This is a genomic window from Streptomyces macrosporus (assembly GCF_039533145.1).
Taxonomy (GTDB): Bacteria; Actinomycetota; Actinomycetes; order Streptomycetales; family Streptomycetaceae; genus Streptomyces; species Streptomyces macrosporus.
Window position 1 is genome coordinate 60,787 of sequence record NZ_BAAASZ010000006.1, and the last position, 52,423, is coordinate 113,209.

The 52,423-nt window shown below is 73.4% G+C and carries 50 protein-coding genes and 1 riboswitch (1 of these 51 cut by a window edge); of the genes, 28 read left to right on the top strand and 22 right to left on the bottom strand.

Features of this window, described 5'->3' with window-relative positions; translation table 11 throughout:
• Positions 1–794, top strand: partial view of a DNA repair helicase XPB gene (locus ABD335_RS03200; protein ID WP_344320488.1) — the 3' end only. It extends 856 nt beyond the left edge of the window; 794 of the gene's 1,650 nt are visible here — the last part of the coding sequence; its start codon lies off the left edge, out of view; it ends in the stop codon at positions 792–794.
• Between the two features lie 150 nt (positions 795–944).
• Here the strand turns inward: ABD335_RS03200 and ABD335_RS03205 are convergent, their stop codons facing one another.
• Positions 945–2,201: a glycosyltransferase 87 family protein gene (locus ABD335_RS03205; protein WP_425583532.1), complete on the bottom strand. Its 1,257-nt coding sequence runs from the start codon at positions 2,199–2,201 to the stop codon at positions 945–947.
• Between the two features lie 71 nt (positions 2,202–2,272).
• Positions 2,273–2,659 (bottom strand): hypothetical protein, encoded by a 387-nt coding sequence (locus ABD335_RS03210; protein WP_344320718.1) that lies wholly within the window; start codon positions 2,657–2,659, stop codon positions 2,273–2,275.
• 390 nt (positions 2,660–3,049) lie between these two features.
• On the opposite strand from ABD335_RS03210, the gene ABD335_RS03215 reads away from it, so the two are divergent.
• The 5 genes from ABD335_RS03215 (at position 3,050) to ABD335_RS03235 (ending at position 9,395) form a co-directional block, all read left to right on the top strand.
• A complete protein-coding gene (locus tag ABD335_RS03215) occupies positions 3,050–5,158 on the top strand; it encodes a HelD family protein (protein ID WP_425583533.1) in 2,109 nt (702 codons plus the stop codon).
• Positions 5,159–5,258: 100 nt separating this feature from the next.
• On the top strand, positions 5,259–6,632 hold the full coding sequence (locus tag ABD335_RS03220; RefSeq protein WP_344320489.1) for a dihydrolipoyl dehydrogenase family protein: 1,374 nt from the start codon (positions 5,259–5,261) through the stop codon (positions 6,630–6,632).
• A 171-nt stretch (positions 6,633–6,803) separates the two neighbouring features.
• Complete coding sequence (locus ABD335_RS03225; RefSeq protein ID WP_344320490.1) at positions 6,804–7,349, top strand: GNAT family N-acetyltransferase; 546 nt, start codon at positions 6,804–6,806, stop codon at positions 7,347–7,349.
• Between the two features lie 35 nt (positions 7,350–7,384).
• Positions 7,385–8,290, top strand: a complete 906-nt coding sequence (locus tag ABD335_RS03230; RefSeq protein ID WP_344320491.1) for an oxidoreductase — start codon at positions 7,385–7,387, stop codon at positions 8,288–8,290.
• A gap of 334 nt (positions 8,291–8,624) precedes the next feature.
• Positions 8,625–9,395 (top strand): SGNH/GDSL hydrolase family protein, encoded by a 771-nt coding sequence (locus tag ABD335_RS03235; RefSeq protein WP_344320492.1) that lies wholly within the window; start codon positions 8,625–8,627, stop codon positions 9,393–9,395.
• Between the two features lie 135 nt (positions 9,396–9,530).
• On the opposite strand, the gene ABD335_RS03240 is transcribed toward ABD335_RS03235, so the two are convergent.
• Together ABD335_RS03240 and ABD335_RS03245 are read right to left on the bottom strand one after the other, a co-directional pair.
• On the bottom strand, positions 9,531–9,989 hold the full coding sequence (locus tag ABD335_RS03240; RefSeq protein ID WP_344320493.1) for a hypothetical protein: 459 nt from the start codon (positions 9,987–9,989) through the stop codon (positions 9,531–9,533).
• 170 nt (positions 9,990–10,159) lie between these two features.
• Positions 10,160–10,861 (bottom strand): copper homeostasis protein CutC, encoded by a 702-nt coding sequence (locus ABD335_RS03245; RefSeq protein WP_344320494.1) that lies wholly within the window; start codon positions 10,859–10,861, stop codon positions 10,160–10,162.
• 58 nt (positions 10,862–10,919) lie between these two features.
• Here ABD335_RS03245 and ABD335_RS03250 point away from each other — a divergent pair, with 58 nt between their 5' ends.
• The 4 genes from ABD335_RS03250 to ABD335_RS03265 all read left to right on the top strand — a co-directional run bounded on the left by ABD335_RS03250 (position 10,920) and on the right by ABD335_RS03265 (position 15,205).
• The gene (locus tag ABD335_RS03250) at positions 10,920–11,624 is read left to right on the top strand and encodes an HD domain-containing protein (protein ID WP_344320495.1); all 705 of its coding nucleotides are present in this window, start codon (positions 10,920–10,922) and stop codon (positions 11,622–11,624) included.
• 99 nt (positions 11,625–11,723) lie between these two features.
• Positions 11,724–12,992: a Cmx/CmrA family chloramphenicol efflux MFS transporter gene (locus tag ABD335_RS03255; protein WP_344320496.1), complete on the top strand. Its 1,269-nt coding sequence runs from the start codon at positions 11,724–11,726 to the stop codon at positions 12,990–12,992.
• A 159-nt stretch (positions 12,993–13,151) separates the two neighbouring features.
• Positions 13,152–13,952, top strand: a complete 801-nt coding sequence (locus ABD335_RS03260; protein WP_344320497.1) for an alpha/beta fold hydrolase — start codon at positions 13,152–13,154, stop codon at positions 13,950–13,952.
• The gene (locus tag ABD335_RS03265; RefSeq protein WP_425583534.1) at positions 13,949–15,205 is read left to right on the top strand and encodes a PP2C family protein-serine/threonine phosphatase; all 1,257 of its coding nucleotides are present in this window, start codon (positions 13,949–13,951) and stop codon (positions 15,203–15,205) included. The genes ABD335_RS03260 and ABD335_RS03265 overlap by 4 nt, the downstream gene beginning before the upstream one ends.
• A 1-nt stretch (position 15,206) precedes the next feature.
• On the opposite strand, the gene ABD335_RS03270 is transcribed toward ABD335_RS03265, so the two are convergent.
• Both ABD335_RS03270 and ABD335_RS03275 read right to left on the bottom strand, forming a co-directional pair.
• Positions 15,207–15,503, bottom strand: a complete 297-nt coding sequence (locus ABD335_RS03270; protein ID WP_344320498.1) for a DUF4031 domain-containing protein — start codon at positions 15,501–15,503, stop codon at positions 15,207–15,209.
• 3 nt (positions 15,504–15,506) lie between these two features.
• Positions 15,507–15,881 (bottom strand): hypothetical protein, encoded by a 375-nt coding sequence (locus tag ABD335_RS03275; protein WP_344320499.1) that lies wholly within the window; start codon positions 15,879–15,881, stop codon positions 15,507–15,509.
• Positions 15,882–15,991: 110 nt separating this feature from the next.
• Here ABD335_RS03275 and ABD335_RS03280 point away from each other — a divergent pair, with 110 nt between their 5' ends.
• Positions 15,992–16,927: a MurR/RpiR family transcriptional regulator gene (locus ABD335_RS03280; RefSeq protein ID WP_344320707.1), complete on the top strand. Its 936-nt coding sequence runs from the start codon at positions 15,992–15,994 to the stop codon at positions 16,925–16,927.
• Between the two features lie 119 nt (positions 16,928–17,046).
• On the top strand, positions 17,047–18,003 hold the full coding sequence (gene murQ, locus ABD335_RS03285; protein WP_344320500.1) for an N-acetylmuramic acid 6-phosphate etherase: 957 nt from the start codon (positions 17,047–17,049) through the stop codon (positions 18,001–18,003).
• Between the two features lie 123 nt (positions 18,004–18,126).
• Here the strand turns inward: murQ and ABD335_RS03290 are convergent, their stop codons facing one another.
• The 5 genes from ABD335_RS03290 to thrC all read right to left on the bottom strand — a co-directional run bounded on the left by ABD335_RS03290 (position 18,127) and on the right by thrC (position 24,292).
• Complete coding sequence (locus ABD335_RS03290) at positions 18,127–19,617, bottom strand: alanine/glycine:cation symporter family protein (protein WP_344320501.1); 1,491 nt, start codon at positions 19,615–19,617, stop codon at positions 18,127–18,129.
• A gap of 251 nt (positions 19,618–19,868) precedes the next feature.
• Positions 19,869–21,497, bottom strand: coding sequence for a chaperonin GroEL (groL, locus tag ABD335_RS03295; protein WP_344320502.1), 1,629 nt, complete (start codon positions 21,495–21,497; stop codon positions 19,869–19,871).
• A 570-nt stretch (positions 21,498–22,067) separates the two neighbouring features.
• The gene (locus ABD335_RS03300) at positions 22,068–22,271 is read right to left on the bottom strand and encodes a cold-shock protein (RefSeq protein WP_004986573.1); all 204 of its coding nucleotides are present in this window, start codon (positions 22,269–22,271) and stop codon (positions 22,068–22,070) included.
• Between the two features lie 465 nt (positions 22,272–22,736).
• On the bottom strand, positions 22,737–23,015 hold the full coding sequence (locus tag ABD335_RS03305; RefSeq protein ID WP_344320503.1) for a MoaD/ThiS family protein: 279 nt from the start codon (positions 23,013–23,015) through the stop codon (positions 22,737–22,739).
• Positions 23,012–24,292, bottom strand: a complete 1,281-nt coding sequence (gene thrC / locus ABD335_RS03310) for a threonine synthase (RefSeq protein ID WP_344320504.1) — start codon at positions 24,290–24,292, stop codon at positions 23,012–23,014. The genes ABD335_RS03305 and thrC overlap by 4 nt, the downstream gene beginning before the upstream one ends.
• A gap of 18 nt (positions 24,293–24,310) precedes the next feature.
• Positions 24,311–24,451: riboswitch (SAM riboswitch) on the bottom strand.
• Between the two features lie 401 nt (positions 24,452–24,852).
• Between thrC and ABD335_RS03315 the strand changes: the two genes are divergently transcribed.
• Together ABD335_RS03315 and ABD335_RS03320 are read left to right on the top strand one after the other, a co-directional pair.
• A complete protein-coding gene (locus tag ABD335_RS03315) occupies positions 24,853–25,812 on the top strand; it encodes a glucosyl-3-phosphoglycerate synthase (RefSeq protein ID WP_344320506.1) in 960 nt (319 codons plus the stop codon).
• A gap of 206 nt (positions 25,813–26,018) precedes the next feature.
• Positions 26,019–27,488 carry an alpha,alpha-trehalose-phosphate synthase (UDP-forming) gene (locus ABD335_RS03320; protein ID WP_344320507.1) on the top strand — a complete coding sequence of 490 codons (1,470 nt, stop codon included), beginning with the start codon at positions 26,019–26,021 and terminating at the stop codon, positions 27,486–27,488.
• Positions 27,489–27,586: 98 nt separating this feature from the next.
• On the opposite strand, the gene otsB is transcribed toward ABD335_RS03320, so the two are convergent.
• Both otsB and ABD335_RS03330 read right to left on the bottom strand, forming a co-directional pair.
• Positions 27,587–28,450 carry a trehalose-phosphatase gene (otsB, locus tag ABD335_RS03325; RefSeq protein ID WP_344320508.1) on the bottom strand — a complete coding sequence of 288 codons (864 nt, stop codon included), beginning with the start codon at positions 28,448–28,450 and terminating at the stop codon, positions 27,587–27,589.
• Between the two features lie 78 nt (positions 28,451–28,528).
• Positions 28,529–28,789: a DUF3263 domain-containing protein gene (locus ABD335_RS03330; RefSeq protein ID WP_344320509.1), complete on the bottom strand. Its 261-nt coding sequence runs from the start codon at positions 28,787–28,789 to the stop codon at positions 28,529–28,531.
• Between the two features lie 192 nt (positions 28,790–28,981).
• Between ABD335_RS03330 and ABD335_RS03335 the strand changes: the two genes are divergently transcribed.
• The 6 genes from ABD335_RS03335 to ABD335_RS03360 all read left to right on the top strand — a co-directional run bounded on the left by ABD335_RS03335 (position 28,982) and on the right by ABD335_RS03360 (position 35,352).
• Entirely contained in the window at positions 28,982–29,929 is a 948-nt protein-coding gene (locus tag ABD335_RS03335) for an SIS domain-containing protein (RefSeq protein WP_344320510.1), read from the top strand.
• Between the two features lie 91 nt (positions 29,930–30,020).
• Entirely contained in the window at positions 30,021–31,034 is a 1,014-nt protein-coding gene (locus tag ABD335_RS03340; protein ID WP_344320511.1) for a DUF5954 family protein, read from the top strand.
• A 247-nt stretch (positions 31,035–31,281) separates the two neighbouring features.
• Positions 31,282–32,181, top strand: coding sequence for an ROK family protein (locus ABD335_RS03345; protein ID WP_425583541.1), 900 nt, complete (start codon positions 31,282–31,284; stop codon positions 32,179–32,181).
• Entirely contained in the window at positions 32,178–33,365 is a 1,188-nt protein-coding gene (gene nagA / locus ABD335_RS03350; RefSeq protein ID WP_344320513.1) for an N-acetylglucosamine-6-phosphate deacetylase, read from the top strand. The genes ABD335_RS03345 and nagA overlap by 4 nt, the downstream gene beginning before the upstream one ends.
• 147 nt (positions 33,366–33,512) lie before the next feature.
• Positions 33,513–34,457 (top strand): 1-phosphofructokinase family hexose kinase, encoded by a 945-nt coding sequence (locus ABD335_RS03355; RefSeq protein ID WP_344320514.1) that lies wholly within the window; start codon positions 33,513–33,515, stop codon positions 34,455–34,457.
• 34 nt (positions 34,458–34,491) lie between these two features.
• A complete protein-coding gene (locus ABD335_RS03360; protein ID WP_344320515.1) occupies positions 34,492–35,352 on the top strand; it encodes a class II fructose-bisphosphate aldolase in 861 nt (286 codons plus the stop codon).
• Here the strand turns inward: ABD335_RS03360 and ABD335_RS03365 are convergent.
• Positions 35,342–36,295 (bottom strand): carbohydrate-binding protein, encoded by a 954-nt coding sequence (locus tag ABD335_RS03365; protein WP_344320516.1) that lies wholly within the window; start codon positions 36,293–36,295, stop codon positions 35,342–35,344. The two genes, ABD335_RS03360 and ABD335_RS03365, sit on opposite strands and share 11 nt — an antisense overlap.
• 104 nt (positions 36,296–36,399) lie before the next feature.
• The gene (gene cdgB, locus ABD335_RS03370) at positions 36,400–38,046 is read right to left on the bottom strand and encodes a diguanylate cyclase CdgB (protein WP_344320517.1); all 1,647 of its coding nucleotides are present in this window, start codon (positions 38,044–38,046) and stop codon (positions 36,400–36,402) included.
• Between the two features lie 338 nt (positions 38,047–38,384).
• Here cdgB and ABD335_RS03375 point away from each other — a divergent pair, with 338 nt between their 5' ends.
• From ABD335_RS03375 to ABD335_RS03390, 4 genes are all read left to right on the top strand, one after another.
• Positions 38,385–38,942 carry a flavin reductase family protein gene (locus ABD335_RS03375; protein ID WP_344320708.1) on the top strand — a complete coding sequence of 186 codons (558 nt, stop codon included), beginning with the start codon at positions 38,385–38,387 and terminating at the stop codon, positions 38,940–38,942.
• 117 nt (positions 38,943–39,059) lie between these two features.
• The gene (locus ABD335_RS03380) at positions 39,060–39,515 is read left to right on the top strand and encodes a hypothetical protein (RefSeq protein ID WP_344320518.1); all 456 of its coding nucleotides are present in this window, start codon (positions 39,060–39,062) and stop codon (positions 39,513–39,515) included.
• Positions 39,516–39,527: 12 nt separating this feature from the next.
• The gene (locus ABD335_RS03385) at positions 39,528–40,871 is read left to right on the top strand and encodes a WXG100 family type VII secretion target (protein WP_344320519.1); all 1,344 of its coding nucleotides are present in this window, start codon (positions 39,528–39,530) and stop codon (positions 40,869–40,871) included.
• Between the two features lie 64 nt (positions 40,872–40,935).
• Positions 40,936–42,072: a S8 family serine peptidase gene (locus ABD335_RS03390; protein ID WP_344320520.1), complete on the top strand. Its 1,137-nt coding sequence runs from the start codon at positions 40,936–40,938 to the stop codon at positions 42,070–42,072.
• Between the two features lie 97 nt (positions 42,073–42,169).
• On the opposite strand, the gene ABD335_RS03395 is transcribed toward ABD335_RS03390, so the two are convergent.
• Together ABD335_RS03395 and arfB are read right to left on the bottom strand one after the other, a co-directional pair.
• Positions 42,170–42,613, bottom strand: coding sequence for an ALF repeat-containing protein (locus ABD335_RS03395; protein WP_344320521.1), 444 nt, complete (start codon positions 42,611–42,613; stop codon positions 42,170–42,172).
• A 336-nt stretch (positions 42,614–42,949) separates the two neighbouring features.
• Positions 42,950–43,378, bottom strand: coding sequence for an alternative ribosome rescue aminoacyl-tRNA hydrolase ArfB (arfB, locus tag ABD335_RS03400; RefSeq protein WP_344320522.1), 429 nt, complete (start codon positions 43,376–43,378; stop codon positions 42,950–42,952).
• Positions 43,379–43,576: 198 nt separating this feature from the next.
• Between arfB and ABD335_RS03405 the strand changes: the two genes are divergently transcribed.
• Complete coding sequence (locus ABD335_RS03405) at positions 43,577–44,152, top strand: TerD family protein (RefSeq protein ID WP_344320523.1); 576 nt, start codon at positions 43,577–43,579, stop codon at positions 44,150–44,152.
• A 131-nt stretch (positions 44,153–44,283) separates the two neighbouring features.
• Here ABD335_RS03405 and ABD335_RS03410 read toward each other — a convergent pair whose 3' ends face one another.
• Positions 44,284–44,490 carry a hypothetical protein gene (locus tag ABD335_RS03410; RefSeq protein ID WP_344320524.1) on the bottom strand — a complete coding sequence of 69 codons (207 nt, stop codon included), beginning with the start codon at positions 44,488–44,490 and terminating at the stop codon, positions 44,284–44,286.
• Between the two features lie 322 nt (positions 44,491–44,812).
• On the opposite strand from ABD335_RS03410, the gene ABD335_RS03415 reads away from it, so the two are divergent.
• Positions 44,813–45,310, top strand: coding sequence for a hypothetical protein (locus ABD335_RS03415; protein WP_344320525.1), 498 nt, complete (start codon positions 44,813–44,815; stop codon positions 45,308–45,310).
• Positions 45,311–45,356: 46 nt separating this feature from the next.
• Here the strand turns inward: ABD335_RS03415 and ABD335_RS03420 are convergent, their stop codons facing one another.
• Entirely contained in the window at positions 45,357–46,553 is a 1,197-nt protein-coding gene (locus ABD335_RS03420; protein WP_344320526.1) for an epoxide hydrolase family protein, read from the bottom strand.
• 63 nt (positions 46,554–46,616) lie between these two features.
• Between ABD335_RS03420 and ABD335_RS03425 the strand changes: the two genes are divergently transcribed.
• Together ABD335_RS03425 and ABD335_RS03430 are read left to right on the top strand one after the other, a co-directional pair.
• Positions 46,617–47,576 (top strand): helix-turn-helix transcriptional regulator, encoded by a 960-nt coding sequence (locus tag ABD335_RS03425; RefSeq protein ID WP_344320527.1) that lies wholly within the window; start codon positions 46,617–46,619, stop codon positions 47,574–47,576.
• Positions 47,577–47,698: 122 nt separating this feature from the next.
• Positions 47,699–48,703, top strand: coding sequence for a zinc-binding dehydrogenase (locus tag ABD335_RS03430; RefSeq protein ID WP_344320528.1), 1,005 nt, complete (start codon positions 47,699–47,701; stop codon positions 48,701–48,703).
• A 50-nt stretch (positions 48,704–48,753) separates the two neighbouring features.
• Here ABD335_RS03430 and ABD335_RS03435 read toward each other — a convergent pair whose 3' ends face one another.
• The 3 genes from ABD335_RS03435 to ABD335_RS03445 all read right to left on the bottom strand — a co-directional run.
• Positions 48,754–48,936 carry a DUF5302 domain-containing protein gene (locus ABD335_RS03435; RefSeq protein WP_344320530.1) on the bottom strand — a complete coding sequence of 61 codons (183 nt, stop codon included), beginning with the start codon at positions 48,934–48,936 and terminating at the stop codon, positions 48,754–48,756.
• A gap of 161 nt (positions 48,937–49,097) precedes the next feature.
• Positions 49,098–51,008 (bottom strand): rhamnogalacturonan lyase, encoded by a 1,911-nt coding sequence (locus ABD335_RS03440; protein WP_344320531.1) that lies wholly within the window; start codon positions 51,006–51,008, stop codon positions 49,098–49,100.
• Positions 51,009–51,252: 244 nt separating this feature from the next.
• Positions 51,253–52,423, bottom strand: a 1,171-nt coding sequence (locus tag ABD335_RS03445) for a YncE family protein (protein ID WP_344320532.1), incomplete at its 5' end; no start/stop codon positions are given.

Below are 52,423 nucleotides of genomic sequence, written 5' to 3' on the forward strand. Positions count from 1 at the left end.
TCGACTCCCGCGACTGGGGCCTGATCGTCTACGACGAGGTGCACCTGCTGCCGGCGCCGGTGTTCAAGTTCACCGCCGACCTCCAGGCCCGCCGGCGCCTGGGCCTGACGGCCACGCTGGTGCGGGAGGACGGCCGCGAGTCGGACGTCTTCTCCCTCATCGGCCCCAAGCGCTTCGACGCGCCCTGGAAGGAGATCGAGGCGCAGGGCTACATCGCCCCGGCCGACTGCGTGGAGGTCCGCGTCGACCTCACCGAGTCCGAGCGGCTGGCGTACGCGATGGCCGAGTCGGACGAGAAGTACCGCTTCTGCTCCACCACGGCCTCCAAGCAGCGCGTCACCGAGGCGCTGGTGCGCCGCCACGCCGGTGAGCAGACCCTCGTCATCGGCCAGTACATCGACCAGCTCGACGAGTTGGGCGAGCACCTGGGCGCGCCCGTGATCAAGGGCGACACCAGCAACGCGCAGCGCGAGAAGCTGTTCGACGCGTTCCGCTCGGGCGAGCTGTCGGTGCTGGTGGTCTCCAAGGTCGCCAACTTCTCCATCGACCTGCCGGAGGCCACGGTCGCCATCCAGGTCTCGGGCACCTTCGGCTCCCGTCAGGAGGAGGCCCAGCGCCTGGGCCGCGTCCTGCGCCCGAAGGCGGACGGCCACGAGGCCCGCTTCTACTCGGTCGTCGCCCGCGACACCGTCGACCAGGACTTCGCGGCCCACCGCCAGCGCTTCCTGGCCGAGCAGGGCTACGCCTACCGCATCGTGGACGCCTCGGAGCTGCTCGCGGACGAGCTGGACTAGCCGACCGGACGGCCCGGCCCGCTCCCCCTTCGGAGGTCGAGAGGGAGGGACGCTTCCCCGACCGAAACGGAGTGCGGTCCCACGCGTGCGCGTGGGACCGCACTCCGTGCACCCGCGTTCCGGAGCCGCGGATACCCCGGCTCGGGGGATTCACACCCCGCCTCGCGCGGAACCTCCTCCGCCCACGGCCGTTCCCCCCTCCCGTCCGCCCGGCGTCGCCGGAGCCGGGACGGGGCGCTCCGGCCCGTCGGGCGTCCGGTGGTCCGGACGCCGGTCCTCCCACAGTCGCCGCGCGGCGTACGCGATCAGGCCCAGGGCCAGGAGCGGGTACGGGGACGCCAGGGGCTGCTGCCACCACGGGAGGTGGAGGTCGAGGTCGCCGGAGTGCGGGACGAGCCAGTGCGTGCGGGCGGTGAGGAGCGCGGCGGTCGCGTACAGCGGCCACCGGCGGCCCCGGGGCGGTGCGGCGGCCAGGACGGCGAGCAGGGGCACGCACCACACCCAGTGGTGGGACCAGCTGATCGGCGAGACCAGCAGCGCCGTGCCCGCGACGATCAGCACCCCCCAGGCCGTCCGCCCGCGGACGTGCGCGCGCCGGGCGAGCCACAGGCCCAGCAGGCCGACGACCGCCGCGGGCACCGGCCACCACGGTCCGGGCTCGGGGGTGTGGAGGAGGCGCGCGACCAGGCCCTGGAGGGACTGGTTGTCGACGATCCACGCCTTGCCGACCCGGCCGGTCTCGAACATCCGCCGCGTCCAGAAGTCCGCGCTCGCGTCCGGCAGGACCACCGCGCCCACCGCCGCCGTCCCGACGAAACCGGCCAGCGCGGTCGCCCCGGCCCGGACGCGGCCGGTCAGCAGCAGGTGAACGGCGAAGATCGCGGGGGTGAGCTTGATCCCGGCCGCGACGCCGATGGCCAGGCCCTTGCCGCGGGCGCCGTCCGGACGGGTGAGGTCCCACAGGACCAGGCAGGTCAGGGCGAGGTTGATCTGTCCGAAGACGAAGGTCTGGAAGACCGGTTCCAGCCACAGGCCGAGCGCGGTGGCGGCGATCAGGGCGGCGGGGGTGGTGCGGCGGCCGGCGAGGCGGAGGGAGAGGTGGACCAGCCAGGCGAGCAGCGCGGTGTTGCCGGCGGCGAAGAGGGTCTGGACGACGGGCAGGGGCAGCCAGGCGGCCGGGACGAACAGGAGCGCGGCGAAGGGCGGGTAGGTGGCGGGCAGGTCCCACTCGGTGACGGTGAAGCCGTACAGGTCGGTGCCGTCGAGGACGGCGCGTCCCTCGGCGCGGTAGACGAGGACGTCGACCAGGACGTTCGGCTGGGCCAGGGTGACCGCCGCCAGTGCGGCGAGGGAGACGGCGAGCAGGGCGACGGCCGCGTACACGCGGCGGCGGGGATCTGCGGGCACGCCTGGCACTCGGCCGCCTCCTGGTCGTTCCGGTCCGTCGGTGGTCCGCGGTCGGCACCGCGCAAGCGACCCTAGCCGACGCTTCGGACGGAACGGAGGGATCGGGGGCGGGCGGGGGCGGCCGGGCCGGCCGCGTCCGCGTCTCTTCCCGCCGCGCGTCTGTGGGCCTCCGCCGGGCGCCGCTCCTGCTCGCGCCGCTCCTCCTCGCGCGTCTCGGCGTAGTCGCCGAGGACGGCGACCTCGAAGGCCGTGCCGAGGAAGACGGAGACCGCCCGGACGGCATCGCCCAGCCGGTGCCGGCGGTGCCGGCTCCCGCCCCGGTCGTCGAGCGCGCCGAGGGCGGTGGCGCCGGAGGTGTGGGCGGTCCGGTGGCGCGTCGGGTCGGAAGTCGGGTCGGAAGTCGGGTTGGGAGACGGGTTCGGAGACGGGTTGGGAACGGATGCGCTGCTCACGGTCATGACCCCATGATGCTTTTCGCCCGATTGGTCTACATCCATCCTAGGGGCGAGCACGGGTTCCGTCCCGCTGCGACCGGAGGCGTACGGCTCCCCTACGGGGGGTGGGATATCCGGTCGCCCACGGGGATGAGCGGGGCTACAATCACGCGTCTGCCGCCTCCCGCGCCACGGCGACGCACGGCCCGCGACGTCCGGGCCCGCCGTGCCGCCGGGGAGGAGCCGGCCGGTCGGCAACCGGCCGGCGGATCGCGTACCTCTCGACGGCGACGCCCCCGTCGACGCCCCGCGGTCCTCTCCCACCCGTCGTCCACCGCACCCGGGGTACGGCGCCCGCCACCCGCGCGGTCCGCCGTGCCGTCGCCGTGCGTGTTCTCCGCCGGAGGCCACACCGTGCCCACGCACGTCCCCGACCAGCCCGTCCGTCGTCCCGTCCACGACTCCCCCGACCCGCTGGAGTCCGATCCGCTGGAGTCCGATCCGCTGGAGCGCGAGCGCGCCCACCTCGCCGCGTCCCGGACCGCGCTGCGCGCCATGCGGCAGGACGTCGAGTCGCTCGACATCAGAGACGTCACCGCCAACTGGGTGAACGCCGAGGTGCTCCAGCACCAGATCGAGGCCCGGATCGAGGCCCTCGCCGACCTCGCCGACACCCCGCTGTTCTTCGGCCGTCTGGACCGCACCGAGGGCGCCCGCTACTACATCGGCCGCCGCCACGTCCACGACGCCGACGGCGACCCGATGGTCATCGACTGGCGCGCGCCCGTCTCCCAGCCCTTCTACCGCGCCTCGAAGCGGGACCCGCAGGGCGTCGAGCTGCGCCGCCGCTTCGGCTACACCGGCGGCGAGCTGACCGCGTACGAGGACGAGCGCCTGACCGATCCGGAGGAGGCCGAGCGGGTCAGCGAGCTGCTCAGGCGCGAGATCGAGCGCCCGCGCGTCGGCCCGATGCGCGACATCGTGGCGACGATCCAGCCCGAGCAGGACGAGATCGTCCGCGCCGGGATCGACGGCACGGTGTGCGTCCAGGGCGCGCCGGGCACCGGCAAGACGGCCGTGGGCCTGCACCGGGTGGCGTACCTGCTCTACGCGCATCGCGAGCGGCTGGCGCGCACCGGGACGCTGGTCATCGGCCCGAACCGGTCCTTCCTCCGCTACATCGAGCAGGTGCTGCCCGCCCTGGGCGAGCTGGCGGTGGAGCAGACGACCGTCGAGGACCTGGTCACCGACGCCACGGGCGTGACCGTGCGCGGCACCGACGACCCGGAGGCGGCCCGGATCAAGGGCGACGCCCGGATGGCCGAGGTGCTGCGCCGCGCGGTGCGCTCGGGCGTGACGATGCCGACCGAGCCGTGCGTGGTGGTGCGCGGCTCGCGCCGCTGGCGGATCCCGGCGTACGAGCTGGAGGAGATCGTCCGCGAGCTGCTGGACCGCGGCATCCGCTACGGCGCCGCCCGCGAGGCCCTGCCGCAGCGCATCGCGCACGCCGTGCTGGTGCGGATGGAGCAGGCCGGCGAGGCGCCGGACGACCGGGTGCAGGACGCGGTGGCGCGGAACGCGGCGGTGAAGGCCCAGGTCAAGGCGGTGTGGCCGGACGTGGACCCGGCGAAGCTGGTGCTGCGGCTGCTGTCGGACGCCGACTTCCTGGCCGAGTGCTCCGAGGGCGTCCTCACCGACGAGGAGCGCAAGGCGATCCTGTGGACGAAGCCGCCGCGCGGGGTGCGGTCGGCGAAGTGGTCGGCGGCGGACGCCGTGCTGATCGACGAGGCCGCGGACCTGGTGCGGCGGACGCCCTCGCTCGGCCACGTCGTCCTGGACGAGGCGCAGGACCTGTCCCCGATGCAGTACCGGGCGGTGGGCCGCCGCTGCACGACGGGCTCGGCGACGGTGCTGGGCGACCTGGCGCAGGGCACCACGCCGTGGGCGACGGCGAGCTGGGCCGAGGCCCTGACCCACCTGGGCAAGCCCGACGCGACGGTCGAGGAGCTGACCCGGGGCTTCCGCGTGCCGCGCGAGATCATCTCCTACGCCTCCCGGCTGCTGCCGCACATCGCTCCGGGCCTGTCCGAGGCGACCTCGATCCGCGAGGCGGCCGGTTCCCTGCGGGTGCGGGAGGTGGCGGCCGACGGGCTGGACGGCGCGGTGGTGGACGCCTGCCGCGCGGCGCTGGAGCGGGAGGGCTCGGTCGGTCTGATCGCCGCCGACGCCCGCGTGCCCGTCCTGGCCGGGGCGCTGGAGGACGCCGGCCTGCCGCACACCGTGCCGGGGCCGGGCGGGGAGGAGACGCCGGGCGTCCGCCTCACCCTCGTCCCGGCGACGCTGGTCAAGGGTCTGGAGTACGACCACGTGGTCCTGGACGAGCCCGCCGCGGTGGTGGACGGCGAGCCGGACGAGCGCACGGGCCTGCGCCGGCTGTACGTGGCGCTGACCCGTGCGGTCTCCGGCCTCACCGTCGTCCATGCCGCGCCCCTGCCCCGGGCGCTCGCCGACCCCGGACGCTGACGGGCACCGGACGCTGACGGGCGGCGGCCGTTTCACCCGCTCGCCCCGGGGAACCGAGAGCCGGACCGGCGACACGCCGGAGAGACGGAGGCGGGGACCCATGGACCGCTACGACGTGGTGATCATCGGTGCGGGCGCCGGTGCCAAGCTCGTCTGGACCTCGTTGGCCGGGTCCGCCCTGTCGGTCGCCGTGGTCGAGGAGGCCCTGGTGGGCGGGGACTGCCCCTTCCTCGCCTGTGTGCCCAGCAAGGCGATGCTGCGTTCGGCCCAGGTGTGGCGGGCGGCGGACGACCCCGAGTGGGCGGGCCTGTTCACCGGGCGGGTCCCGGAGCGGGCCGCGTACGAGCAGACCGTCGCCCGGCGGGAGCGGATCGTCCACGGCCGGGACGACACCGCCAACGCGGCCGGCCTGGAGAAGACCGGCGCGACCCTGATCCGGGGCACCGCGCGGATCGTCCGGCCCGGCGTCGTGGACGTCGACGGCACCGAGATCGGCTACGGCGAGCTGGTGCTCGACACCGGCTCCGCGCCGATACGGCCCGACCTCCCCGGGCTGGACGAGGTGCCGGTGTGGACCAGCGACGAGGCCATGAGCAGCACCTCCGAGCGGCCCGAACTGGTCGTCGTGATCGGCGGCGGACCGGTGGGGTGCGAACTGGCCTTCCTCTACGCCCTGTTCGGCTCGGCGGTGACGGTGGTCCAGCGCGCCGACCGGCTGATCCCCCGGGAGGAGCCGAAGGCGTCGCAGGCCATGCTGTCGCTGCTGCACGACCACGGCGTCGACGTGCGCCCGAACACCCGGGTCGTCCGCGCCGAACCGCACCGGCTCGGCGGCCGTCTCACCACGGACCACGGCGACGTCTTCGACGCCTCGGTGGTGATCCAGGCCGCCGGGCGGCGTCCGCGGTCGGAGAGGGTGGGCCTGGAGGCCCTGGGCGTCGCGCCGGGGCGGGGCGGGGCCGTCGAGGTGGACGAGCGCTGCCGCGTGGTCGGCGCCGAGCACGTGTGGGCCGTCGGCGATGTCACCGGCGTCGCGCCGTTCACCCACACCGCCCACTACCAGGGGCGGGTGGTCGCGGCCAACCTGGCCGGCCGGGAGACCCGCGCCGACTACCGTGCCGTCCCCCGCGCCGTCTACACCCGTCCCGTCCTCGCCGCCGTCGGCCACACCCTCGCCTCCGCGCGCGAGGCGGGCATCGAACCGCTGACCGCGACCGCCCCGATGACCCAGGCGGTGCGCACCTCGATCGAGGGCGAGCCGGAGGGCTGGCTCACCCTGCTCGCCCACCCCGACACCGGCGCGGTCATCGGCGCCACCGCCTGGGGCGGCCGGGCGGAGGAGTGGATCTCGGAGGCCGCCCTGGCGATCCGCGCGGAGATCCCGGTGGAGGTGGCCAGGGACGTGGTGCATCCGTTCCCCACCTTCAGCGAGGTGCTGGAGACGCCGCTGTGGGAGCTGGCCAGGAGCCGGTGACGCGGCTTCGCCGGCACACCCCCGGCCTGCGCGAGCGGCCCGAAGGCGGCACGTTCGCCCCGTCGTGGCGCGGCCGTGAGCGAGGCCACCCGCGACCTGGCGCCGGGGCCGGTAGACGGGCGGCTTCCCGAACCGATCGCCCCGTGCCCGTGACCGCGTTACGTTGACCCGATGCCCGAACTGCGAACCGAACGCCTCCTGTTGCGCGCGTGGCGGGAGTCCGACGTCGAACCCTGGGCGGCGCTGAACGCCGATCCCGAGGTCCGCGAGCACTTCCCGGACCTGCTCACGCGCGAGCGGAGCCGAGAGGCCATGACCCGCTATCAGGCCGACCTCGACCGGCGCGGCTGGGGGTGGTGGGCGGTGGAGGCGCGCGCCACCGGGGAGTTCGTCGGGGTCGCCGGGCTGGGCCCGGTGGACGAGGGGACACCGGTCGACGGAGTGCAGACCGGCTGGCGCCTGGCCCGTTCCGCCTGGGGGCACGGCTACGCCACCGAGGCCGCCCGGGCCGCCGTGGCCTTCGGCTTCGACACCCTCCACCTGCCGGAGATCGTCGCGGTGACGACGGCCGGCAACCTCCGCTCCCGAGCGGTGATGCGCCGCCTGGGCATGACCCACGATCCCGCCCACGACTTCGACGACCCGGCCGTGCCCGAGGGCCCGCTGCGCCGCAACGTGGTGTACCGGCTCCGGGCCGACGCATGGCGAACCGAGTGACAACCGAGCGACAACCGAGCGATGCGGAGAACCACATGACGACCGAGACGATCACCGCGGCGTCCGCGGGCACCTGGAGACTCGGCGACCTGACCGTCCGTCGGATGGGCTTCGGCGCGATGCGTCTGACGGGCAGTGCCGCCTTCGACCTCGGCACGCCCGGCGACCGCGAGCGGTCCATCGCCGTGCTGCGCCGCGCCGTCGAACTCGGCGTGAACCACATCGACACCGCCGCGTTCTACTTCTCGGCGACGCGCTCCGCCAACGAGCTGATCAACCGGGCGCTCTCCCCCTACCCGGACGATCTGGTCATCGCCACCAAGGTGTGGGCGGGACGCGACCCGTCGGGCCGGTGGTGGTGGGCCGAACCCGACCAACTGCGCGGCCAGGTCGAGGAGAACATCCGCCAACTCGGCCGCGACCACCTCGACGTGGTCAACCTCCGTGTCCCGCCGAGCCGGAGGAACGGATCGATCGCCGAACACTTCGGCGCGCTGGCGGAGTTGCGCGACGCCGGCCTCATCCGTCACCTGGGCATCTCCAACGCCACGGCCGAACACCTCGCGGAGGCGCGGGCGATAGCGCCGGTGGTGTGCGTACAGAACGCCTACGGCATCGGCGCGCCGGCCGAGGAGCGCGAACTCCTGCGCCTCTGCGGCGACCTGGGCATCGCGTTCGTGCCGTTCTTCGCGATAGCCGGCGAGGGCCGCGAGGCGGGCGCGAGCGGAACCGACAACGAGCACGTCCTCGCCACGGCCCGCGCGCACGGCGCGACGCCCGCCCAGGTCCGGCTGGCGTGGACGCTCCGGCAGGGTCCGCACGTCCTGGCCATCCCCGGCACCGGCAACCCGGACCACCTGGTCGAGAACATCGCCGCGGGCGCGCTGCGGCTCTCGGACGACGAGGCGGCCTGCCTCGACGCCATCCGCATCGGGGCGTGAGGCCCGCCGGTCGGCGCCGGGCTCGCCCGGAGCGGGTGGTCGCGTGCCCTGCCGTCTCCTCCACCGGGGCGGCAGGGCCGTGCCGCACCGGTCGACGGCCCGGCGCGCTCGGTCTTTCCGAGACGTCGTCGGTTGCGTCGCCCCGCCCGGACGGCGGCCGTCGAGGATTTTCCACGATCGTCACACGGTCACACGCATCGCGGTCGCATCGCTCGTCGGTGTCACAACCGGCGATTCCACCGATGTCGCGGGCGGGAGCGGGCGGTAATGGTGTGCGGTGGCCCCCACGGCCCGCCCCCCTCACACCCCTTGTGCATGTCCCCCGGAGGAAACCATGCGCATGCCCCGCGTCCTCACCACCGTCCTGCTGGCCCTCGGGCTCGCGATCACCGTACCGGCGCCCGCGTCCGCCGGAGAGAACGCCGGTGAGAGCCTTGTGGCCCTCGGCGACTCCTACACCTCCGGCACCGGCGCCGGCGACTACTCCGACGTGCTGTGCACCCGGAGCCGCAACGCCTACCCGGCCCTGTGGGCGGAGGCCACCGCGCCCGCCTCCTTCACCTTCGCCGCCTGCGGCGGGGCCACGATCCCCGACGTCCTGAACCGTCAGATCCGGTACCTGGACGGGAACACCACGCTGGTCGGCATCAGCATCGGCGGCAACGACGCCGGCTTCGCCTCGATCATGCTGAGCTGCATGCTCTCCACCCAGGCGGGCTGCGAGCAGAGGCTGGACGAGGCCGCCGAGTACGTCCGCGACGAACTCCCCGGGAAGCTGGACGCCCTGTACGCCGCCATCCGGAACCGGGCCCCGAGGGCCAGAGTCGTCGTTGTGGGGTACCCGTACCTCTACAAGGAGGGCGGCGTCTGTCCGAGCATGGGGTCCGGCAAGCGCACGGCCATCAACGACGGCTCCGACCTGCTCAACCAGGTGATCGCCGACCGCGCCGCAGCGGCCGGGTTCGTCTTCGCCGACGCCCGTCCCGCCTTCGCCGGGCACGAAATCTGCACGGACGACCCGTGGATCAGCGGCTCCACCATCCACCCGACGGCCGAGGGCCACGAGAAGGGGTACCTGCCCGCCTTCCGGGCCGCGGCCTCCTGACCCGACCCGGAGCCCGGCGGCCGGCCGCGCCCTCCGGTCCGCGGGAGGGGCGGTGGCCGCCGGACGGCGACCGTCCCCTCCGAGGCCGGTGCCGGGCACAGCGCGTCCCGCCCGGTCCGGGCAGGGCCGGACGCCTCACCTGTTGTCGGCGTTCCTGCGCAGGGTGGTCTTCCGCGCGGGGCGCCGAATGAGGTCGCCGTCGGTCGGCTCGCGGCGCACGTAGGCGAAGCCGTCCTCGGTGTCCGGGTCGTAGTGCACGACGACGTTCTCCTCCGCCAATTTCCTCTTCCAGGAATCCAGGCGTTTCCTCTCGTCCTCGTCGATGGCCATGCCGGCCCGGCGACGGGCCTCCAGACGGAGCATCATGACCGGGTAGAGCTGGCGATGCTCCCGCTTCATCGCCCAGGGGATCAGGTCGTCGTCGCGGGCGATGCGGCGGTCGAGCCCCTTGCGCTGGCGGAAGTTCCCCCACAGGGACAGCACGGTGTCGATGTTGTACTTCCGCTTGTACTCATCGGTCATCTCCTGGTAGGTCCACCCCTCCTCGAACCACCGGATGACCTCGCCCTCGTCCACGATCTTCCGCTTCGGCACGCCCTTCCCCCCACGCTCGACCGCCCGGCCGGCACAGTGCCCGGCCGGTGCACGAGGTTCCCCTATCACAGTCCTGGTCCGGTGCGCACCTGCGCACCCTCTCCGTGACCTGCGGGAACCCTCCACGTGCCCGGACGGCGGCGCGGAGGGGGCGCCGAGCACGGCTCGGTTCAGGCGTCCAGCAGGGCCCGCCAGGCGCGGACCGCGCCCGGGGAGACCGGGGTGTCCCAGCCGCCCGCGCGGGCGGCGCCGCCGATGTGGAAGGCGGTGACGCCCGCGGCGCGCAGCGCGGGGACGTGGTCCGGGCGCAGGCCGCCGCCGGCCATCAGGCGCGGCCGGTAGCCGGGCTCGCCGGCCGCGGTGCGGGCCGCCTCGGCGCGCAGGACGTCCAGGCCCTCCGTCACGCCGCCCGCCGATCCGGCGGTGAGGTAGGTGTCCAGGCCGGGCAGGTCGTCGAGCCGCTTGCGCAGGGTGTCGCGGTCGGCGCAGCGGTCGATGGCGCGGTGGAAGGTCCAGCGGCAGCCGGGGACGGCGTCCAGGAGGGCGTCGATCGCGGCGAGGTCGGGGCCGCCGGTGTCGTCGAGGAAGCCGAGCACGAACTCCTCGGCGCCCTCGGCCCGCAGCCGCCGGGCCCGTTCGCACAGCGCGTCCAGCGCCTCGGGGCCGCCCGCGGAGAAGCCGTCCGCGGCCCGCAGCATCACCCGTACGGGAAGGTCCACGGCGGCGCGGACGGCGGCGAAGGTCTCGTGGGACGGGGTGAGGCCACTGGCGGCCATGTCGTCGGCCAGTTCGAGGCGGTCCGCCCCTCCGGCCTGCGCGGCTGCCGCGTCCCGTGCGTCGAGGGCGATCACCTCGAGGATTGGTCTAGACATATACCGAGCCTGCCACACCGCCGGACACGGTGGGAAGGCGCGGCACACAATTGCCCCCATGACCATCCCGGAGAACCGCCATCCGGCCCACGACGACCTGCGCGAGCGCTGGACCCGGACCCTGCTGGCCGTCCGCCGCCCGGAAGCCGACCTTCCGCCCGGCACCCCCTCCCCGTACGCCTACGCCGAGGACCTCCTCGCCCGCTGGGCCGAGCCCCACCGCCGCTACCACACCACCGACCACCTGATCGCCGTCCTGGACCGGGTCGGGCTGCTCTCCTCGCACTGCGAGGGGCCGGAGGCGGTCGCCGCCGTGCTGCTGGCGGCCTGGTTCCACGACGCCGTCCACCTCCCGGAGCGCTCCACCAACGAGGAGCGCAGCGCACGCCTGGCCGAGCGCGCCCTCCCCGAGGCGGGGGTCTCCCCGGCCGTCACCGCCGAGGTCGCCCGCCTGGTCCTCCTCACCGCCACCCACGACCCGGCCCCCGGCGACACGAGCGGCGAGGTGCTGTGCGACGCCGACCTCGCCGTCCTCGCCGGGACGCCGCAGGAGTACGCCGCCTACGCCGCCGCCGTCCGCGACGAGTACGCCTTCCTCCCCGACCACGCCTTCCGCGCCGGCCGCGCCGACGTCCTGCGCCGGCTCCTCGCCCTGCCCACCCTCTTCCGCACCCCCTACGGCCGGGACCACTGGGAGCACGCCGCCCGCCGCAACCTCACCACGGAGCTGGAGCTGCTGACGGCCGGGGAGGCGACGGACTGAGGAAACGAAGGCGCCCACCCTCGAACAGACATACAAGACAATGCGGGCAGTCCGTCGCGGCGAGGAATGACAGGGCCGCGGGCGGAGTTGGTCCCGTACATGCCTCGACCCGACACACCACGCCGCGCCGAGCGCGCCCGCATGCCCCTGGCCGTCCACGTCCTGGGGCTGTCCGTCTTCGCCCTGGGGACCTCGGAGTTCATGATCTCCGGGCTGCTCCAGCCGCTCGCCCGCGACATGGACGTCTCCATTCCACAGGCCGGACTGCTGGTGTCCGCCTTCGCGATCGGAATGGTGGTCGGGGCGCCGGTGCTGGCGGGGGCGACGCTGCGGCTGCCCCAACGCACCACGCTCGTCGCGCTGTTGGCCGTCTTCGGGCTCGGGCAGGTCGCGGGGGCGATGGCGCCGACGTACGAGGTGCTGTTCGCCTCGCGGGTGGTGAGCGCGCTGGCGTGCGCCGGGTTCTGGGCGGTGGGCGCGGCGGTGGCCGTGTCGCTGTCGCCGCCGGGGGCGAAGGCGCGGGCGATGTCCGTGATGATCGGCGGGCTGAGCATCGCCAACGTCGTGGGCGTCCCGGCCGGGGCGCTCCTGGGACAGCACGCGGGCTGGCGGGCGGCGTTCTGGGCGGTGGCCGCCCTGTCGGCGATCGGCCTGGTCGGCGTGGTCACGCTCGTGCCCCGGACGCAGCCGCCCACCGGCGAGGACCGGCCCCGCCTCCGCCGGGAGCTGCGGATCTACCGCGACGGCCAGGTCTGGCTGGCGATCACGATCACCGCGCTCAACGCCGCCGCCACCTTCTGCCTCTTCTCCTACCTCTCCCCGCTGCTCACCGACACCGCCGGCCTGGACGAGGGCTGGGTGCCGACCGTCCTGGTGCTGTACGGGGTCGGTGCGCTGATCGGCACGTCGATCGGCGGCCGGGTGGCCGACGCGCACCTGTTCGGGACCATGTACACCGGTCTCGCCGCCACCACCGCGGTCCTGGCCCTGCTGGCGCTGATCGCGCACCTGCCCGTGGCGGCCGTCGGGCTGGCGCTGGCGCTCGGCGTGACGTCCTTCTTCACGGCCCCGGCCATCAACGCCCGGATGTTCGACATCGCGGGCGACGCCCCCACCCTGGCGGGCGCGACGAACACCTCGGCGTTCAACATCGGCAACACGCTCGGCCCCTGGATCGGCGGCCTGGTGATCGGCGCGGGCTGGGGGTACAAGGCCGTCTCCTGGGCCGGCGCGGCACTGGCCGCCGCGGCCCTCTGCGCGACGGCGGTCGCCTCGCGCCGGCACCGGCGCACGGCCGCCTCCCGCGTGGTGGCCGGCTCGCGCCCCGAGGTCGTCGTCCCGGCGGAGAGCGGCGGAACGACGGGCTGATCCCCGGCTGATCCCCGGCGGACGACCGCACACCCCGCCGGCTCTCCCCGGAACGACGACCTCACCGGATGGCGTTACCCTCGGTGGCCAGAGGTCCTGTGGACCGCCCGGGGTCCGCGGCCCGCGGCAGGGCGGGGGCCCGGTCGAGAGGACAGACCCATGGACGTGCGGGGCAGGCACAACGTCACGATCATCGGCCGGGAGGACGGACCGGTGGTGATGCTCGCGCACGGTTTCGGCTGCGACCAGAACCTGTGGCGCCTGGTGGTGCCCGTCCTCGCCGAGGAGTTCCGGGTGGTGCTCTTCGACCACGTGGGCTCCGGCCGCTCGGACCCGGCCGCCTGGGACCCCGAGCGTTACTCCTCGCTGGAGGGGTACGCGGACGACGTGCTGGAGATCTGCCGGGACCTGGCCCTGCGGGACGTGACCTTCGTGGGCCACTCCGTCAGCTCCATGATCGGGGTGCTGGCGGCGCGGCGCGAGCCGGAGCGGTTCGCCAAGCTGGTCCTGCTCGTCCCCTCGCCGTGCTACATCGACGAGGGCGACTACCGGGGCGGGTTCAGCAGGGAGGACGTCGAGGAGCTGCTGGAGTCGCTGGACAGCAACTACCTGGGCTGGTCGGCGGCGATGGCCCCGGTGATCATGGGCAACCCGGACCGGCCCGAGCTGGGCGAGGAGCTGACCAACAGCTTCTGCCGCACCGACCCGGACATGGCGCGCGTCTTCGCCCGGACCACGTTCCTCTCCGACAACCGGGACGACCTGGCCGGGGTGAGCGTGCCGACGCTGGTGATCCGGTGCGTGCCCGACGCGATCGCCCCGCCGGAGGTGGGCGAGTTCGTCCGCGACCGGATTCCGGGCTCCGTCCTGGTCACCCTGGACGCCACCGGGCACTGCCCGCAGCTGAGCGCCCCCGAGGCCACGGCCGAGGCCATCGCCTCCTTCGCGAGGGATCGGTGACGTCCCGCGCGGGACCCTCCCCGGGCCCCGGAGGCGGCGGGGAGGGCGACACGGCCGCCGAAACCGTCTCCGAGCTGCTGCGGAACAACGCCGAGGAGCTCCGCGAGAGCGCCGAGGACCTGTACGAGAACGCCCCCTGCGGCTACCTGTCCACCCTCATGGACGGGACGATCGCCAAGGTCAACACCACGCTGCTGACCTGGCTCGGCCGCACCCGCGAGGAGCTGGTCGGCCGCCGCTCCTTCGCCGACCTGCTCACCGTCGGCGGCCGGCTCTACCACGAGACCCACTTCGCCCCGCTGCTCCACATGCAGGGCCACATCGGCGGGATCGCCCTGGAGATGAGGACGGCGGACGGCGGACGGCTGCCGGTGCTGGTCACCTCCCGGGTCAAGCACTCCCCCGACGGCCGGCCCCTGCTGATCCGCACCACCGTCTTCGACGCCCGCGACCGCCGCTCCTACGAGCGCGAGCTGCTGCGCGCCCGTCGGGAGGCCGAACGCGAGCGCGAACGCGTCCAGCGCCTGGCCACCACCCTCCAGCGCAGCCTGCTGCCCCCGACCCTGCCCGAGGTGCCGGGCGCCGAAGTCGCCTCGCACTACCACACCGCCTCGACGGACGAGGTCGGCGGCGACTTCTACGACCTGTTCCCCCTCGCCGGCGGCCGGTGGGGGATCTTCCTGGGCGACGTGTCCGGCAAGGGCGCGGGCGCGGCGGCCCTGACCTCCCTCACCCGCTACACCCTGCGCTCCGCGAGCGTCTACGACCCCGACCCGCTCAGTGTGCTGGCCAACCTCAACACCGTCCTCCACCACGAGAACCAGGGCGACGCCCCGCGCTACTGCACCGTCGTCTTCGGCGTGCTCGCCCCCGACGACGGCGGCTGCTCGCTCACCCTCGCCTCCGGCGGCCACCCCCCGGCGCTGCTGCTGCGCGCCGACGGCACCGCCGGGTACGTCCACACCCCCGGCGGCCAGCTCGTCGGCCCGCTGCCCGACGCCCGCTTCGTCGCCACCGACGTGCGCCTGGGCCCCGGCGACACCCTGATGCTGTACACCGACGGGCTGACCGAGGCCCGCACCGACGACTCCGGCGGCCGGTACGGGGAGGAGGCGCTGCTGGCCTTCGCCGACGAGCTGGCGCCGGCCGGGGCGTCCGAGGCGGTCGCCGCGATCTCCAAGCTGTTGGAGGGCTTCGGGGAGGGGCTGGAGGACGACACCGCGATCCTGGCCCTGGGCATCCCGGCGACCTGAGTCAGGACGGTCGGGACGGGGTGGCCGCCGCGCCCCGGCGCGGCGGCTTGCGCCGGCGCAGCCCCGCCTCCGTCAACCGCCGCAGCAGCTCCTTGCTGCCCACCTCGACCGCGCCCAGCCGCACCGCCCGCTCGTAGTGCGTGCCGGGCACGTCGTAGTGGTCGCGGTCGAAGGCGCGCGGCGGGCAGCCGAGGGCGGCGGCGAACGCGTGCAGTTCCTCGTAGGAGACGTCGCTGACCAGGTGCGACCACACTCTGCCGTGGCCGGGCCAGACGGGCGGGTCGATGTAGACGGTCACGTGTCAGGCCCGTCCCAGCTTCCCCACCGGCGCCACCGCCGTCGCCGTCCGGCCGCACACCCAGTGCGGGTCCGGGCCCAGCTCCGGTTCGACGTCGAGCGCGTGCCGCTCCGAGCCGGAGCACACCGGGCAGGACGGCCAGCGGCCGTAGCGGTCCAGCAGCGCGTCCTGGACGTCCTGGGCGACCAGGCCCGCCAGGAAGGAGGCGCCCTCCGGCCACTGTTCGACCCACCACCGGCGGTGGGAGACCGCGTCCTCCACCAGGGAGACGATCTCGGCCTCGGCGATGCCGTCGGCGGCGAGGTCGGCGAGGACGAGCGCCCGGGCGGTGTGGAGGGCCTGTTCGAGGGCGGGAGGGGTGGGCTGCTGCTCTGTCATAACCCCTCCATTGGAGCAGATCGAGCGGAGCACCGTGCCGGACGGGACGCGGCACGGGGGTCTTGACGGCCCTCCCTCGCGAAAATACCTTCCGCCCTGTGAACAACAGCGTGAAGGAAAGTTTCGCCAGCCCGGCGCGCGACGCCGCGCCGGGCCGTCGCCCCGGTCCGCCCGGGCCCGCCGCCCTCGCGGCCAAGGTGCGCACCATGGCTCCTTCGATGACCCGCTCCATGCAGCGCGTCGCCGAGGCCGTCGCCGGCGACCCGGCCGGGTGCGCGCAGCTCACCGTCACCGGCCTCGCCGAGCGCACCGGCACCAGCGAGGCCACCGTCGTACGGACCTCGCGCCTCCTGGGCTACCCCGGCTACCGGGACCTGCGGCTGGCGCTGGCCGGGCTCGCCGCGCAGCAGGCGTCCGGCGCCGCGCCCTCGGTCACCGCCGACATCGCCGTGGACGACCCCATCGAGGACGTCATCGCCAAGCTCGCCCACGACGAGCGGCAGACCCTCGCCGACACCGCCGCCGGACTGGACCCGGGCCAGGTGGAGGCGGCCGTGACCGCGATGGCCGGCGCCCGCCGCATCGACGTCTACGGCGTGGGCGCCTCCGCCCTGGTCGCCCAGGACCTGGTGCAGAAGCTGCTGCGCATCGGATTGGTCGCCCACGCCCACGCCGATCCGCACCTGGCGGTCACCACCGCCGTCCAGCTCCGCTCCGGCGACGTCGCCATAGCGATCACGCACTCCGGCCGTACGGTGGACGTGATCGAACCGCTGCGCGTCGCCTTCGACCACGGCGCCACCACCGTGGCGATCACCGGGCGCCCGGACGGGGAGATCGCCCAGTACGCCGACCACGTCCTGACCACCTCCACGGCGCGCGAGAGCGAGCTGCGCCCGGCGGCCATGTCCAGCCGGACCAGCCAACTCCTCGTCGTGGACTGCCTGTTCATCGGCGTGGCACAGCGCACCTACGAGACCGCCGCCCCCGCGCTGTCGGCCTCCTACGAGGCGCTGGCCCACCGCCACGCCCCCCGGCAGCGCTGACCCGCGCCGAACTCCCACCGCACGGCACACAGCGTCGCCCCACCCCCCACCCACGTCCGGGCGCCGGCACGGGAGGCCGGCCCCGGCACCACGGAAGCAACGGAAAGAGCCGCATCCCGATGACCTCTCCGACCGCCGACGACGCCTCGCACCGCCCGTACGACCGGCTGCGCGCCGAGCTGGAGACGCTCACCACCGAGGCGTTCCGCACGGACCTGGCCGACATCGACCGGCTGCCCACCCTGGAGATCGCCAGGATCATGAACGGAGAGGACGCCACCGTTCCCGCCGCCGTCGCCACGCAGCTGCCGCGCATCGCCGACGCCATCGACGCCACCGCCGCCCGGATGTCGCGGGGCGGCCGACTGATCTACGCGGGTGCGGGGACGGCCGGCCGGCTGGGCGTGCTGGACGCCAGCGAGTGCCCTCCCACCTTCAACACCGATCCCTCCCAGGTCGTCGGCCTGGTCGCGGGCGGCCCGACGGCGCTGGTGCGCGCGGTCGAGGGCGCCGAGGACCGCGGCGACCTCGCCGCGTCCGACCTGGACGGGCTGGGGGTGGGCCCGGACGACGTGGTGGTCGGCGTCTCGGCCTCCGGGCGCACCCCGTACGCCGTCGGCGCGGTGGAGCACGCGCGCCGGCGGGGGGCGCTGACGGTCGGGCTGTCCTGCAACGCCGGATCGCCGCTGACGGCGGCGGCCGAGCACGGCATCGAGGTCGTCGTCGGGCCGGAGCTGCTGACCGGGTCCACCCGGCTCAAGGCGGGCACGGCCCAGAAGCTGGTCCTCAACATGATCTCGACCATCACCATGATCCGGCTGGGCAAGACGTACGGGAACCTGATGGTCGACGTCCGGGCCTCCAACGACAAGCTCCAGGCCCGCTCGCGCCGGATCGTCTCGCTCGCCACGGGCGCGAGCGACGAGCGGATCGAGTCGGCGCTCGCCGCCACCGACGGCGAGGTGAAGAACGCCATCCTCACCATCCTGGGCGAGGTGGACGGCCCCACCGCCGAGCGTCTGCTGCGGGAGTCGGGGGGACACCTGCGCGCCGCGCTGGAGGCGGCGCGCGCCTGAGAGGGCTGCCCGCCGGTTCCCACACCGCGGCCGTACGCCCCCCCGCCCGCCCGGCGGCGGAAAGGCCGAAGGGCGGCACCCCCGTACGGGAGTGCCGCCCTCGTGGCCTGCTCGCGTACCGGGTCAGCGGGCCCCGGTGTCCGCCGCCTCCCCGCCGCGCTCCGACGCGACGGAGGGCACGGGCTCCCAGCACTCCACTCCCGTCAGGCCCGGCAGGCGGTCGCGCGTGAAGACCGGGTCCAGGCCGGCACGGCGCTGTGCGAGGTAGTCGTCCAGCAGTCGGAAGGCGATCACCGACAGCGGCAGGATGGACAGCAGGTTGACCAGGGCCATGACGCCCATGGTGACGTCGGCGAGGTTCCACACCACGCTCACCGAGCCCAGCGCGCCGAGGAAGGTGGCGACGAGGACCAGTCCGCGGTAGCCGGTCATGACCGAGCGCCGGTGGGTGATGAACTCGATGTTGGACTCGCCGTAGTAGTAGTTGCCGATCATCGAGGTGAAGGCCACCAGGAAGACCACCAGCGTCAGCAGGTGGCCCGCCCAGGCGCCCAGGGTGTCCTGGAGCGCGGACTGGGTGAGGTCGGCGCCCTGCCGGCCGGAGAGGTCCGGGTTGGCGGAGAGGATGAGGAAGGCGGTCGCCGAGCAGACCACCAGGGTGTCGAAGAAGACCCCCAGGGCCTGCACCAGACCCTGCTTGACCGGGTGGGAGGTCTCGGCCGCGGCGGCCGCGTTCGGCGCCGAGCCGAGGCCGGCCTCGTTGGAGAACATGCCGCGGCGCACGCCCTGCTGGATCGCCGCGCCGACGCCGCCGCCCACGACCTCGCGGATACCGAAGGCGCCGCCGACGATGTCCGCGACGACCCGGGGGATCTCGGAGACGTTGAGGGCGACGACGACCAGGGCGAGCAGCAGGTAGATCAGGGCCATCACCGGGACGAGCACCTGGGTGACCGAGGCGATCCGCCGGACCCCGCCGAAGACGGAGAGCCCGAGCAGCGCCGCGAGCGCCACGCCGACGGTCGGGGCGAACCAGGCCGGCCCGCCGTCGCCTCCGGTGCCGAGGGAGCCGGCGGTCACCGAGGCGATGGTGTTGGACTGGACGGCCGTGAAGACGAGTCCGAAGGTCACGGTGATGACCACGGCGAAGAGCACGCCGACCCAGCGCTTGCCCAGGCCGCGCTGCATGTAGTACGCGGGGCCGCCGCGGTAGGTGCCCTTGCCGTTCTCGTCGCGGTCGCGCACCTTGTAGAGCTGGGCGAGCGCGGCCTCCACGAAGGCGGAGGCGCTGCCGACGATCGCCATGACCCACATCCAGAAGACCGCGCCCGCGCCGCCGACGGTGATGGCGCTCGCGACGCCGGCGATGTTGCCGGTGCCGATCCGGGCGGCGGCGGAGATGCTGAAGGCGCCGAAGGCGGAGACGGGCTTGGTGCCGTCGGCACCGGGCTGCGGCCGTTCCCTGACGACCCGGAACATCTCCGGCAGGAGTCGGATCTGCAGGGCCCGTGAGCGGAGGGTGAAGTAGAGGCCCGCCACGGCCACCAGGGGAATCAGCAGGTAGGTCCAGAAGTGGTCGTTGATCTCGACGATCAGTGTGTCGAGCGTACTCATCCGTTGTCGTCCAGGGATCGGGGGAAGGGCCGGCGCTGCGACAGGCTGCGGAATTAAGCCTTCTGCTTGGTCGCACCCGGGAGGTTATCCGCCGGGACGCGCTCCGGAACAGTCTTCACCCGGTGCAAAATCTCACATCCTGGACAACAGGGCGAAGGGCGGCACCCCCGTACGGGGGTGCCGCCCTCGTGGCCTGGTCGCGCACCGCGAGCGGTACGCGCGGCGGGAACCGCCGATCCGCTGGAGGCGGATCAGAAGTCCATGCCACCGCCCATGCCGCCGGCGGCGGCGTCGGCACCGGCCGCGGCCTTCTCCGGCTTGTCGGCGATGACGGCCTCGGTGGTGAGGAAGAGCGCCGCGATGGAGGCGGCGTTCTGCAGCGCGGAGCGGGTGACCTTGGCCGGGTCGATGATGCCCTCGGCGATCATGTCCACGTACTCACCGGTCGCGGCGTTCAGACCGTGGCCCGGGGTCAGGTTGCGCACCTTCTCCACGATGACGCCGCCCTCCAGGCCGGCGTTGACCGCGATCTGCTTCAGCGGAGCCTCCAGAGCGGCCTTGACGGCGGCGGCACCGGTGGCCTCGTCGCCCTCCAGCTCCAGCTTCTCGAAGACGTTGGACGCCTGCAGCAGGGCCACGCCACCACCGGCGACGATGCCCTCCTCGACGGCGGCCTTCGCGTTGCGGACGGCGTCCTCGATGCGGTGCTTGCGCTCCTTCAGCTCCACCTCGGTGGCGGCACCGGCCTTGATGACGGCCACGCCGCCGGCCAGCTTCGCCAGACGCTCCTGGAGCTTCTCGCGGTCGTAGTCGGAGTCGGAGCTCTCGATCTCGGCGCGGATCTGGTTGACCCGGCCGTTGACCTGCTCGCTGTCACCGGCACCGTCGACGATGGTGGTCTCGTCCTTGGTGATGACGACCTTGCGGGCGCGGCCCAGCAGCTCCAGGCCGGCGTTCTCCAGCTTGAGGCCGACCTCCTCGGAGATGACCTGGCCGCCGGTGAGGATGGCGATGTCGCCCAGCATGGCCTTGCGGCGGTCGCCGAAGCCCGGAGCCTTGACGGCGACGGACTTGAAGGTGCCGCGGATCTTGTTGACCACCAGGGTCGACAGGGCCTCGCCCTCGACGTCCTCGGCGATGATCAGCAGCGGCTTGCCGGCCTGCATGACCTTCTCCAGGAGCGGCAGCAGGTCCTTGACCGCGGAGATCTTCTGGTTGGCGATCAGGATGTAGGGGTCCTCCAGGACCGCCTCCATCCGCTCCATGTCGGTGGCGAAGTAGGCGGAGATGTAGCCCTTGTCGAAGCGCATGCCCTCGGTGAGCTCGAGCTCCAGGCCGAAGGTCTGCGACTCCTCGACGGTGATGACGCCTTCCTTGCCGACCTTGTCCATCGCCTCGGCGATCAGCTCGCCGATCTGGGTGTCGGCGGCGGAGATGGAGGCGGTCGAAGCGATCTGCTCCTTGGTCTCGACCTCCTTGGCCTGCTCCAGCAGGGCGGCGGAGACGGCCTCGGTGGCCTTCTCGATGCCGCGCTTGAGGGCCATGGGGTTGGCACCGGCGGCCACGTTGCGCAGACCCTCGCGGACGAGCGCCTGGGCGAGGACGGTCGCGGTGGTCGTACCGTCACCGGCGACGTCGTCCGTCTTCTTGGCGACCTCCTTGACCAGCTCGGCACCGATCTTCTCGTACGGGTCCTCGAGCTCGATCTCCTTGGCGATGGACACACCGTCGTTGGTGATCGTGGGGGCGCCCCACTTCTTCTCAAGGACGACGTTGCGGCCCTTGGGGCCGAGCGTGACCTTGACGGCGTCGGCGAGCTGGTTCATACCGCGCTCGAGGCCGCGCCGCGCCTCCTCGTCGAACGCGATGATCTTGGCCATGTGAAGTGGTCCTCCCAGACTTTGGGGGTCCCCCCGGCCCGAAGGCTGGGGGAGGATTTCTCCGGACCGCTCTGGCGCCCGCGACGGACGGCCCGCACTCCCGGGGTTCCCTGCTCCACCGGGCTTGCGCACCTCACCGAACCGGTCCTCGTTCTGTCACTCTCACCTTCAGAGTGCTAACGCCAATGATTAGCACTCGACCCCTCCGAGTGCAAGCGCGTCCGGGCGCTCGCGCCCCGCGCGCCCGCTCGGGAGGGGGCGGCGGGACACGGGAGGCGGACGGGGGACGGGAGAGGGCGCCGGAGGACGACGGAGGACGGCCGAGGACGACGGGAGGGGAGCGGAAGGGGAGGAGCGGAAGGAGAGGAGGACACCGGAGGCCACCAGAGCGTGCCGGGGGACGCCGGGAGACGTCAGGGGCCCCCGGGAGACGCCGGGGGACGCCGGGGGACGCGGCGAGGGCGCACGACCGCGCGCGGTGTGCCGGACACGACGGAGGGTCCGCACCCCTCCGGGGTGCGGACCCTCCTGTGCCGTCTACTACTGCTCGTGGTGCGAGTGGCCGGCGCTTCAGGCCGTCACGCGGACCATGTCCGCCTGCGGACCCTTCTGACCCTGCGAGATCTCGAATTCAACCCGCTGTCCTTCCTCAAGGGTGCGGTAGCCGTCCATCTGGATCGCGCTGTAGTGGACGAACACGTCCGCACCACCGTCGACCGCGATGAAGCCGTATCCCTTCTCCGCGTTGAACCACTTGACGGTGCCTTGAGCCATTCCTAACTCCCCTATTGCTGGCCCTTGCACGAGTCCACACTCCGCGGACCCGGGTCAGATGTCACCCCCCGGCGAGAGGGGGTGTGCGCCGGAACGCGTCGACCGCGGCCGAATGTATCTGGGCGGAAGCCCTCCGCAACAGGTCTCTCAGACGAGAATTCCGGTCACGCCGGATTGCCGATAAGCACATGAACGGCAGGAAAGCAGGGCAACTCGGGCCGGGCATAGCGGACCAACACGACAATTGCGGCAGCGAATGTGCGGACAAGTTGTCGCGTTCTTATGGGCGCGGAGTGCGCATTCGGGGGGAGGCACGCTCACTCTACCGTTCCCGAGAGGGCGGAATTGACAATTCCACTCATCGCCGGGGTCAGGCGCCCGCGGGGGGCGCGCACGCCGACGGCCCCGCTCCCGGCCGGTTCCGCCGGGAGACGGGGCCGCCTCGCGCGGGCCCTCGGGGCGCCGTCAGCAGCCGCCCGCGACGGCCGGGATGATCGAGACGTTCGCGCCGTCCGGCGTCGGCGTCTGGAGGCCCTCGGAGAAGCGGACGTCGTCGTCGTCGACGTAGACGTTCACGAAGCGGCGCAGCTTGCCGGAGTCGTCCAGCACCCGGGCGGATATGCCCTGGTGGTTCTTCTCCAGGTCCGCCAGGACCTCGGCCAGCGTCGCGCCCTCGGCCGTCACCTCGGCCCGGCCCCCGGTGTACGTGCGCAGGATCGTCGGGATACGGACGGAGACACTCATGCCAGGCCAGCCTCTCGGAAGGAGTCCAGGTTCGGACGGATGATCGCGGACGGTCCGGTGGTCGACGCCACCGCGTCCAGGGTCTTCAGGCCGTCGCCGGTGTTGAGGACGACGGTGGTCAGGGACGGGTCGAGCACGCCCTCCTCGAGGAGCTTCTTCGTCACGCCGACGGTCACGCCGCCCGCGGTCTCCGCGAAGATGCCCTCGGTGCGCGCCAGCAGCTTGATCGCCTCGACGATCCGTCCGTCGTCCACGTCCTCCACGGCACCGCCGGTGCGGCGCGCGATGTCCAGGACGTACGGGCCGTCGGCCGGGTTGCCGATGGCCAGGGACTTGGCGATGGTGTCCGGCCGCACCGGCCGCACCACGTCGTGGCCGTCCTTGAAGGCCCGCGACACCGGCGAGCAACCCTCGGCCTGGGCGCCGAAGATCCGGTACGGCTTGTCCTCGACCAGCCCCAGCCGGATCAGCTCGCGCAGCCCCTTGTCGATCTTGGTGAGCTGGGAGCCGGAGGCGATCGGGACGACGAGCTGGTCCGGCAGCTTCCAGCCGAGCTGCTCGCAGATCTCGTACGCCAGGGTCTTGGAGCCCTCGGCGTAGTAGGGGCGGAGGTTGACGTTGACGAAGCCCCAGCCCTCGCCCGCGGGATCGCCGATCAGCTCGGAGCAGAAGCGGTTCACGTCGTCGTAGGTGCCCTCGATGCCGACCAGGTCGCCGCCGTAGACCGCGGCCATCACGACCTTGCCCTGCTCCAGGTCGTGCGGGATGAAGACGCAGGAGCGGAATCCGGCGCGGGCAGCGGCGGCGCCGACGGCGCCGGCCAGGTTGCCGGTGGAGGAGCACGAGAGGGTGGTGAAGCCGAAGGCGCGGGCGGCCTCGACGGCGATGGCGACCACCCGGTCCTTGAAGGAGTGCGTCGGGTTGCCGGAGTCGTCCTTGACGTACAGACCGCCGGTGACGCCCAACTCGCGGGCGAGACGGTCGGCCTTCACCAGCTTGGTGAAGCCCGGGTTCGTGTTGGGCTTCTCCGCCACGTCGGCGGGCACGGGCAGCAGCGGGGCGTAGCGCCAGATGTTGTTCGGCCCGGCCTCGATCCGCTTCCGCAGGCCCTCCGGGTCCCCCTCGGGCAGGTCGTACGCGATCTCCAGCGGCCCGAAACACATCTCACAGGCGAAGATCGGACCGAGCGGGAAACGTTCGCCGCACTCGCGACAGGAGAGCGCGACGGCGGGGCCGAGCGAGATATCGGTGCTGCCTGCAACGGTTTGCACAGCCATGGATGGCGAGGCCCTTTCTCCTCATCTTCCCCGGGACGTCTTTCGTCCGGGCCGGAATTGGCACCTTCCCCACCGTGGCCTCGACCGTGACGAACGAGTGCCGGCGGGAGGGTTGCCGGGGCTTCAACGGGCCGTTCCCTCTGCCCCTCTGGATGAGCTGCTCTATGGCACCCGGCCGTTACCGTGGCCGGGGCGTTTGTGCACGCCGGTCCCTCGAGATGCGGAACTCCCGCGCGTTGTCCAAGACTGTAACCGACGCCTCCACCGTTCAGGTCCGCCGTCCGAACCGCGAGACGAACCGCCCACGGAGCCGCACACGGGACACGCACAGGAACACACTCGGAAGCCGCACGGACGTTCCGGGACCGGAGGCCGGGGAACACGGCACCGGCGGTCGGCGGCGGGCGACCGCGAACCGACCGCCGACCCGCCGCCGACCGATCGCCAACCGATCACGAACCCTTCACCACCGATGCCGAGAGCGCCCGGGTGACCCGGCTCCCGCAGAATGCCCGGGGCGCCGGGAACACCCAGGACGCCGAGGATTAGGGAGGCGACACGTGCTGGACGAGGTCGACCGCTGGCTGGAACGACGCTCCTGGAGCGCTGTCGACCGCCCGCTGCCCCGGCTGCTGGCCGCGAAGCGGGCGGCGGGACCGGCAGGGCGGGTGAGTGTGGTGCTTCCGGCACTGAACGAGGAGGCGACGGTCGGGGACATCGTCGCCGCGATCCGCCGCGAGCTGATGACCGAGGAGACGCCCCTGGTCGACGAACTGGTCGTGATGGACTCCGGCTCCACCGACCGCACCTCCGCGGTCGCCGCGGCCGCGGGCGCGCGGGTGGTCCACCGGGACGACGTCCTGCCCCGGCTGCCCGCGCTGCCGGGCAAGGGCGAGGTGCTGTGGCGGTCGCTGATGGTCACCAGCGGGGAGATCGTCTGCTTCGTCGACGCGGACCTGCGGGACTTCGACCCGGCCTTCGTCTCGGGCATCGTGGGCCCGCTGCTGACCGAGCCCGACCTGGCGCTGGTCAAGGCGATGTACGACCGCGCGATCGGGAACGCCCCGGTGGGAGGCGGCCGGGTCACCGAACTGGTCGCGCGGCCCCTGATCAACCTGTACTGGCCACAGCTGGCGGGTTTCGTCCAGCCACTGGGCGGGGAGTACGCGGCCCGGCGCTCCCTGCTGGAGCGGCTGAGCTTCCCCGTCGGCTACGGCGTCGAACTGGGCCTGTTGGTGGACGCGCTGCGCACCGTCGGGCTCGACGCGCTCGGCCAGGTCGACGTGGGCGTGCGCAAGCACCGCAACCAGGACGGCCCCGCCCTGGGCCGGATGGCCGCCGCCATATACCGCACGGCCCACGCGCGGCTGGCGCGCGGCCCGCTCATACGCCCGGAGCTGACCCAGTTCGAACGCGGCCCCGACGGGAGCTTCGTTCCGCGCACCCACCCGGTGGACACCGAGGAACGTCCGCCGATGCGCACGGTCCCGGAGTACGCCGCCCGGCGCCACGCGGCCTGAGGGCACCGCGCCGCCCCGGTGCGTCCCGGCCCCGCCGGCGCGCACCGGGGCGCGCCGCCGCGCGCCCGGGTCCTCCCGGCGCACCCGGAACGTCCCGCGGCCACTCGTGCGGTTACCGGCCCGTACCGGCCCACCTGGCAGAACACGGACGCCGTGTGACGAGAACCGCACGTTTGCGCGGTCCGGACAGCGGCTAGGTTCCGGTCATGGTCACTCGGCACCAGGTACTCGTCGCGTCCAATCGCGGACCCGTCTCCTACACGGTCGGGGAGAGAGGCGAGCTGACCGCCAAACGCGGCGGCGGCGGGCTGGTCTCCGGCCTGTCGACCGTCAAGGGCGACGCGGTGTGGGTGTGCGCGGCGCTGGGGGACGGCGACCGCGAGGCCGTCCGCCGCACGGACGGCAGGCTCGACCCGGCCGACACCGGCGGCCAGACGGTGCGGATGCTGGACCTGGCCCCGGAGGTCTTCGCGGACGCCTACAACGGCATCGCGAACTCCGTGCTGTGGTTCGTCCACCACATGCTGTACCAGACCCCGCTGGAGCCCGTCTTCGACACGGAGTTCGAGCGGCAGTGGCGCTCCTACGAGACGTACAACGCGGCGTTCGCCGACGCCCTCGCCGAGGAGGCCGCCGAGGGCGCGGCGGTCCTGGTGCAGGACTACCACCTCACCCTCGTCCCCGGCATGCTCCGCGAGCGGCGGCCCGACCTGCGCATCGGGCACTTCTCGCACACCCCCTGGGCGCCGCCGGACTACTTCCGGATGCTGCCGGACGACCCGGACGGCGGAGTGGCCGCCGAGGTGCTGCGCGGCGTCCTGGGCGCCGACCGCGCGGCCTTCCTCACCCAGCGCTGGGCCAACGCGTTCACCGAGTGCTGCGTGAAGCTGCTGGGCGCGGAGGTCTCCGTGGACGACGACGGCGAGATGGTGGTGGTGCACGAGGGCCGCGCGACGCGGATAGGCGTCCACGGCCTGGGCGCCGACGCGGACTTCCTGCGCGAGCGCTCCCGGCGCCCGGACGTGGACGAGCGGATGGCCGCGCTGCGCGAGCAGATCGGCCGCGACGGGGACGGAAACGCTCGGAAGGCGATCGTCCGGGTGGACCGCACGGAGCTGTCCAAGAACATCGTCCGCGGCCTGCTCGCCTACCGCCGGCTGCTGGACGACCACCCCGAGTGGCACGGCCGGGTCGTCCACGTCGCCTTCGCCTACCCCTCCCGGCAGGACCTGGCCGTCTACCGCGACTACACCGCGGAGGTCTCCCGGGTGGCCGAGGAGATCAACGCGGTGTACGGCACGGAGGACTGGACGCCGGTCGTCCTCCACGTCAAGGACGACTTCGCGCGCTCCCTCGCGGCGTACCGGCTGGCCGACGTCGCCCTGGTCAACCCCATCCGGGACGGCATGAACCTGGTCGCCAAGGAGATCCCGGTGGTCTCCGACCACGGCTGCGCGCTGGTGCTCTCCCGCGAGGCCGGGGCGTTCGCCGAGCTGGCCGAGGACGCGATCACCGTCAACCCGTACGACATCGGCGCCACCGCCGACGCCCTCCACCGGGCGCTGTCCATGGACGCGGGCGAGCGCGCCGAGCGCACCAAGCGGCTCGCCGCCGCGGCCACCGCGCTGCCGCCCACGGCCTGGTTCACCGACCAGTTGAACGCCCTGCGGCGCTGACCCGCGGCGCCACCCGCGGAAAGAGCTTCCCGGGCCGGTGCCCCGCTCGCCGGAGCGGGGCACCGGCCCGGACCGTCCCGCCCGTGCCGGGCGGCCCGTCAGTCCGCCAGGACGTCCGCCAGCCGCCCCAGCAGCCCGACGACCCCGGACGGGCCGTCGACGACCAGATCCGCCCGTTCGGCCAGCGCGGTGACCTCCTCGCTGCCGCTGCACACCAGCACGCCGGGGACGCCCTCGGCGCGGAGCCGGTCCACCGCGTCGTACGCGGCGAGGTCGCCCAGGTCGTCGCCGCCGTAGAGCACCGAGCCGGCGCCCGTCTCGCGGAGGAAGTCCGCCAGGGCCCTGCCCTTGTCCACGCCCGGGGACCGCAGCTCCAGGACGAACCGGCCGGGCTCGACGGCCAGGCCGTGCCGCTCGGCCAGCCCGCGCAGGGGCTCGCGCAGCAGCTCGAAGGCCGCCGTGGGATCGGCGGCGCGGCGGGTGTGGACGGCGACGGCCCGGCCCTTGTCCTCGATCCGGATGCCCTCCGGGGCGCCCGCCTCCTCCAGCACGCCCGGCAGTTCCTTCCGCACGGCCGCCACGCCGGGGTGGGGCGGCGGGGTGCGCGTCTCGCCCGTCGCCGCGTCCCAGCGCTCCGCGCCGTACGCGCCGAGCACCACCAGGTGCTCCAGGCCCGGCACCCCGGCGAAGCCGCCGTGGCGCACCGCGATCTCGGCCGGGCGTCCGGTGACGATGACGACGGACCGCAGCACGGGTGCCAGCCGGGCCAGGACGGGCACGGCGTCCGGGTGGGCGCGGGCCTGGTCGGGGTCGGGGACGATCGGGGCGAGCGTGCCGTCGAAGTCGAGGGCGACCACGGCCCGCCCGGGGTCGGCCAGCAGCGCGGCGAGACCGTCGCGTCCGGCGGGGGTGGTCGGTTCGGGGAGCTGCTCGGGAAGGGAGTGAGAGGAGTGGCTGCCCATGCTCGGGACACTACCCGGTGCCGGGCGCCCCATCTCCGCCCGTTCCGGCCCCGTTCCGGACCGTTCCGGCCCCCGGCGCTATCCCCGCCGGTCGCGCCGCTCGTCCCGGCGGCGCCGGAGGCGGTTGACCGTGACCGGGTCGTGGGCGAGGGCGCGCGGGTCGTCCAGCAGGGCGTTGAGGAGCTGGTAGTACCGGGTGGGCGAGATCCCCAGGCGCTCGCGGATCGCCCGCTCCTTGGCACCCGGGCCGGGCCAGCCGCGCCGCTCGATGGCGAGCACGGCCTCGTCCCGCTCGGACAGGCCGGCGCCCTCGTTCGGCCGCTCGCTCCCGGTGCTCATCTCTCCAACCTACTGCCGCTCTCCGACACCGCATCCCGGCTTCCCCCGCCCGTTCCGGGGGCCGCGCCACGCCGCGTATCGCTTCGGCAACGGTCCTTCACCCCCCAGGTCGGGGCTGCTATCCACGTGCTTGTACCCACGGGAAGAGATCACCCGCCGACCGCACGCCACCCCGTTTCGAGGAGCCCTCGCATGGCCGCCGCAGAGCAGTCCCGTACCGCCGCCGAGATCGCCACCCAGCCGAGTTCCTGGCGGCGGGCGGCCGAAGCGGCGGCGGACGCCGCCGACGCGCTGCCGCGCCCGGGCGAGCGGGTGGCGGTGACGGGCTGCGGCACCTCGTGGTTCATGGCCCAGGCGTACGCGGCGCTGCGCGAGGCGGCCGGGCAGGGCGAGACGGACGCCTTCGCCTCGTCGGAGTTCCCGAGGGGGCGCGCGTACGACCGCGTCGTGGCGATCACCCGCTCCGGCACCACCTCCGAGGTGCTGGACCTGCTGGCCGCGCTGGCGGGCCGCGTCCCCACCACCGCCCTGACCGCCGACCCGGCGACGCCGGTCGTGGACGCCGCGGACCGCGTCGCCGTCCTGGACTGGGCGGACGAGGAGTCCGTCGTCCAGACCCGTTTCGCGACGACGGCGCTGGCGCTGCTGCGCGCGGGCCTGGAGCGGCACGGCGAGCTCCCGGCCGGGGTGAAGCCGGTCGACCGGGCGGCGGTCGACGCGGAGCTGGCCGTCACCCAGCCATTGCCGGAGGCGGTGCTCACCGCCGAGCAGTGGACGTTCCTGGGCCGTGGCTGGACGTACGGCCTGGCCCTGGAGGCGGCGCTGAAGATGCGCGAGGCGGCCGGGGCGTGGACGGAGGCGTACCCGGCGATGGAGTACCGCCACGGGCCCATCGCGATCACCGGCCCGGGCCGGGTCGCCTGGCTGCTGGGCTCCCTGCCGGAGGGGCTCTCCGGCGACATCGCCGGGGTGGGGGGCACCCTGCTGGCGGACTCCGACTGCGCGGGCACCGGCGAGCGGGCGCTCGACCCCATGGCCGACCTGATCCGCGCCCAGCGCCTGGCGGTCGCCCTCGCCGAGGCCGCCGGCGCCGACCCGGACCGCCCCCGCAACCTCACCCGCAGCGTGATCCTGCCCTGACGCGCCGTCACGCGACGTTCCGCGCTCCCCGGTCGCGGGCCGAAACCCCGATTCGGCTGACGCCGCGCGACCGGGCGAACACACTGTGCGCATGAAGGACCACCGTGAGAAACCGCCCGCCCACCTGACCATCCGGGTCGGCCTCCAGGACGACCCCGTCTCGCAGGTCACCGAGTACGACACCCTCCGGGCGTCCGTGCGCTACCCGAGCGTCGTGGTCAGGGGACCCGTGTTCGGTTTCGCCGAGCAGCGGCCGGAGGACGGGTCGCGCTGGCGGCTGCTGAGCGACATGGACTCCGGTTTCCCGCAGCTCGCCCGGGACTCGCTCAACTCGTACCTGTGGTTCACGGCCAGGGACGACACGGAGGACCGGAAGCTGCGCCGCCGGCTGCTGGCCGCCGTCGCCCGGCTGGACACCCGGCCGGTGAACGAGGTCGCCGTGGGCGACACCCGCTACCGGATCGTGCGGGGGGACGAGTTCGCCCGGATCGGCCCCGAGGGGCTGGAGCCGCCCCGCCCCACCGACCCCGAGCCGCCGACCGGGGACCTCGGCGGCCTCGGCGACCGGTCGCCCTCCCGCACCAAGGGCTTCGTCGTCGACCACGCCGCCGCCACCGGCATCATGCAGGGCATCCAGCGCATGGAGGTGCTGTCGCTCGCCTACCGGTCCGAGCGCTACCCGAAGGACGTGCGGGAGGACTCCCTCCGCGCCCTGGAGACCCATCCCGGGGTGGTCCTGCTGCCCGCCGCCTTCGCCGTCGCCGAGGAGAAGGAGGACGCCTGGGAGCCGCTGACCGTCTCGCTCCCCACACCGCTGGACGCCCGGCGGTCGCTGGTGAACCACCTGACCGACATCCTGCCGAGGTTCCACGGCGTCCGCGGCGAGGAGGCCGCCGCGTACGCGCGGGCGGCGGAGAAGTACCGGGCCGCGCCCGGCGACGAGTTGCGGGTGCGCGGGCGCTGCTTCCGGATCATCCGCGTCGAGCGGCTGATCCGCGTCGGCCCGGACGGCCCCGAGACGCCCCGCCCCTCCGACCACGACCCGGAGCCGCCCATGCGGATCCACCCCGTGATGGACGACCGGGGGAACATCGTCCGCGACTGAGCCCGTGGGGCGCGGGATCGCCGGTCCCGCGCCCCACGGCGCGGTCGGGACCCGACACGCGACCGCGTCCGCTGCCGCGCGCTCCGCACGTTCCCCCCGTCGGGAGGCGCGCCGCGGCGGCCGGCGGGCGGAAGATCGACGAGTGGACTAGACCTTTCCCGGCAGGCACGGGAGACTGTTGTCCGTGACTGCTCGGGACAACGCCACAGCCGCGTACGTCGTCGCGCTCGACGTGGGCGGGACCGGGATGAAGGGCGCCCTCGTCGGCGCCGACCACTCGCTGTCGCACCAGGCGCGGCGGCCCACCGCCCGGGACGACGGGCCGCGGGCCGTGGTCGACGGCGTGCTCGCGTTCGCCGCGGAGCTGTGGGAGGCCGGAATCGAGCGCCACGGCACGGAGCCCGCGGCCGTGGGGCTGGCCGTCCCCGGGATCGTCGACGAGGCGGAGGGGACCGCCGTCTACTCCGCCAACCTCGGCTGGCGGGACGTCCCCCTGCGCGAGCTGCTCGCCAAGCGGCTGGACGCGCCCGCCACCCCGGTCGCCCTGGGGCACGACGTGCGCACCGGCGGACTCGCCGAGGGACGGATCGGGGCGGGCGCGGGCGTGGACCGCTTCCTCTTCGTGGCCCTGGGCACCGGCATCGCCGGGGCCATCGGCATCGACGGCCGGGTGGAGCCCGGCGCCCACGGCGGCGCGGGCGAGATCGGCCACATCACCGTGCGTCCGGACGGCCCCGCGTGCGGGTGCGGACGGCGCGGCTGTCTGGAGCTGTTCGCCTCCGCCGCCGCCGTCGGCCGGGCCTGGGCCGACGCGTGCGGCGATCCGGGGGCGACGGCGGCCGACGCCGCCGCGGCCGTGGTGTCCGGCGACGCGCGGGCCGCGGCCGTCTGGCACGAGGCGGTCGACGCGCTCGCCGAGGGGCTGGTCACGGCGCTGACCCTGCTCGACCCCCGGGTGCTGATCGTCGGCGGCGGCCTGGCCGAGGCGGGCGAGACGCTCTTCGCCCCGCTGCGGGAGGCCGTGCGCGCCAAGGTCACCTTCCAGCAACTCCCCACGATCGTTCCGGCGGCCCTGGGGGACGCCGCCGGGTGCCTGGGTGCGGGGCTCCTCGCCTGGGACCTACTCTCCGCGGAGGTTTCGAGTTGACGACCGAGCCGAAGACGGCCACGACGGCACAGGCGGCGGGGGCCCGACGCACGGTGCTGACCGGTGCCCGGGTGGTCCTGCCGGACGGTGTGGCCGAGAACGGTCGGGTGACCGTCGAGGGCACCCGGATCGCCCCCGACGTCCCCGGCGAGCCGGGCACGCTCGACCTGGCCGGGCACTGGATCGTGCCGGGCTTCGTCGACCTGCACGTGCACGGCGGCGGCGGTGCCTCCTTCTCCGCCGGCAGCGCCGAGGAGGCGCTCAGGGCGATCGCCACCCACCGCGCGCACGGCACGACGACGATGGTCGCCTCCACCGTCACCGGCGACCTGGACGACCTCGCCCGGCAGGCCGCCGTCCTCTCCGAGCTGGTCGAGCAGGGCGATCTGGCGGGCATCCACTTCGAGGGGCCGTTCATCTCCCCCCACCGCTGCGGCGCCCACGACCCCGACCTGCTGCGCGACCCGCACCCGTCCGACGTCCGCAAGCTGCTGGACGCGGCGCGCGGCGCGGCGCGGATGGTGACGCTCGCGCCGGAGCTGCCCGGCGGCCTGGACTCGGTGCGGCTGCTCGCCGACAACGGGGTGATCGCGGCCGTCGGCCACACGGACGCCACGTACGAGGCGACGCTGGAGGCCGTCGAGGCGGGCGCGACGGTCGCCACGCACCTGTTCAACGCGATGCCCACGCTGCTGCACCGCGCGCCCGGTCCGGTGGCGGCGCTGCTGGAGGACGAGCGGGTCACCGTCGAGCTGATCAACGACGGCACGCACCTGCACCCGGCCGTGCTGGAACTGGCCTTCGCCCGCGCGGGCGCGGACCGGGTGGCGTTCGTCACCGACGCCATGGGGGCGGCCGGCATGGGCGACGGCGTCTACCCGCTCGGACCGCTCCAGGTGCGGGTCACCGACGGCGTCGCCCGGCTGGTGGAGGGCGGCTCGATCGCGGGCTCCACGCTCACCCTGGACACCGCGCTGCGCCGCGCGGTGACGGTGGACGGCCTGCCCGTCCCGGACGCTGTCATGGCCCTGTCGACCACGCCGGCGCGGCTGCTGGGGGTCGCCGACCGGGTGGGGTCCATCGAGGCCGGGAAGGACGCGGACCTGGTGGTGCTGGACGCCGAGTACCGGCTCACGGGGGTCATGCGCAAGGGCGAGTGGGTGGTCCGCCCGGATATGGGCTGATCGTTCCCCGCGACGGGTGAGGCGGTTGTCCCGGAGCCCTGGGCCAACCGCCTTCGCTTTGGCATGATCGCTCGCGCGGTCGGCGTCCCTACGTCACCGTAGGTCCGCGGAATGTTCACACACTCGCCGGTGGGAGGTGGAAACCGGATGATCCTGACCGTCACGCTCAACGCGGCTCTGGACGTCACCTACCGCGTTCCCCGCCTGGAACCCCGCGCCTCCCACCGTGTCCGGGAGGTCGCCGAGCGCCCGGGCGGCAAAGGGCTGAACGTGGCCCGGGTACTGGCCGCGCTGGGCCACGAGACGCTGGTGACCGGATTCGCGGGCGGCCCGACGGGCGAGAGGGTCCGGGAGCTGTTGGCGGAGGTGACGGAGGCCGGCCCCGTCGGGGACGCGCTCGTGACCATAGCCGGCACCACCCGCCGCACCGTGAGCGTCGTGGAGGAACCCGGCGCCCCCGGCGGGGCCACGCTGTTCAACGAGCCCGGACCGCCGATATCCCCGGCCGAGTGGGAGCGCTTCCTGACCGTCTACGGCGAACTCCTCGCCGGCGCCGACGCCGTCGCGCTCTGCGGCAGCCTGCCGCCCGGCGTGCCCGTCGGCGCGTACGGAACGCTGGTGCGCACGGCACGCGCCGCGGGCGTGCCCGTCGTGCTGGACACCAGCGGGGAGCCGCTGCGGCGCGGACTCGCCGCCCGGCCGGACGTCGTCAAGCCCAACGCCGAGGAGCTGACCGGGATCACCGGGAGCACCGAGCCGCTGCACGCCGCGCGGCTGGCGCGGCGGCGCGGGGCGCACGCCGTCGTGGCCTCGCTGGGCGCGGAGGGGCTGCTCGCGCTCACCCCGGACGGCACCTGGCGCGTCGAGCCGCCCCGGCGGGTGCCCGGCAACCCGACCGGCGCGGGCGACTCCGTGGTCGCCGCGCTGCTCTCCGGCCTCGTCGAGGGGCTGTCCTGGCCGGACCGGCTGGTGCGCGCCACCGCCCTCGCCGCGGCGACCGTGCGGGCCGAGGTGGCGGGCGAGTTCGACCGGGCGGCCTACGAGGAGCTGCTGCCCTCGGTGACCGTCACCCGGCAGATGGTGGCGGCGTGAGGCGCGGCACGGGAACCGCGGGGACGGAGTAGGCATGCCACTGGTCGGCACCGGAGAACTCGTCACGGCCGCGCGCGCCGCCGGCCGCGGCGTCGCGGCGTTCAACGTCGTCACCCTGGAGCACGCCGAGGCGATCGCCGCCGGGGCGGAGACCGCGGGCGCCTCGGCGATCCTCCAGATCTCCGAGAACGCGGTGCGGTTCCACGGCGGCCGGCTCGCCCCCGTCGCCGCCGCGGCGGCGGCCGTGGCACGGGCCTCCGACGCGCCGCTCGCCCTCCACCTGGACCACGTGGAGAGCTTCGAACTGCTGCGCCAGGCGCCCGCGGCGGGGTTCGGCTCGGTGATGTTCGACGCCTCGAAGCTGCCCTACGCCCGGAACGTCGAGGCCACCGCGCGGGCCGTCCGCTTCGGCCACGGACACGGCATGTGGGTGGAGGCCGAGCTGGGCCGGGTCGGCGGCAAGCCCGGCGACCCCGACCGCACCGCCCTCGACGCCCACGCCCCCGGGGCGCGGACCGATCCGGCCGAGGCCGCGGAGTACACCGCCGCCACCGGTGTGGACGCGCTCGCCGTCGCCGTCGGCAGCTCCCACGCGATGACCGAGCGCACCGCCGTCCTCGACCACGACCTCATCGGCGAGCTGCGCCGGACCGTCCCCGTCCCCCTGGTGCTGCACGGCTCCTCCGGCGTACCGGACGAGGAGCTGCGACGGGCCGTCGCGGCCGGCATGACCAAGATCAACGTGGGGACGGCGCTGAACGCCTCCTTCACCGGTGCCGTCCGCGCCTTCCTGGAGCGGGACGCCGCCGTGGTGGACCCCCGGAAGTACCTGCGTCCGGCGCGCGAAGCCATGGCCGAGACGGTCGCGGCCTTCCTGAAGACGGTCAGTTCTTGACGTGGCCCTCCTTGAGCCACACCTGGTCCAGGACGAAACCGCACTGGTTGCCCTGCTCACAGGAGACCTTGACCGTGTTGGTGCCCTTGTTCAGCTCGACCCAGGCGAAGGTGCGCGTCCAGCCCTTGTCCCACTCGCCCTCGCCCGCTCCGGCGAAGTTCCTCATGTTCAGCGGCTGGCCGTGGGGCTTGCCGTTCACGGTGAGGGTGGAGTCCGCGTCCTTGCCGGGCACGCCGTAGCCGACGAACAGCGTGTACTTGCCGGCCTCGGGGACGTCGAAGACCCAGCTCACCGAGGCGCCGGGCTTGTCGAGACCCGCGACGTACGCGCCGCTCCTGGCCCGGGAGCCCTGGATCTCCTTGGCCACCACCGCGCCGCCCTCGGGGCGGAGGCTGGCCGCGTCCTCCTTGGGCAGGGCGCCCGGCTTCTTCTCGGCGCCGTTCTCGTCCTTGCCCTCGCCGTCCCCGGCCGCGCTTCCGCCGCCGGCCTCGGCGGTGGGGACCGTGGAGCCGTTCGCCTGCGGGTTGGTCGCGTCGTCCCCGTCGCTGAAGGCGATCGCGGCCCCCACCCCGATGACCACGGCCGCGACGACCGCGATGGCGCCGATCAGCAGGCCGTTGTGGTTCCGGCCGCCGCGCGCCGCGGCCCTGCCGCGGCCGGCGGGAGCGCCCTGCCGGGCGGCGGCACGGCCGCCGGGCACGGTCTCGGGGGCCGCGTAGTGGGCGTTCGGCCGCCCCGGCTGCTGCGGGGGCTGCTGGCCCTGCTGCCCGCCGTACCGGCGCTGGCCGACGGCGCGGACCTGGTTGTACGAGGTACGGGGAACGCCGGGTTGCTGTGTCGCCGTACCTCCCGCGCCACCGCCCGTACCGTCCTCGGAGCGGTAGAGGTAGGCGAACGGGTCGTCGTTGTCCGGCGTGCCCGAGCCGTTGTTACCGGCGGTCATTCCGTGCGCTCCTCTACTACAGGTGCCTGCCCGGCGCAGCCTACCTCTTTCGGGTTAAAGGGCGGGCCGCCCTCGCCCCCGGGCCGCCCCGCCCCGACCGGACCTCACCCGGCCCGGCGGTGCGCCTTCGCCCTCGCCCGCTTCTCGACGTACATCCGCTGGTCGGCGGATTGCAGGACCTCGTCGGCGGACATCCCGCACCCCGCCCAGCTGATCCCGAAGCTCGCCCCCACCCGCACCGCGCGGCCCTCCACCCGGATGGGCGGGGTGATCGCGTTGCGCAGCCGTACGGCCAGGTCGGCGGCGTCCGCGCGGCCCAGTCCGTCCGCCAGCACCACGAACTCGTCACCACCCAGACGCGCGACGGTGTCGTTGTCGCGCACGCCGTTCGACAGGCGCCGGGCGACCTCGATCAGCACCGCGTCGCCGCAGTGGTGGCCGAAACGGTCGTTGATCGACTTGAAGCCGTCGAGATCGCAGAAGAGGACCGCGAGCCCCTTCTCCGAGGGGTCGTCGCTCGCCGGCGGGACGGTGTGCACGTGGTGGTCGTAGCCGCCCACCGGGTCCGTCCCGACCCCGCCGAAGGTGTCGACGGCGTAGGCGTCGTACGCGCCGTACGTGCCGTCGTACGCGCCGTCGCCGGGCCCCATCTGCGCCGCGTCGGGCATCCTCGTGGGCTTGTCGCACAGCCGGGCGCTCAGCCGGGCGCGCAGCTCGGCGCTGTTGGGCAGGCCGGTGAGCGAGTCGTGGCTGGCCCGGTGGGCGAGCTGGAGCTCGTGCCGCTTGCGCTCCTCGATGTCCTCGACGTGGGTGAGCAGGAAGCGCGGCCCGTCGGCCGCGTCGGCCACCACGGAGTTGCGCAGGGACACCCACACGTAGGACCCGTCGCGCCGCGCCAGCCGCAGCTCGGCTCGGCCGCCCTCGGCGGAGGTGCGCAGCAGGGTGGACAGGTCCTCGGGGTGGACGAGGTCGGAGAAGCTGTAGCGCCGCAGCGCCGACGCCGGGCGGCCCAGCAGCCGGCACAGCGCGTCGTTGGTGCGCACCAGCCGGCCGTGCTGGTCGCCGCCCAGTTCGGTGATGGCCATGCCGCTGGGCGCGTACTCGAACGCCTGCCGGAAGCTCTCCTCGCTCGCCCGCAGCGCCTGCTGCTCGCGCTCCAGCCGGACCAACGCGCGTTGCATGTTCGCTCGCAAACGGGCGTTGCTGATCGCGATTCCCGCCTGGAAGGCGTACATCTGGAGCGCTTCGCGCCCCCACGCGCCGGGGCGCCGCCCGCTGCGCGGCTTGTCGACGGAGATCACGCCCAGGAGTTCCCCGTCGGAGGAGTACATCGGCGCCAGGAGGATGTCCATCGGATGCCACTCGTCGGCGTACCGGGGGGCCGGGCCGGCGGTGTGCCACTGCGGCACGTCGTCGTCGAGCAGGACCCATGCCTCGGTGTACGGGATGAAGCGCAGCTCCCCCCAGCGCTCGCCCAGCGCCAGGCGGCGCTCCCAGGCCGCGCGCGAGCCCGTACGGCCCGCCATCATGGCCTCGGCGCCCTCGCTGCCTGCGACGGCGGCCACCACGAGGTCCCCGTCGGGCTGGACGAGGTTGACCGCGGCCAGCTCGAAGTCCAGCCCCTTCACGATCCCGTCGGCCACGGTCTGCAGGGTGTCCGCCAGGCTGCGCCCGGTGTTGAGTTCCGCCATGGACTGGTGGAGCTTGCGCAGGGTGGCGAGGCGCACGTACGGCTCCGACTCGGCTTCCATCGCCCTCCCCCTGAAGACTTGAGTGAGCAACTCCAGATGATCCGGGTTTTAACGTTCCTCTGTCGTCAAGCCACTGAATCACAGCGAGCTGCCCAGTCGGTACACAGGGTCAACAATTGATGCCCTGTGTGACCCATGTCACAACAGAGCGTGGGTGCGCGGTTGCTGTGCGTGGGAGCGATCCACCCTGCTCCACACCCGTACCGAACGCAAATTCCGCCCCTGACCTGCGGATCGTTCAGCCAATGTACCTAGGTCCGGCCTGGTCCCGGGGACCGATGCACACCCCGCCGGGAGCGTTTAGCGTGCGGAGTGTGCACCCGACACCGCAGCAACAGATGTCCCAGAACGTCCCCACCTCGCACCCGTCTCCCGGCGTCCCCCATCCTGAGGGGGTGACCGAGGAGGAGTTCCGCGCCACCATGTCCCGGCTGGCCGCGGGCGTGGTGCTGGTGACGGCGCACGACCCCGAGGAGGGGCCGCGCGGCGAGGACGTCGGGATGACCGCGACCTCCTTCCTCTCCGTCTCCCTGGACCCGCCGCTGGTGCTGGTGAGCGTGCGCGAGGACTCCCGGATGGACGAGCTGCTGGAGAGGCAGCCGCTGTGGGCCGTGTCCATGCTCGCCGAGAGCCAGCGGCACATCGCCGGACGCTTCTCCATGCGCGGCCGCGTCAGCGACCGGCTGCTCTTCCAGGACATGCCCTGCACGCGCGGCGAGGCGTCGGGAGCGCCCCTGGTCGGCGGCGCGCTGGCGACGGTGGAGTGCCGCACCGAGCAGCGCGTGAGCGCCGGCGACCACACGCTGGTGATCGGCCGGGTGCTGACCACCTCGCTGCCGGGCTCGGAAGGCGGACCGCTGGCGTACTTCCGCGGCCGCTACCGCCGTCTGGCGTGAACCACGGCATTCCGCCCGCCCCTCCCACCGCCGGGCGGGCGGAGCCGCGCCCCCACTACACTGACGTGACACGACCATGGCAGAACGTGACCGCTGACCGGGGGGACGGGGCAGAGCGTGACGGACTCGCGTGACACGGGCGGGGGCAAGGACCTTTCGTACGAGCCCGAGACCCTCGCCTCGTTCAAGAAACGCATCGACGACATCCTCGACCGGCTGGAGACGTCTCCCGCCTCCCACAAGCACATCAGCGACCAGACCGTCACCCCGGACGCGTACGGCACGGGATTCAGCGCGGCGGAGGACCTGTCGGCCCAGTACGAGAAGGCCCACGAGCGGCTGAAGACCCTCTCCCGGCTGTTCGGCGAGCAGTTGGAAGCGCTGGGCATCGCCACCCAGATCGTGGACAAGGGCTACGAGAACGTCGAGGACGAGTACAAGGAGCGCTTCCAGGCCATCCGGGCGCGGGTGGAGGAGCACCACGAGTCCCGGCGGGACGATCGGCGGACGGAGCGGGACACCACGGTCGAGGGCGGCAAGAAGTCCGTCGACGCGGACACGGACTTCAGCTAGGGGGAGGCAGGAATGGCCGGAGGAGAGTTCGAGGACAAGTCGCTCGCGGCGCTCAACTCGATGGTCGCGAACGCCAACCCCAAGGTGCTCACCTCGCGGGGCGAGGCGCTCGGCAAGGCCGGTTCCGACATGGACGGCATCGGCACCGATCTGCGGGCGTACATCGAGCGCGTGGAGTGGGAGGGCGACGGCGCCGACGCCTTCCGCGAGTGGGGTCGGCAGTTCGCGCTGGAGACCATGCGGTTCGCCGTGTACGCCCGCACGCTCGGGCACCACATGGTGAACGCCGGCCAGGCCCTGACCGAGGTCAAGGCGGCCATCCCGGAGCCGGAGGGGATGTGCTACGCCGACCCGGAGAAGGACAAGGCCCGCCAGAAGGCGGAGGAGGCCAAGCGCCAAGAGGCCATCAACCAGATGAACCGGCTGTCGTCGTACTACCGGGCGGCCGGGGAGAGCATCCGGGGGGCGGAGGAGCCGGACTTCAAGCCGCTGCCAGGGAGGGGAGAAATATACGCGGGCGCGAATGCGCCAAGTGCAGCGTCGAGCGGCGGTTCGGGAGAAACGGTGGTACGCCAAGAGCCGAGCACCGCGTCCGACAGGGCCGTGTCCAGCCGAGACGGAGCAGAGGTCCGTCCCTCTCCCGGTGCCGACCGTCCCGCTTCCTCGGTCGAGCGGCCCGCTCCCGTGGTCGAGCGCCCCACCCAGGTGACGATCGACTCCGTCGCTCCGGCTCCCGTCGGTGAGGCCCGGCCGCAGACCGCCAACCCCGCTCCCCCGCAGCCTTCCACCGGGCCGTCGGCCCCGTCCGTGGCTCCGGTGGTGCCCACCGCACCGGTCCAGCGGGGCGGCCAGACGCCGTCCCGCGCTCCCTCCGTCGGCCGGTCGCCGGTCGTCGGCGGGGGGAGCGTCCAGCCGCGAACCCCCGGCGGCAACGGTGTCATCGGTGGTACGCCCCGGCAGCTGGGCAGCCCTGCGACCGGAATCCCGCAGGGGACCGTCGCCGGTGGGAACCACACCCCCGCGGGACGCCCTGTGGGCGGCGGTCACCCCGGAGTCCCGGGCGGTGGAGCCCCCGCCAACAGAGGTGTGTATCCGGGACGTCCCATGGCGTCGCAGCCCGGCGGCACGGTGGGAGCCCCGCGACCGGGGAGCAACCACGGACGGGCTTTCACCCCGGGCGGCACCGGGCTCGTCCAGGGAGGCACGGCCGTCCCCGGCACGGCAGCGCGGCCGACCACCACGAGTCCCCCGCCGGAGAACCGCCGACGCGGCAACGACCGGCCCGACTACCTCGCCGAGGACGAGGAGACCTGGGCCGCGGAGCGGCGGAACGTGGTGCCACCGGTCATCGACTAACTCCGAGGAAGTGCACTGTTCCATGCGAACCCATGCCCTCCCCCCACAGAGGCGAACGCTGACCGTGACCGCCCTGCTGGCGGCCATGCTCGTGCCTCTGGGCCTGTTCTCGCCTCCAGCCGCCGCCGACATCAGGCCGGACCAGCAGTGGTATCTCGACGCCATGAAGGCGTCGGAACTGTGGAAGGTCAGCAAGGGTGAGGGTGTGACGGTCGCCGTCCTCGACTCCGGCGTGAATCCCACACCCGGTCTGAAGGGCAAGCTGCTGCCGGGAAAGAGCTTCGCCTCTGCTGATCCTGACGCCCATGAGGACGAGAGCGGCCATGGGACGGACATGGCAGCCCTGATCGCCGGATCAGGAGCGGGCGACACCCTTCGAGGTCTGGCTCCCGCAGCGAAGATCCTTCCCCTGCGAACACACGTCACGGATGGTCTCTTCAGCGATCACGACACACTGGTCGAGGCTATTCAGTACGCGGCCAGGAGCGAAGCCAAGATCATCAACATCTCGCAGAACCTGACCGGTGTGGACAACGAGACGCTTGCCGAACTCCAGGACGCGATCGACGAGGCCAACGAGCGCGGCAAGCTCGTCTTCGCCGGCAGCGGCAACGACGGCCGCCGGGCGAAGCACGACTACCCGTCGGTGCTCCCCGGTGTCGTCGCCGTGGGCGCGGTGGACAAGACCGGAACGGTGGCCGACTTCTCCAACTACGGCCCGCACCTGGCCCTCACCGCCCCTGGCGACCCTGGCGGTACGAGTGTGGCGACCGCCATCGCCTCCGCCTCCGCCGCTCTCATCTGGTCCAAGCACCCCGACTGGACCAACCACCAGGTCCTGCGCGTGATGATCGAGACGACAGGCATGTCGGAGCGGGGCGAGGAGCCCAGCATGTACCTCGGCCACGGCATCGTCAGGCCCGGTCAGGTGCTCATCGACGGCGACGGCGACCCCGGCCCGGCCGACGAGAGCCCGCTCTTCTCCCGGTACTTCGCCTCCCTCGACGCGTCGAAGTCGCCCTCCCCCGCCACCGGTTCCGAGGACGCGAAGAACCCTGACGCCGCCGAGAAGGAGCAGACCGCCGCGGGGAAGGAGAGCGGCAGCGACGGGTTGCCGTGGGTGCCCATCGGCATCGGCGCCGCGGTGCTCGTCGTCGCCGCCGGTGGTGCCGTCTTCCTCGTCAGGCGCCGCCAAGCCTGACCTCCGGCCGGCCACGCCGACACACGACGCCGCCCGTCCCGATCCCGTGGGGGATCGGGACGGGCGGCGTCTTCCTCACCGGCCTCCGGGAGCCGGTTCAGCCGTCCACCTCGTACCGGCCGACCTCCAGGAAGTAGCGCAGTTCCTCCGGAGTGCCCTCCAGGGCCTTCTCCGCAGCGGCCCGCAGGGCGTCACTGATGTTCGGATCGGCGAGGATGCGCGCGACGGCGACGCGATCGTCCTCGGCCTGCGCCTGCCAACGGCCGACCTCCAGGAAGTACCGCAGGTCCTCGACCGTGCCGTCCAACGCCTCCTGCGCCTCCCGCCGCACCGCCCTGCCGGTGTTCGGATCGGCCAGGATGCGCAGGACGGCGACGCGGAGGTCGTGCTCCGACTCGGAGCCGGTGGAGGTGCCGTCCGTCGTCGTGGTCACGGGGGCGGAGGGGGGTGCCGTCTCGTCGGCGAGGGCCGGGGAGGCGAACAGAAGGGTCGCCGCCACCACGGACGCCGCCGTCACCACCACCGCACGGGTCGATCTCACGCCTGAATCCGCCTTCCTGTAAAGGGAATTGAGAGGCTGCCAGGCTAATCGCGCCCCGATGACCAGGTCATTCGCTTTTCCCCGGGTGCCCCGGACGCCCCGGCCCGAGGACGGTCGACGGTCCTGCGTCGGCCTGCTTTCGGGCGCGGCGCTCGGCCACGCGTCCGCCCACCACCCTCAGCACGACAGCGCCCACGCCGACCCCACGGCCAGGACCGACACGCGGTGGTCACCCTCCTCGGCGTACGGCGCGGCCGGTTCCCGGTTCGGAGCCTGTCGGTCTCGGCCGGAGAGGGCCTTCCCGGCCGGCGCGTCGTCGGCGGCCGGGGAAGCGCCCTAACCCCAGTCGCGGCCGGAGCGGCCCCGCTTGATCTCGGAGCGGTGCTTCTTGCTCCGCAGCCGCCGCTCGTTGATCCCGCGCGGGACCTTGCTCTTCTTGCGCGGGCGCGGCGGCGGGGCCGTGGCCTCCGCCAGCAGCGCGGCCATCCGCACGGCCGCGGCCTCGCGGTTGCGCCACTGGGAGCGGTGCTCGGAGGCCCGGACGACCAGCACCCCGTCCACCAGCCGATCGGCCAGCCGCTCCAGCGCGCGCTCCTTCCACACCGGGGGCAGCGCCTCCGTCCGCGCGAGGTCGAAGCGCAGCTCGACCCTTGAGTCGGACGTGTTGACGTGCTGGCCACCGGGCCCGGAGGACCGGGAGAAACGCCAGGTCAGCTCGGCCTCCGGCAGGGAGACCGAGCCGCGGATGAGATAGGGCCCGGACATGCCGTCCATGTTCCCGCTCCCGCCGTCCGTCGTCACGGCGTTTTCCGACGCACCGGGCCGATCGCTTGGCAAGAGGGTAAAGAAGGCAAAGGATCGTGGAACCCTGCTCCCCTCCGTCGGCGTTGGAGGGAGTAGAAACGAACCGGACAACAGGCCGGACACCGGGCCGGCAGAGAACCACCACGGAAGGGCATCCCCATGGCTGTAAGCCTGTCCAAGGGCGGCAACGTCTCGCTCACCAAGGAGGCCCCCGGCCTGACCGCCGTGACGGTCGGCCTCGGCTGGGACGTCCGTACGACCACCGGCACCGACTTCGACCTGGACGCCAGCGCCATCGCGGTCAAGGCCGACGGCAAGGTCTACTCGGACCAGCACTTCGTCTTCTTCAACAACAAGTCCACCCCCGACCAGTCGATCGTCCACACCGGTGACAACCGCACCGGTGAGGGCGCGGGCGACGACGAGCAGATCAACGTCAACCTCGCCGCGCTGCCCGCCGACATCGACAAGATCGTCTTCCCGGTGTCCATCTACGACGCCGAGTCGCGCAGCCAGAACTTCGGTCAGGTCCGCAACGCCTACATCCGCATCGTCAACCAGGCCGGCGGCTCCGAGATCGCCCGCTACGACCTGAGCGAGGACGCCGCCACCGAGACCGCCATGGTCTTCGGCGAGCTGTACCGCCACGGCGCGGAGTGGAAGTTCCGCGCGGTCGGCCAGGGCTACGCCTCGGGCCTGGCGGGCATCGCCCAGGACTTCGGCGTCAACGTCTGATCGAACCCGACACCGACCCGACGCTTCACCGAGGGCGTCCGGCACCGCGCAGGCGGTACCGGGCGCCCTCCGCGTTCACCGGGGTCGCCGACCGTCCGGTCCGTGGCAGGGGCAGCCGCGGCGCAGGACGGTCACGCCCTCGCAAGGGCGGCCCCCACCCGCACGCCGTGGATCACGGACGGCCCGACGTCGACGCCGTCGAGAGCCGACACCAGGGCCCGGCGGCGTTCGTACTGCTCGTAGGCGATCAGGTAGGGGCGGACCAGGGGACTGCCGTCGCCGTCGGCCGGATCGTCGCTCCTCCATCGCCGTCGTGCAGTCGAAACCGGTACGGCCAAGGCCGTGACCAGGAGCGACCGGCGGGCGGCGCGCGTGGGGACCGAGTGAGGCGGACGGGCCCGGTGCCGCCCGTTTCCGGGGAGCACGAGCAGCGTCCCGAGTCGGGCGAGGCAACGGCGGATAAGGTCGTGCACGTCGATCTGCTCCAATCAGGTCGGCCATGCCCCCGGACCGGTGCCGGCGGTCGCGGAGAAGGGCATCGAGCAGACGGTCCACGGCAAGGGCACGTTCGTGGCCGAGCCGGCACCGGACTCAGCCGACGCCCAGGAGTAACGGGCGCCGCCGCGTCGTCCCCTCCCCCGGCGTGCCACCATCGCTTCCGTGCTCGACATCGGCTACGCCCTCTCCTCCCGCTTCCCCGACCCGCCGCAGACGGACTACCGCACGGCGGACGTGCGGACGCTGCGGCACGACCTGTTCTGCGGCGACGTCTACCTCGCGGACACCGAGACCGACCGGGAGCTGTCCACGGCCCGGGGGACGGTGCCGGTGCTGGACTTCGCCTGGGCGCTGTGCGACATCGCCGAGCAGCTCGACCGCGATCCCCTCGGCAGCCGCGCCTCCCGTCCCCGGTACGCCGAACTGGACTTCGTGGAGTCGGCCGACAACCTGCGCTTCACGCGCCGCTTCGGCTGGGTGGACATCACCGCCGACTGGCTGCCCGCCGACGAGCCGCCGCTGACCGTCGACCACGGCATGTTGCGCCGCGAGGCCCGCGACTTCCTCCACGACCTGATCGCCGACCTCGTCGACATGCACGAGGGACTGGGCGACAACCCCGTGATCTGGGACCTCCAGGCCCGCTTCCCGCGCGTGTGAACCGGAAACACCGGGCGCGGGTCCGCGCCCGGTGTGGGGAAGCGCGTCAGCGCAGCTTCCGGAAGAACGCGCGCACGTCGGCGGTCAGGACGTCCGGCGCCTCCATGGCCAGGAAGTGGCCGCCCGAGTCCAGTTCGGTCCAGGACGTGATGGTGTGGTCGCGCTCGGCCCACCGTCGCACGGTCACGTCGTGGGCGGAGACCAGGACGCCCGTCGGGACCGTGCCGCGCCGCGCGGCCCCCTCTCCCCACGCGCCGCCGTCCCCGGCCCCCGCGTCGCTCCAGGCGTTCGCGGACATCTCCTCGTAGTAGATCTGCGCCGCCGACCCGGCGGTGCCGGTGAACCAGTACAGCGAGACGTCGGTCAGGAAGCGGTCCCGTTCGACGCTGTCCTCGGGCAGGCCGTCCTCCGGCCAGGTCAGCTCCTTGAACTTCTCCACGATCCAGGCGAGTTGGCCCACCGGCGAGTCGTGCAGGCCGTACGCCACCGTCTGGGGCCGCTTGGCGTTGCACCGCAGGTAACCGTCGTTGAAGTCCTGCATGCGCCGCCAACGCCGCTGCTCGGCCTCGCTCGGACCGTCCGTCTCGCCCTCCTCCCCCACGGGGAAGGCGATCATCGCGTTGAGGTGGATGCCGATGACGCGCTCGGGGGCCCGCCGGCCCATCTCGGGCGCCACCCAGGACCCGGTGTCGTAGCCCTGGACGCCGTACCGCTCGTAGCCGAGCCGTGTCATCAGCCGGTCGAGCACGTCGGCCATCCGGGCGGCGTTCATCCCGGGTCCGGCCAGCGGGGTGGAGAACCCGAACCCCGGCAGCGACGGGACGACCAGGTGGAAGGCGTCGGCCGGGTCCCCGCCGTGCGACCGGGGGTCGGAGAGCGGCCCGACGACGTCCAGGAAGTCGGTGAAACCGCCGGGCCAGCCGTGCAGCAGCACCAGCGCGGTGGCGTCCGGTTCGGGGGAGCGCACGTGGAGGAAGTGCAGGTTCTGTCCGTCGACGGTGGTGACGAACTGCGGGTGCGCGTTGAGCGCGGCCTCCTGGCGCCGCCAGTCGTACATCGTGCGCCAGTAGCCGGCCAGCTCCTTCAGGTAGCCGACCGGGACCCCGCGGCTCCATCCGACGCCCGGCAGTTCGTCCGGCCAGCGGGTGTTCGCCAGTCGGGCGTGCAGGTCGTCGATCCGGTCCTGCGGGATCTCGATGCGGAACGGGCGGACGGCGGGTTCGTGCGGTGTGTCGTGTGCCATGCCCGGGAGGCTAGGGAGCGCTTGGGACAGGTTCGTTCCCAAGTCCGTGGCAGGCTGGGCGGAATGTTGGGGACCTCCGCTCGGCTGCTGCGTCTGCTCTCGCTCCTCCAGGCGCGTCGGCAGTGGACCGGCGCCGAACTCGCCGAGCGCCTGGGCGTCTCGTCCCGTACCGTCCGCCGCGACGTGGACCGGCTGCGCGAACTCGGCTACCCGGTGCACGCCACCCGGGGGACCGCCGGTTACCGCCTCGGCGCCGGCGCGTCCCTGCCGCCGCTCCTGTTCGACGACGACGAGGCGGTCGCCGTGGCGATCGCCCTGCGGACGGCCGCGAGCGGGACGGTCGCCGGGATCGAGGAGGCGGCGCTGCGCGCCGTGTCCACGCTCGGCCAGGTGCTGCCCTCCCGTCTGCGCCATCGGGTGGAGTCGCTGTACCGGGCCACGTTGCGGGTCGGGCCGCCCGGACCGGAGGTGGAGCCGGGCACGCTGCTGGTGATCGCCGATGCCTGCCGGCGCGGCGAGCGCCTCCGCTTCGACTACGCCGGCCCGCGGTCCGCCACCGCGGTCCGCTCCGTCGAGCCCCACCGCCTGGTGCACTTCGACCAGCGCTGGTACCTGGTCGCCTGGGACCTCGACCGAGACGACTGGCGGACGTTCCGGGTCGACCGGCTGACCCCGCGCCCGCCGACCGGACCGAGGTTCACGCCCCGGCCGCCGCCCGACGGGGACGTCGCCGCCTACCTCTCCCGGCGGCTGTCGCAGCGCGCCTGGCCGTACCAGGCGACGGTCGCGCTGCACGCGTCCGCGGAGGAGGCGGCCGTCCGGGTCTGGCCCGGCACGGGTGCGATCGAGGCCGTGGACGAGCGTCGCTGCCTCCTGCACGTCGGCGCGGACTCCGTCTGGAGCCTGCTGTGGATGATCACCTCGGTGGACCTCGACTTCACCCTGGTGGACGGGCCGCCCGAACTCGCCGACGCCCTCCGCGCCCACGTCGAACGCTGTCTGCGCGCCCTCCCGCGCCCGTGACGCCCACGGCCCGGGGCTCCGGAGCGGTCCCGCGGCCCCTCCTCCCCAACGGCCTTGACCTCAAGCCCACTTGAGGTCGCAGAGTGATCGCATCAGCCAGGCCGTCACCCACGGGAGAGCTCATGCACGCCATCCGCCTGCACGCCTTCGGCCACGCCGACAACCTCCGCTACGAGCAGGTCCCCGACCCCGAGCCCGGTCCCGGCCAGGTGCGGATCGCCGTGGCCGCCGCCGGGGTGCACCTGCTGGACACCGCCCTGCGCGAGGGGAAGCAGCTCGGCCCGGTTCCCCTGCCCGAGCTGCCCACCGTCCCCGGACGCGAGGTCGCCGGGACGGTCGACGCGCTCGGCGAGGGCGTCGACCGGCAGTGGCTCGGCCGCCGCGTCGTCGCCCACCTCGGTCAGGCCCCCGGCGGCTACGCCGAGCTGGCCGTCACCGACGTCGAGCGGCTGCACGCCCTGCCCCACAAGCTGAGCGAGGACCACGCCGTCGCCATGATCGGCACCGGCCGCACCGCGATGGGCATCCTCCGCTTCACCGACCTCTCCCCCGCCGACACCGTTCTGGTGCTCGCCGCGGCCGGGGGCATCGGCTGCCTCCTCGTCCAGTACGCCCGACACCGCGGCGCCACCGTCGTCGGCGCCGCGGGCGGCCCGGCCAAGATCGCGGCGGTGCGGGAGCTGGGCGCGGACCTCGCGGTCGACTACACCCGGGACGACTGGGCCGACCGCGTCCGCGAGAAGTTCGGCGACCGTCCCCTCACCCACGTCTTCGACGGCGTCGGCGGCGACCTGGGGCGCACCGCTCTGTCCCTCCTCGCCCCCGGCGGCACCCACCTGTCCTACGGCTACGCCTCCTCCGCGTTCTCCCCCGAGGGGCAGACCGCGCCGTCCGCCGAGGAGCAGGAGCGTCTCGGGATCACCTCGCTGTGGGTGCTGGGCAAGCCGATGTTCGACCGGATCGGCGGCATGGAGAACCTGCGGGTGCTGGAGGACGAGGCCATGGAACTGGCCGCCGCGGGCACCCTCGTCCCCCTGGTCCACCACTTCCCCCTGGCGGACGCGGCCCGCGCCCACCGCGCCCTGGAGACCCGCGCCACGCTGGGCAAGGTGGTGTTGGTGCCCTGAGCGGGCTTCCCCGCGCGCCGCACACGGTCGGGTGCGGCGCGCGGTCGTCGTCAGCCGGCCTTGCGGCGGAAATTCCGCTTCCGGCCGGCCTCGCGACGCATTCCGCCGACCTTCGAGCGACTCTCCTCGTGTGTCCGGCGTTCCTGGCCGGCCTGCTTCTTGCGCTCCAGCGCCTCCCTGAACTTCTGCTTGAGGTCGTTCTCGGTCGCGGAATCGGCCGGGTTCTCCTGCATGGGACCTCCCAAGGACGAAGGGACTGCACCGATCAGCCTCACACAGGGAGGGCCGTCCTGTGAGGTCTTTTCCGCCGACGCGCCCGGTCCGGCTCCGCGCACGGCCCCGGGGCCGCCGCGTCGGCGCGGGCGGCCCCGGTCCCGGAAGGGGCGGCGGTGGGTCAGCGGAGGTACACGTTCGGCCGGGGCGGGAGGCTCATGCCCCGACCGAGGAAGAAGCTCGGGTGCGGCGGCTGGTTGTAGGCGGTGTTCTGCCAGGCCAGCGCCACCCGGTACTGGGCGTCGTGCAGCAGCGTGTGCAGCTTGAGATCGGTCGGGATCGTGGTGGCGTGGATCCGCAGCGCCGAGTTGTCGCCGTGCCGCCAGATCACCTCCTCGCGCCAGTCGCCGAACAGGTCGCCGGAGAGCACGGGCGTGGACTTGGTGCCGTTGCTCGACGCCACGCCGCTGCCGGTCAGCAGCCGCGTCTCGCCGCCGGTGCCGTACTTGTCGATCCGGGTGCCGTCGAGCAGCTCGCGCACCGGGTCGCCGTCCCACCAGGCGAGGAAGTTCGCCGAGGACGGGTTGCGTCCCACGCTCGCGCCCGAGGCGTCGCGGAGCTGGGTCATGTTCGGTCCCGAACCCCAGAACTCGGCGCCGGGGTTGCCGGCGTGGATGTCGGCGGCCACACCGCGTCCCGGTCCCTCGGAGCCGCTGGTCGGGGTGCGGTGGAGGACCTGGCCGGTGCGGGCGTCGTGGAGGTCGGAGCCGGGCTGGTTGCCCGACTCGTGGATGGTGAAGACCTCCAGGCCCGAGCGGGACGGTACGAAGTCGCCGACGTGGAGGGCGTCTCCGTGGCCGAAGCCGGTGGCGTACATCAGGGTGCCGTTGTCGTCGACCGTGGCCGAGCCGTAGACGATCTCCTGGCGGCCGTCGGCGTCCACGTCCGCGACGGAGAGCTGGTGGTTGCCCTGTCCGGCGGCGGCGCCGTTGCCGGAGGCGTTGGAGTCGAACAGCCAGCGCCGGGTGAGCTGCCCGTCCCGGAAGTCCCAGGCGGTGACGGTCGCGCGGGTGTAGTAGCCGCGGGCCGTGATCAGCGAGGGCCGGGTGCCGTCGAGGTAGGCGGTGCCGGCGAGGAAGCGGTCGACGCGGTTGCCGTAGGAGTCGCCCCAGGAGGAGACGTTGCCGCGGCCGGGCTCGTAGTTCACGGTGTCCAGCGCGGCGCCGGTGCGCCCGTCGAACACGGTGAGGTACTCGGGGCCGGTGAGGATGTAGCCGCTGGAGTTGCGGTGGTCCGCGTTCGCGTCGCCGATGTGGGTGCCGCGGCCGTCGCGGGTGGCGTCGGCGGTCTTCATGGCGACCTCGGCCCGCCCGTCGCCGTCGTAGTCGTAGACCTGGAACTGGGTGTAGTGCGCCCCGGCGCGGATGTTGCGGCCCAGGTCGATGCGCCACAGTCGCTGCCCGTCGAGCTTGTAGGCGTCGATGTGGACGTTGCCGGTGGTGCCGGACTGGGAGTTGTCCTTGGCGTTGTCCGGGTCCCACTTGAGGACGAGTTCGAACCGCCCGTCGCCGTCCAGGTCGCCGGGGCTCGCCTCGACGGCGGTGTAGCCGGAGCCGGGCGGGGAGATCGGGACGTCGAGGTAGTTGCCGCCGGTGAAGCGCAGCGAGGGCTTGGAGGCGGCCTGCTCGGTGCCGTTCACCACCGCGCGGACGGTGTAGGAGGCGTCGGCGGGGGCGCCGGCGTCCAGGTGGTTGGTGGAGCCGGTGATGGGCGAGGAGTTCACCTTCGTCCCGCCCCGGTAGAGGTTGAAGGCGACGTCGCGGCTCTCGATGCCCAGCAGTCGCCAGGACACCAGGTTCCCGGAGCCCGAACGCACCGAGATCAGGCCCCTGTCGACGTTCTCCATCTGCACGGGGTTCGCGGCGGCCGGTGCGGCGTCCGCCTCGGGGGACGCCGGGAGGGTCGACCAGCCGACGGCCAGCAGCGCGGCCAGGGCCGCCGCGCCCAGCCCTCGGAGACCGGCCTTTCTCCGTGCTCCGTGTGCCGTTCCGTGCGCTGTCGCGCGTGTCCTCTGCGTGCCGTGAGCGGGCATGGCGGCTCCTTGTCGGGGGATCGTGCGCTCCCGGGAGTGGGGGGAAGAGCCTGAGTGAAACGATTCATTAACGCGCTGCGACAGACCCGTGCGGCAGCGCGCCCAGAGGGGTATGGGAGCGCTCCCGAGACGATAGAGGCGCCCACGGGGAGGCGGCAAGGGTCGTGCGCGGACCAACGTGCCGGTTCCTCCGGGCCCACAGGCCCGGAGGAACCGGCACCGCGGGGAACGCGGCGGGAAGGGCTCAGCCCGCCGAGGGGCCCGTCCAGCCGCTCGGCACGTGACCCAGCCGCACCCGCTGCGGGTGGTCGCCGACGGGCACGGACGTCACCTTCCGCCCGGTGGCGAAGTCGATGGCGGTCACCTGGTCGGCGCCGCTCTCGGAGACCACGCAGTGCCGGCCGTCGCCGCTGACCGTCGCCCAGTACGGCTTGGAGGCCGTCACCAGCGGCCCCTCCCGGAGGGTCTTCCGGTCCACGACGGTGGCGTAGTCGTCCATCGTCCCGGCGACGCACAGCTTGGTGCCCTGCGGGTTCATCGACATCCCGTGGTGGCGCGAGTCGTTGACCCAGGTGGTGCGGTCCTCGCTCGTCCCGGGGTTCTTCGGCAGCTCCTTCAGCCGCGTGATCCTGTCGGCGGCCACGTCGTACTCCAGGAAGCCGTTGAAGAACGACACCTGGAAGTAGAGCGTGGACTCGTCGGGCGTGAAGGCGACGGGCCGCACCGAGTCCGACAGGTCCTCGCGGCCGAAGGCGTCCAGCCGCTCCCGCATGTCGACGACCCTCACCCGCTCGAAGGTGGTCGCGTCGGCGATCGTGATGCGCCGGTCGCCCTTCGTCCAGTCGAGCCAGGGGGCGTCGAGGGCGTTGTTGACCTCGCCGATGGACATGTTCCAGATGTACCGGCCGCCGTCGGTGAAGACGTTCTCGTGCGGCTTGTCGCCCGTCGTGAACGAGCCCAGTTCCCTCCCCGTGACGATGTCCAGGACGTGGACGGTGTTGGACGTCGAGGCGGAGACGGCGACCTTCTTCCCGTCCGGGGAGACCGCCATGTGGTCGGAGCGGTAACCCGACACCGGGAAGCGCCAGTCGACCTTCCCCGTCGCGAGGTCGATCGAGACCACGTCGGCGAAGCTGGGGCGGGAGACGACGACGGCGGAGCCGTCCGGGGTGGAGTACATGTCGTCGACGTACTGGTCGTGGCCCTCGCCGACGGTCTCGCGGATGCCGAGGTAGAAGGCGAGCTTGAGCGGGTTGAGGTAGATCTCCCGCAGCCGCTCGGCCTTGTCGGGAATGACGTCGAGACGGCCCACCCGGGCGTAGTCGCCGCCGGACTCGATGACGTCCGCGGTCCCGTCCCAGTTGTTGCCGACGAACAGCACCTCCCGCAGACCGGCGTCCCCCGCGTCGGCGGGG

Bases quoted from the DNA above. Each gene is read 5' to 3' on its own strand.
- ABD335_RS03375 (WP_344320708.1), top strand. From the start codon at position 38,385: ATGTCCCAGAACGTCCCCACCTCGCACCCGTCTCCCGGCGTCCCCCAT.
- murQ (WP_344320500.1), top strand. From the start codon at position 17,047: ATGACCTCTCCGACCGCCGACGACGCCTCGCACCGCCCGTACGACCGG.
- thrC (WP_344320504.1), bottom strand. From the start codon at position 24,292: ATGGCTGTGCAAACCGTTGCAGGCAGCACCGATATCTCGCTCGGCCCC.
- ABD335_RS03305 (WP_344320503.1), bottom strand. From the start codon at position 23,015: ATGAGTGTCTCCGTCCGTATCCCGACGATCCTGCGCACGTACACCGGG.
- ABD335_RS03320 (WP_344320507.1), top strand. From the start codon at position 26,019: ATGGTCACTCGGCACCAGGTACTCGTCGCGTCCAATCGCGGACCCGTC.
- ABD335_RS03235 (WP_344320492.1), top strand. From the start codon at position 8,625: ATGCGCATGCCCCGCGTCCTCACCACCGTCCTGCTGGCCCTCGGGCTC.
- ABD335_RS03220 (WP_344320489.1), top strand. From the start codon at position 5,259: ATGGACCGCTACGACGTGGTGATCATCGGTGCGGGCGCCGGTGCCAAG.
- ABD335_RS03345 (WP_425583541.1), top strand. From the start codon at position 31,282: ATGAAGGGCGCCCTCGTCGGCGCCGACCACTCGCTGTCGCACCAGGCG.
- ABD335_RS03385 (WP_344320519.1), top strand. From the start codon at position 39,528: ATGGCCGGAGGAGAGTTCGAGGACAAGTCGCTCGCGGCGCTCAACTCG.
- ABD335_RS03250 (WP_344320495.1), top strand. From the start codon at position 10,920: ATGACCATCCCGGAGAACCGCCATCCGGCCCACGACGACCTGCGCGAG.
- ABD335_RS03230 (WP_344320491.1), top strand. From the start codon at position 7,385: ATGACGACCGAGACGATCACCGCGGCGTCCGCGGGCACCTGGAGACTC.
- ABD335_RS03225 (WP_344320490.1), top strand. From the start codon at position 6,804: ATGCCCGAACTGCGAACCGAACGCCTCCTGTTGCGCGCGTGGCGGGAG.
- groL (WP_344320502.1), bottom strand. From the start codon at position 21,497: ATGGCCAAGATCATCGCGTTCGACGAGGAGGCGCGGCGCGGCCTCGAG.
- cdgB (WP_344320517.1), bottom strand. From the start codon at position 38,046: ATGGAAGCCGAGTCGGAGCCGTACGTGCGCCTCGCCACCCTGCGCAAG.
- ABD335_RS03290 (WP_344320501.1), bottom strand. From the start codon at position 19,617: ATGAGTACGCTCGACACACTGATCGTCGAGATCAACGACCACTTCTGG.
- ABD335_RS03255 (WP_344320496.1), top strand. From the start codon at position 11,724: ATGCCTCGACCCGACACACCACGCCGCGCCGAGCGCGCCCGCATGCCC.
- ABD335_RS03430 (WP_344320528.1), top strand. From the start codon at position 47,699: ATGCACGCCATCCGCCTGCACGCCTTCGGCCACGCCGACAACCTCCGC.
- ABD335_RS03335 (WP_344320510.1), top strand. From the start codon at position 28,982: ATGGCCGCCGCAGAGCAGTCCCGTACCGCCGCCGAGATCGCCACCCAG.
- ABD335_RS03435 (WP_344320530.1), bottom strand. From the start codon at position 48,936: ATGCAGGAGAACCCGGCCGATTCCGCGACCGAGAACGACCTCAAGCAG.
- ABD335_RS03405 (WP_344320523.1), top strand. From the start codon at position 43,577: ATGGCTGTAAGCCTGTCCAAGGGCGGCAACGTCTCGCTCACCAAGGAG.
- ABD335_RS03275 (WP_344320499.1), bottom strand. From the start codon at position 15,881: ATGACAGAGCAGCAGCCCACCCCTCCCGCCCTCGAACAGGCCCTCCAC.
- ABD335_RS03210 (WP_344320718.1), bottom strand. From the start codon at position 2,659: ATGACCGTGAGCAGCGCATCCGTTCCCAACCCGTCTCCGAACCCGTCT.
- ABD335_RS03260 (WP_344320497.1), top strand. From the start codon at position 13,152: ATGGACGTGCGGGGCAGGCACAACGTCACGATCATCGGCCGGGAGGAC.
- ABD335_RS03440 (WP_344320531.1), bottom strand. From the start codon at position 51,008: ATGCCCGCTCACGGCACGCAGAGGACACGCGCGACAGCGCACGGAACG.
- otsB (WP_344320508.1), bottom strand. From the start codon at position 28,450: ATGGGCAGCCACTCCTCTCACTCCCTTCCCGAGCAGCTCCCCGAACCG.
- ABD335_RS03420 (WP_344320526.1), bottom strand. From the start codon at position 46,553: ATGGCACACGACACACCGCACGAACCCGCCGTCCGCCCGTTCCGCATC.
- ABD335_RS03330 (WP_344320509.1), bottom strand. From the start codon at position 28,789: ATGAGCACCGGGAGCGAGCGGCCGAACGAGGGCGCCGGCCTGTCCGAG.
- ABD335_RS03300 (WP_004986573.1), bottom strand. From the start codon at position 22,271: ATGGCTCAAGGCACCGTCAAGTGGTTCAACGCGGAGAAGGGATACGGC.
- ABD335_RS03245 (WP_344320494.1), bottom strand. From the start codon at position 10,861: ATGTCTAGACCAATCCTCGAGGTGATCGCCCTCGACGCACGGGACGCG.
- ABD335_RS03425 (WP_344320527.1), top strand. From the start codon at position 46,617: ATGTTGGGGACCTCCGCTCGGCTGCTGCGTCTGCTCTCGCTCCTCCAG.
- ABD335_RS03365 (WP_344320516.1), bottom strand. From the start codon at position 36,295: ATGACCGCCGGTAACAACGGCTCGGGCACGCCGGACAACGACGACCCG.
- ABD335_RS03360 (WP_344320515.1), top strand. From the start codon at position 34,492: ATGCCACTGGTCGGCACCGGAGAACTCGTCACGGCCGCGCGCGCCGCC.
- ABD335_RS03340 (WP_344320511.1), top strand. From the start codon at position 30,021: ATGAAGGACCACCGTGAGAAACCGCCCGCCCACCTGACCATCCGGGTC.
- arfB (WP_344320522.1), bottom strand. From the start codon at position 43,378: ATGTCCGGGCCCTATCTCATCCGCGGCTCGGTCTCCCTGCCGGAGGCC.
- ABD335_RS03355 (WP_344320514.1), top strand. From the start codon at position 33,513: ATGATCCTGACCGTCACGCTCAACGCGGCTCTGGACGTCACCTACCGC.